Origin of the sequence: Amycolatopsis sp. CB00013 (genome assembly GCF_001905755.1) — a bacterium.
Classification (GTDB): Bacteria; Actinomycetota; Actinomycetes; order Mycobacteriales; family Pseudonocardiaceae; genus Amycolatopsis; species Amycolatopsis japonica.
Map to the genome: position 1 here is coordinate 223,995 of NZ_LIWC01000007.1, position 55,963 is coordinate 279,957.

General features: G+C 68.0%; 59 protein-coding genes (2 of these 59 only partly in view). 33 read left to right on the forward strand and 26 right to left on the reverse strand.

Annotation, left to right across the window (positions count from 1 at the left end):
• Positions 1–315: the 5' portion of a helix-turn-helix domain-containing protein gene (locus AMK34_RS37925; protein WP_038510583.1), read on the reverse strand. The gene continues 66 nt to the left of window position 1, outside the view; only the first 315 of its 381 coding nucleotides appear in the window; it begins with the start codon at positions 313–315; its stop codon lies off the left edge, out of view.
• A 28-nt stretch (positions 316–343) separates the two neighbouring features.
• On the opposite strand from AMK34_RS37925, the gene AMK34_RS37930 reads away from it, so the two are divergent.
• Complete coding sequence (locus tag AMK34_RS37930; protein ID WP_073848560.1) at positions 344–1,039, forward strand: methyltransferase domain-containing protein; 696 nt, start codon at positions 344–346, stop codon at positions 1,037–1,039.
• Positions 1,040–1,099: 60 nt separating this feature from the next.
• Positions 1,100–2,338 carry an HNH endonuclease signature motif containing protein gene (locus tag AMK34_RS37935; RefSeq protein ID WP_241832952.1) on the forward strand — a complete coding sequence of 413 codons (1,239 nt, stop codon included), beginning with the start codon at positions 1,100–1,102 and terminating at the stop codon, positions 2,336–2,338.
• A 199-nt stretch (positions 2,339–2,537) separates the two neighbouring features.
• Here the strand turns inward: AMK34_RS37935 and AMK34_RS37940 are convergent, their stop codons facing one another.
• The 3 genes from AMK34_RS37940 to AMK34_RS37945 form a co-directional block, all read right to left on the reverse strand.
• Entirely contained in the window at positions 2,538–3,401 is an 864-nt protein-coding gene (locus AMK34_RS37940; protein ID WP_241832953.1) for a SagB/ThcOx family dehydrogenase, read from the reverse strand.
• A gap of 264 nt (positions 3,402–3,665) precedes the next feature.
• A complete protein-coding gene (locus AMK34_RS43805; RefSeq protein ID WP_255432121.1) occupies positions 3,666–3,788 on the reverse strand; it encodes a hypothetical protein in 123 nt (40 codons plus the stop codon).
• Positions 3,789–3,869: 81 nt separating this feature from the next.
• Positions 3,870–6,782, reverse strand: a complete 2,913-nt coding sequence (locus tag AMK34_RS37945) for an AfsR/SARP family transcriptional regulator (protein ID WP_073848563.1) — start codon at positions 6,780–6,782, stop codon at positions 3,870–3,872.
• A gap of 430 nt (positions 6,783–7,212) precedes the next feature.
• Between AMK34_RS37945 and AMK34_RS37950 the strand changes: the two genes are divergently transcribed.
• Complete coding sequence (locus AMK34_RS37950) at positions 7,213–7,491, forward strand: YggT family protein (protein ID WP_073848564.1); 279 nt, start codon at positions 7,213–7,215, stop codon at positions 7,489–7,491.
• A gap of 58 nt (positions 7,492–7,549) precedes the next feature.
• Complete coding sequence (gene ku / locus AMK34_RS37955) at positions 7,550–8,479, forward strand: non-homologous end joining protein Ku (RefSeq protein WP_038510597.1); 930 nt, start codon at positions 7,550–7,552, stop codon at positions 8,477–8,479.
• Here ku and AMK34_RS37960 read toward each other — a convergent pair.
• Both AMK34_RS37960 and AMK34_RS37965 read right to left on the reverse strand, forming a co-directional pair.
• The gene (locus tag AMK34_RS37960) at positions 8,466–9,113 is read right to left on the reverse strand and encodes a B3/B4 domain-containing protein (RefSeq protein ID WP_073848565.1); all 648 of its coding nucleotides are present in this window, start codon (positions 9,111–9,113) and stop codon (positions 8,466–8,468) included. The two genes, ku and AMK34_RS37960, sit on opposite strands and share 14 nt — an antisense overlap.
• An 11-nt stretch (positions 9,114–9,124) precedes the next feature.
• Entirely contained in the window at positions 9,125–9,736 is a 612-nt protein-coding gene (locus tag AMK34_RS37965; RefSeq protein WP_038522853.1) for a LysE family translocator, read from the reverse strand.
• A 139-nt stretch (positions 9,737–9,875) separates the two neighbouring features.
• On the opposite strand from AMK34_RS37965, the gene AMK34_RS37970 reads away from it, so the two are divergent.
• The 3 genes from AMK34_RS37970 to AMK34_RS37980 all read left to right on the forward strand — a co-directional run bounded on the left by AMK34_RS37970 (position 9,876) and on the right by AMK34_RS37980 (position 11,551).
• Complete coding sequence (locus AMK34_RS37970; RefSeq protein WP_037344996.1) at positions 9,876–10,376, forward strand: hypothetical protein; 501 nt, start codon at positions 9,876–9,878, stop codon at positions 10,374–10,376.
• Positions 10,376–11,260: an alpha/beta fold hydrolase gene (locus tag AMK34_RS37975; RefSeq protein ID WP_073848566.1), complete on the forward strand. Its 885-nt coding sequence runs from the start codon at positions 10,376–10,378 to the stop codon at positions 11,258–11,260. The genes AMK34_RS37970 and AMK34_RS37975 overlap by 1 nt, the downstream gene beginning before the upstream one ends.
• An 84-nt stretch (positions 11,261–11,344) precedes the next feature.
• Positions 11,345–11,551 carry a CsbD family protein gene (locus AMK34_RS37980; RefSeq protein ID WP_016335858.1) on the forward strand — a complete coding sequence of 69 codons (207 nt, stop codon included), beginning with the start codon at positions 11,345–11,347 and terminating at the stop codon, positions 11,549–11,551.
• A gap of 44 nt (positions 11,552–11,595) precedes the next feature.
• On the opposite strand, the gene AMK34_RS37985 is transcribed toward AMK34_RS37980, so the two are convergent.
• Positions 11,596–12,702, reverse strand: coding sequence for a cytochrome P450 (locus AMK34_RS37985; RefSeq protein ID WP_073848567.1), 1,107 nt, complete (start codon positions 12,700–12,702; stop codon positions 11,596–11,598).
• A gap of 86 nt (positions 12,703–12,788) precedes the next feature.
• Here AMK34_RS37985 and AMK34_RS37990 point away from each other — a divergent pair, with 86 nt between their 5' ends.
• The 3 genes from AMK34_RS37990 to AMK34_RS38000 all read left to right on the forward strand — a co-directional run bounded on the left by AMK34_RS37990 (position 12,789) and on the right by AMK34_RS38000 (position 14,652).
• Positions 12,789–13,256 carry a MarR family winged helix-turn-helix transcriptional regulator gene (locus AMK34_RS37990; protein ID WP_073848568.1) on the forward strand — a complete coding sequence of 156 codons (468 nt, stop codon included), beginning with the start codon at positions 12,789–12,791 and terminating at the stop codon, positions 13,254–13,256.
• Between the two features lie 95 nt (positions 13,257–13,351).
• On the forward strand, positions 13,352–13,948 hold the full coding sequence (gene sigK, locus AMK34_RS37995) for an ECF RNA polymerase sigma factor SigK (protein WP_073848570.1): 597 nt from the start codon (positions 13,352–13,354) through the stop codon (positions 13,946–13,948).
• Positions 13,945–14,652 (forward strand): anti-sigma factor, encoded by a 708-nt coding sequence (locus tag AMK34_RS38000; RefSeq protein WP_073848572.1) that lies wholly within the window; start codon positions 13,945–13,947, stop codon positions 14,650–14,652. Before sigK ends, AMK34_RS38000 begins: the two co-directional genes overlap by 4 nt.
• Here AMK34_RS38000 and AMK34_RS38005 read toward each other — a convergent pair.
• Genes AMK34_RS38005 through AMK34_RS38025 form a run of 6 tightly spaced genes read right to left on the reverse strand, consistent with a single transcriptional unit; the run spans position 14,633 to position 17,805 of the window.
• Complete coding sequence (locus AMK34_RS38005) at positions 14,633–15,583, reverse strand: SDR family NAD(P)-dependent oxidoreductase (RefSeq protein WP_073848574.1); 951 nt, start codon at positions 15,581–15,583, stop codon at positions 14,633–14,635. The two genes, AMK34_RS38000 and AMK34_RS38005, sit on opposite strands and share 20 nt — an antisense overlap.
• A 60-nt stretch (positions 15,584–15,643) precedes the next feature.
• Entirely contained in the window at positions 15,644–16,210 is a 567-nt protein-coding gene (locus tag AMK34_RS38010; RefSeq protein ID WP_038510621.1) for a hypothetical protein, read from the reverse strand.
• Positions 16,207–16,734: a DUF6286 domain-containing protein gene (locus AMK34_RS38015; RefSeq protein WP_073848575.1), complete on the reverse strand. Its 528-nt coding sequence runs from the start codon at positions 16,732–16,734 to the stop codon at positions 16,207–16,209. The genes AMK34_RS38010 and AMK34_RS38015 overlap by 4 nt, the downstream gene beginning before the upstream one ends.
• A complete protein-coding gene (locus tag AMK34_RS38020; RefSeq protein WP_073848576.1) occupies positions 16,731–17,117 on the reverse strand; it encodes an Asp23/Gls24 family envelope stress response protein in 387 nt (128 codons plus the stop codon). The genes AMK34_RS38015 and AMK34_RS38020 overlap by 4 nt, the downstream gene beginning before the upstream one ends.
• 5 nt (positions 17,118–17,122) lie before the next feature.
• A complete protein-coding gene (locus tag AMK34_RS43325; protein ID WP_016335849.1) occupies positions 17,123–17,299 on the reverse strand; it encodes a hypothetical protein in 177 nt (58 codons plus the stop codon).
• Between the two features lie 41 nt (positions 17,300–17,340).
• Positions 17,341–17,805 carry an Asp23/Gls24 family envelope stress response protein gene (locus tag AMK34_RS38025; protein ID WP_038510629.1) on the reverse strand — a complete coding sequence of 155 codons (465 nt, stop codon included), beginning with the start codon at positions 17,803–17,805 and terminating at the stop codon, positions 17,341–17,343.
• Between the two features lie 320 nt (positions 17,806–18,125).
• Here AMK34_RS38025 and AMK34_RS38030 point away from each other — a divergent pair, with 320 nt between their 5' ends.
• The 5 genes from AMK34_RS38030 to AMK34_RS38050 are packed head-to-tail and all read left to right on the forward strand — an operon-like array spanning position 18,126 to position 23,897.
• On the forward strand, positions 18,126–19,496 hold the full coding sequence (locus AMK34_RS38030; protein ID WP_143202740.1) for an alpha/beta hydrolase: 1,371 nt from the start codon (positions 18,126–18,128) through the stop codon (positions 19,494–19,496).
• 16 nt (positions 19,497–19,512) lie between these two features.
• Positions 19,513–21,027, forward strand: a complete 1,515-nt coding sequence (locus tag AMK34_RS38035) for a sensor histidine kinase (RefSeq protein WP_073848579.1) — start codon at positions 19,513–19,515, stop codon at positions 21,025–21,027.
• Complete coding sequence (locus AMK34_RS38040; RefSeq protein ID WP_073848581.1) at positions 21,024–21,677, forward strand: response regulator; 654 nt, start codon at positions 21,024–21,026, stop codon at positions 21,675–21,677. The genes AMK34_RS38035 and AMK34_RS38040 overlap by 4 nt, the downstream gene beginning before the upstream one ends.
• Positions 21,678–21,727: 50 nt before the next feature.
• On the forward strand, positions 21,728–22,945 hold the full coding sequence (locus AMK34_RS38045) for an alkaline phosphatase (RefSeq protein ID WP_038510638.1): 1,218 nt from the start codon (positions 21,728–21,730) through the stop codon (positions 22,943–22,945).
• A 31-nt stretch (positions 22,946–22,976) separates the two neighbouring features.
• Positions 22,977–23,897: a methylenetetrahydrofolate reductase gene (locus tag AMK34_RS38050; protein ID WP_038510641.1), complete on the forward strand. Its 921-nt coding sequence runs from the start codon at positions 22,977–22,979 to the stop codon at positions 23,895–23,897.
• Between the two features lie 42 nt (positions 23,898–23,939).
• Here the strand turns inward: AMK34_RS38050 and AMK34_RS38055 are convergent, their stop codons facing one another.
• The 9 genes from AMK34_RS38055 to AMK34_RS38095 form a co-directional block, all read right to left on the reverse strand.
• Positions 23,940–25,931 (reverse strand): discoidin domain-containing protein, encoded by a 1,992-nt coding sequence (locus AMK34_RS38055; RefSeq protein WP_073848583.1) that lies wholly within the window; start codon positions 25,929–25,931, stop codon positions 23,940–23,942.
• Positions 25,932–26,532: 601 nt separating this feature from the next.
• Positions 26,533–26,916, reverse strand: coding sequence for an STAS domain-containing protein (locus AMK34_RS43065; RefSeq protein WP_158073317.1), 384 nt, complete (start codon positions 26,914–26,916; stop codon positions 26,533–26,535).
• A gap of 77 nt (positions 26,917–26,993) precedes the next feature.
• Positions 26,994–27,461: an ATP-binding protein gene (locus tag AMK34_RS42895; protein ID WP_073848585.1), complete on the reverse strand. Its 468-nt coding sequence runs from the start codon at positions 27,459–27,461 to the stop codon at positions 26,994–26,996.
• 127 nt (positions 27,462–27,588) lie between these two features.
• Positions 27,589–28,773 (reverse strand): PP2C family protein-serine/threonine phosphatase, encoded by a 1,185-nt coding sequence (locus AMK34_RS38070; RefSeq protein ID WP_073848586.1) that lies wholly within the window; start codon positions 28,771–28,773, stop codon positions 27,589–27,591.
• Positions 28,770–29,768, reverse strand: a complete 999-nt coding sequence (locus AMK34_RS38075) for an ATP-binding protein (protein ID WP_073848587.1) — start codon at positions 29,766–29,768, stop codon at positions 28,770–28,772. The genes AMK34_RS38070 and AMK34_RS38075 overlap by 4 nt, the downstream gene beginning before the upstream one ends.
• Positions 29,765–30,196 (reverse strand): anti-sigma regulatory factor, encoded by a 432-nt coding sequence (locus AMK34_RS38080; RefSeq protein WP_038510651.1) that lies wholly within the window; start codon positions 30,194–30,196, stop codon positions 29,765–29,767. Before AMK34_RS38080 ends, AMK34_RS38075 begins: the two co-directional genes overlap by 4 nt.
• Complete coding sequence (locus AMK34_RS38085) at positions 30,186–30,584, reverse strand: STAS domain-containing protein (RefSeq protein ID WP_038510654.1); 399 nt, start codon at positions 30,582–30,584, stop codon at positions 30,186–30,188. The genes AMK34_RS38080 and AMK34_RS38085 overlap by 11 nt, the downstream gene beginning before the upstream one ends.
• Positions 30,581–31,444 (reverse strand): STAS domain-containing protein, encoded by an 864-nt coding sequence (locus AMK34_RS38090; protein ID WP_038510657.1) that lies wholly within the window; start codon positions 31,442–31,444, stop codon positions 30,581–30,583. Before AMK34_RS38090 ends, AMK34_RS38085 begins: the two co-directional genes overlap by 4 nt.
• Before the next feature lie 103 nt (positions 31,445–31,547).
• Positions 31,548–31,997 (reverse strand): MarR family transcriptional regulator, encoded by a 450-nt coding sequence (locus AMK34_RS38095; RefSeq protein WP_228694912.1) that lies wholly within the window; start codon positions 31,995–31,997, stop codon positions 31,548–31,550.
• Positions 31,998–32,139: 142 nt separating this feature from the next.
• Between AMK34_RS38095 and AMK34_RS38100 the strand changes: the two genes are divergently transcribed.
• Positions 32,140–33,354 (forward strand): PP2C family protein-serine/threonine phosphatase, encoded by a 1,215-nt coding sequence (locus AMK34_RS38100; protein ID WP_073848588.1) that lies wholly within the window; start codon positions 32,140–32,142, stop codon positions 33,352–33,354.
• 129 nt (positions 33,355–33,483) lie between these two features.
• Here the strand turns inward: AMK34_RS38100 and AMK34_RS38105 are convergent, their stop codons facing one another.
• Positions 33,484–34,443 (reverse strand): helix-turn-helix transcriptional regulator, encoded by a 960-nt coding sequence (locus AMK34_RS38105; RefSeq protein ID WP_073848589.1) that lies wholly within the window; start codon positions 34,441–34,443, stop codon positions 33,484–33,486.
• Positions 34,444–34,506: 63 nt separating this feature from the next.
• On the opposite strand from AMK34_RS38105, the gene AMK34_RS38110 reads away from it, so the two are divergent.
• The 9 genes from AMK34_RS38110 to AMK34_RS38140 all read left to right on the forward strand — a co-directional run bounded on the left by AMK34_RS38110 (position 34,507) and on the right by AMK34_RS38140 (position 41,199).
• The gene (locus AMK34_RS38110; protein WP_073848590.1) at positions 34,507–35,685 is read left to right on the forward strand and encodes an epoxide hydrolase family protein; all 1,179 of its coding nucleotides are present in this window, start codon (positions 34,507–34,509) and stop codon (positions 35,683–35,685) included.
• Between the two features lies 1 nt (position 35,686).
• Positions 35,687–36,805, forward strand: a complete 1,119-nt coding sequence (locus AMK34_RS38115; RefSeq protein WP_073848591.1) for a winged helix DNA-binding domain-containing protein — start codon at positions 35,687–35,689, stop codon at positions 36,803–36,805.
• An 8-nt stretch (positions 36,806–36,813) separates the two neighbouring features.
• A complete protein-coding gene (locus AMK34_RS43660; protein WP_158073318.1) occupies positions 36,814–36,963 on the forward strand; it encodes a hypothetical protein in 150 nt (49 codons plus the stop codon).
• A gap of 408 nt (positions 36,964–37,371) precedes the next feature.
• Positions 37,372–37,581: a hypothetical protein gene (locus tag AMK34_RS38120; protein ID WP_073848593.1), complete on the forward strand. Its 210-nt coding sequence runs from the start codon at positions 37,372–37,374 to the stop codon at positions 37,579–37,581.
• Between the two features lie 47 nt (positions 37,582–37,628).
• The gene (locus AMK34_RS38125) at positions 37,629–38,201 is read left to right on the forward strand and encodes a hypothetical protein (protein ID WP_143202742.1); all 573 of its coding nucleotides are present in this window, start codon (positions 37,629–37,631) and stop codon (positions 38,199–38,201) included.
• A 424-nt stretch (positions 38,202–38,625) separates the two neighbouring features.
• Complete coding sequence (locus AMK34_RS43995; RefSeq protein WP_443111220.1) at positions 38,626–38,799, forward strand: toxin C-terminal domain-containing protein; 174 nt, start codon at positions 38,626–38,628, stop codon at positions 38,797–38,799.
• A complete protein-coding gene (locus tag AMK34_RS42905; protein WP_143202743.1) occupies positions 38,793–39,098 on the forward strand; it encodes a hypothetical protein in 306 nt (101 codons plus the stop codon). The genes AMK34_RS43995 and AMK34_RS42905 overlap by 7 nt, the downstream gene beginning before the upstream one ends.
• Positions 39,099–39,460: 362 nt before the next feature.
• A complete protein-coding gene (locus tag AMK34_RS38135; RefSeq protein WP_073848971.1) occupies positions 39,461–40,033 on the forward strand; it encodes a TetR/AcrR family transcriptional regulator in 573 nt (190 codons plus the stop codon).
• The gene (locus tag AMK34_RS38140; protein WP_073848597.1) at positions 40,030–41,199 is read left to right on the forward strand and encodes an NADH:flavin oxidoreductase; all 1,170 of its coding nucleotides are present in this window, start codon (positions 40,030–40,032) and stop codon (positions 41,197–41,199) included. Before AMK34_RS38135 ends, AMK34_RS38140 begins: the two co-directional genes overlap by 4 nt.
• 72 nt (positions 41,200–41,271) lie before the next feature.
• Here the strand turns inward: AMK34_RS38140 and AMK34_RS38145 are convergent, their stop codons facing one another.
• Positions 41,272–41,814, reverse strand: a complete 543-nt coding sequence (locus AMK34_RS38145; RefSeq protein ID WP_143202744.1) for a hypothetical protein — start codon at positions 41,812–41,814, stop codon at positions 41,272–41,274.
• 431 nt (positions 41,815–42,245) lie between these two features.
• On the opposite strand from AMK34_RS38145, the gene AMK34_RS38150 reads away from it, so the two are divergent.
• From AMK34_RS38150 to AMK34_RS38185, 8 genes are all read left to right on the forward strand, one after another.
• Positions 42,246–42,920 carry a fasciclin domain-containing protein gene (locus AMK34_RS38150; protein WP_073848601.1) on the forward strand — a complete coding sequence of 225 codons (675 nt, stop codon included), beginning with the start codon at positions 42,246–42,248 and terminating at the stop codon, positions 42,918–42,920.
• A gap of 317 nt (positions 42,921–43,237) precedes the next feature.
• The gene (locus AMK34_RS38155; RefSeq protein ID WP_073848602.1) at positions 43,238–44,236 is read left to right on the forward strand and encodes a ferritin-like domain-containing protein; all 999 of its coding nucleotides are present in this window, start codon (positions 43,238–43,240) and stop codon (positions 44,234–44,236) included.
• Between the two features lie 123 nt (positions 44,237–44,359).
• Positions 44,360–44,782 (forward strand): hypothetical protein, encoded by a 423-nt coding sequence (locus tag AMK34_RS38160; protein ID WP_143202745.1) that lies wholly within the window; start codon positions 44,360–44,362, stop codon positions 44,780–44,782.
• Positions 44,783–44,799: 17 nt separating this feature from the next.
• The gene (locus AMK34_RS38165; RefSeq protein WP_051972411.1) at positions 44,800–47,550 is read left to right on the forward strand and encodes a LuxR C-terminal-related transcriptional regulator; all 2,751 of its coding nucleotides are present in this window, start codon (positions 44,800–44,802) and stop codon (positions 47,548–47,550) included.
• Between the two features lie 235 nt (positions 47,551–47,785).
• The gene (locus AMK34_RS38170) at positions 47,786–49,345 is read left to right on the forward strand and encodes a S8 family peptidase (protein ID WP_073848605.1); all 1,560 of its coding nucleotides are present in this window, start codon (positions 47,786–47,788) and stop codon (positions 49,343–49,345) included.
• Positions 49,346–49,370: 25 nt separating this feature from the next.
• Complete coding sequence (locus AMK34_RS38175) at positions 49,371–50,831, forward strand: trypsin-like serine protease (protein WP_073848606.1); 1,461 nt, start codon at positions 49,371–49,373, stop codon at positions 50,829–50,831.
• Between the two features lie 27 nt (positions 50,832–50,858).
• Positions 50,859–52,397 (forward strand): S8 family peptidase, encoded by a 1,539-nt coding sequence (locus AMK34_RS38180; RefSeq protein ID WP_073848607.1) that lies wholly within the window; start codon positions 50,859–50,861, stop codon positions 52,395–52,397.
• Positions 52,398–52,632: 235 nt separating this feature from the next.
• On the forward strand, positions 52,633–52,863 hold the full coding sequence (locus tag AMK34_RS38185) for a hypothetical protein (protein WP_073848610.1): 231 nt from the start codon (positions 52,633–52,635) through the stop codon (positions 52,861–52,863).
• 547 nt (positions 52,864–53,410) lie between these two features.
• Here the strand turns inward: AMK34_RS38185 and AMK34_RS42910 are convergent.
• Both AMK34_RS42910 and AMK34_RS38190 read right to left on the reverse strand, forming a co-directional pair.
• Positions 53,411–55,687, reverse strand: a complete 2,277-nt coding sequence (locus tag AMK34_RS42910; RefSeq protein WP_143202746.1) for a hypothetical protein — start codon at positions 55,685–55,687, stop codon at positions 53,411–53,413.
• A 249-nt stretch (positions 55,688–55,936) separates the two neighbouring features.
• On the reverse strand, positions 55,937–55,963 hold the end of the coding sequence (locus AMK34_RS38190) for a hypothetical protein (protein WP_073848611.1). 270 nt of this gene lie beyond the right edge of the window; 27 of the gene's 297 nt are visible here — the last part of the coding sequence; its start codon lies off the right edge, out of view — the gene reads right to left on this strand; its stop codon occupies positions 55,937–55,939.

The window sequence follows — 55,963 nt, forward strand, 5'->3', positions numbered from 1 at the left end:
GAGAGCGCAGTCGACGATCGCGAGCGAGGCCTGTGCGGCCGCGATACGCCGCTCGAGTTCTCGCTTGTGCTCCTTGAGGATCGCTTCGCGCTCGCGGGGTTTCTGGAACATCTCACGGATGCCGTCAAGGCTCAGTCCCGCCTCCTTCGCGCGCAGGATGATCGCGATCCGGTAGACGTCGTTGTCGTCGTACCGCCGCCGATCGCCCGCACGCGCGGGCTTGAGGAGGCCTACGGATTCCCAATGCCGCAGGACGTGCGTCGCCAGGCCGAAGCGCTCCGCGACCTCACCGACGCTCAAGGTGCTTGACTTCATGTCGCCATTAAGTCGGACGATCCGGGGTATGTCCATGTTGCAGCGGCTTGACGCCGCCGATGCCCTGCCGGGAGCCGCCGAACTGCGGGCCCGGACCTATGACCTGCTCCGGCTCGAACCCGGCGCCGCGGTGATCGACGTCGGTTGCGGTGCCGGACTGGCCGTCTCGGAGTTGTCGGCGCGGGGTTTCCGCGCTGTCGGCGCCGACCTTTCGGCCGAGATGATCGACGAGGCCCACCGACGGTGGCCTGAAGGGGATTTCCTGCTCGGCGACGCCTACGCGCTGCCGGTGGACGGCGGGTTCGCGGGCTACCGGGCGGACAAGGTGTTCCATGAACTGGCGGAGCCGGAGCTCGCTCTCGCGGAGGCGCGGCGGGTCCTGGTCCCAGGTGGACGGATCGTCTTGTCCGGGCCCGACTGGGAAGGGCTGATGATCGACTCCTCCTATCCGGCATTGACGCGGGAGATCGTGCGTGCTCGGGCTTCGGAGGTCGCCGCGCCCCGGATCGCGCGCGGGTTTCGGCGGCTACTCGACGGATGCGGTTTTCGTGACGTCGAGGTGGAGGGTGTCGTCGGGTTTCTCAGTGGGGAGCCGTTCCTTCGTGGGCTGGTGGAGGTTGCTGTCCGAGTGGGGGCGATTTCCGTTGCGGAGGGGGATCTTTGGCTGGCTGAACAAGTCGATGGTGTTGCTGTGCCGCAGTTTTTGGCTTCGGGGATCGTTTAGCGGGTGTTGCCGACGCTCTTGGCGCCGGAAACTGTCGGTGGTCGGTTGTACGTTCTGCGGGTGGACACTCTCAACGCCGCTGTGGCGCGTTTGAAGGAAATCACCTCGTCGGAAGTTTTGCGGGAGGTTAATGCTTCGCTGGATTCGTTGGGGGACAACGATGCTGTGGATGTCGCCGTCGTGGCGTCGGAGGGGATCGCGCGGCTGGAGGCTGTTCGGTTCCGTGCTTTGGGTCGGTTGAGTCGTCATCGTGACGGTGCTTCGAGTGTGGTGCAGGAGGTCGCGTTCGCTCTGTCCGTTGTGGACGGACACGCCGCCGGGCTGGTGTCCGCCGCTCAGGCGCTGACCACCCGCCTGCCACGCACACTGGGACTCCTGGATGCCGGGAAGGTGGGTGGTTATGGGGCGATGAAGGTCGCTGCGGCCACTGCCTGGCTGTCGGACGAGGATGCTCGTGCGGTGGACGCGGTGCTGGAGGATCGGTTGCCGGGCCGGAATTCGGATCAGATCCGGAAGGCGGCGAATCACGCGGCGATGATGGCCGATCGTGAGGGGGCGGCTCGTCGTGTGGAGCGGAATCGTGGCGGGCGTCGCCTATCGATCCGGCAGGGTGAGACCGGGGTGGCGTCCATCGAAGTCGAAGACGGGCCGGTGGAGAAGGTGGCCGCCGCCTATACGCGGATCGACCGTGAAGCCCGCGCCCTGCGGGCCGGTGGGGAGACCCGCACCCTGGACCAGCTACGTGCTGACGTCGCTCTTGATCTTTTGCTGGGTGGTCAGGGCGGGAAGAGTGAACGGTCGGAGGTGTTCCTCTACATGGACCTGAACACCTACCTCGGGTTGAACGATGATCCCGCCGAGATGGCCGGGCATGGGCATATCCCGGCGTCGTTGGCGCGGGAGATCGCCGGCGGGTCGAATACGGTGTTGCGGCGGATCATCACGGACCCGCTCTCGGGGCAGGTTCTCGACCTTGGGCGGGATCGGTATCGGCCCACCGCCGGTCTCGACGAATTCGTCCGGGTGCGGGACCGTGAGTGCCGAAGACCCGGGTGTCATCGTGTGGCGCAGGCCTGCGACCTCGATCATTCGCTGCCGTGGCAACACGGTGGTCATACCGCGGATACCGAGCTGATCGATCTATGCCGCCGTGATCACCGGCTGAAAGACGAACCCGGCTGGAACTATCGGCTGGGTTCTGATGGGACCCTGACGATCACGACGCCTACGGGCCGGAGTTACGACAGCTCGCCTCCGCCGCTGCATGAACCTCGCGACGAGGAAGCGCCACCGTTCTGAGCCGTCGCCGGAAAACGGAAACGGCGCGGCCCTCGGAAGAACGCGACGTTCTGGCTTCGTCGCCGAAATACGGCCACGGGTCGATCGAGGACCGCCATCACAGCGCACTGGGCCGAAGCTGCCTCTACCTAGGAAGCCACTACGGCTCGCCGTCGCCGAAATCCGGCCACGCCTCACCGCCGAAACCAACCACCTGCCATCACAAGCGATTACCCACCACCGACATACCGAGCACCAGCTCGTTCGCCGGATCACATCCGAGGAGGTCCTCGACCAGTTCGTCGCGAAGCGCGGCGGTGAACGTGACGTTCAGGCCCAGCGCGGTCGCCAGCAGGTACACGGTTTGGCTGAGGTGGCCGACGTCCATCAGCAGCACGCGATACGTGCGGCTCACCGGGTACTTCCACTGGTTCCGCTCGATGACGCTCGTGTAGATCAGCAGCGCGCCGGCGTTCCCGGTCCACTGCTGGTCGCCGGCGAGCGCGATCAGCTGGTCGTCGTCGATCTTGCCGTCCAGCGGCGTGAGGCCGTGCCGGAAGCCGTCGTAGTGATAGACGCCCCTGGCCAGGTCCTCGACGTTCCTCGCGTAGACGTACACCTCTGTCGGGTGCCGCGCCCCGCCCGACGGGCTCGTCTTGAAGACGTTCCCGGTGGCGGGGATGTCGGGATGCGTTTCCGGCCTCGTCGGCCTCGCCGCGGTGAGAAGCGCGCTCAAATCGCGCAGCCGCAAGGGTTCTTCACCGAACTCACGAACGCTTCTGCGCCGGCTCAGCGCCTCGCCCAGCCCGATGGTGTTCAGTGGTTCCGGTGACGGTTCGGGCAACGCGATCGTGTGGTGTTCACCCGTTGGCCTCACCGGAGAAGGCGGAGGGCTGACCTTCGCCTTCTCCAGCAAGGTTTTCGCCGTCGTTTCGCTGGTGGTGAACTCGGTCTCGCGCAACGAACGCGTGCCGAAGTGAAACGCCCGCGCGGACGTTCCCCAAGGGCCCCAATCCCGAAGGATCTCTTCTTCTCGTTGTTGCCGGTGAGAACCTTTGACCACCAGCACTTCGTACCGGATCATCGCTCGCGCGATACGGACGAGCCTTTCCCCGATCTCGGGATTCTCATCCGCATCGCGGACCGATTCCGGTTCTCGCCAAGAACTGAACCATCGCAGGACGCGTTCGGTTCCATCGGCGAGTTTCAGCTGGCGATGTCCGAGGTGATCGTCCCAGACGACGTCACCATCGGACCAATAGAGCGTTCCGCATGAGGAAACCCTGACCAGCATCGAATGTCTTGTGCCCCAGTCCCCAGTAAATACTTTCCGAATACGTCAGGTGATTCAGCGTCGCGAGCGGAAAGGAGGCCCGCCGTGCGGCGGCGGCTCGAACCCGCCCCAGGTGCTCTGTGCCTTGTACTCCGCTTCGAGCTCGTACAAGAACTCGTCGTCGTCCTCATCGTGCATGCCGTTGATCCTCTCCGTGAACGGTTACTCCGGTCAAGCGAATATACCTACGCCAACAGAGTACCGGAGCAGAACGGCTAATTACGCCGAGTAATCGTTCAGGCGCTGTTTGAGTTCGCGAACCTCGGGCGACTCCGAAATGCCGAGATCGGTGTAGAGGCGCAATGCGAACCGGCGATGACGGTCCGCATTCAGTCGCTCACCGAGAATGTCGAACGCGAACGCCATCTCCTTGTGGGCGATGGGCAGCATGCTGCGATTCCCGGTCGATTCCAGCACTTCCACCGCGGTCGTCAACTGACTGACCGCGAGCGCGCCGTCACCGAGTCCGCGTGAATTGATACCGAGGGCGAGAAAGCATTCCGCCTCGAGATCGGGCGATTCGTTCTCCTGCGCCAGTCGCAGTGCCTGGTCGAGTTCCTCGGCGGCTTCGGGATAGCGCCTGTTCTCGGTGTGGATCAGCCCGATCCGGTGCCTGGCGCGGGCTTCGATGAGCACGCTGCCGTGCGCGTGGGCGGTCTCCCGGACCCAGCCGAGGTGTTCGATCGCCTCGTCCGACTCGCCCTTGAGCCAGTGGGTGACCCCCGAGTTGCCCCTGGCCCGGCACTGCATCCGGATGTCGCCGGTGGTCGCGGCCAGTTCGAACACCTCGTTGAACAGCCGGTTCGCCTCGGTGAACTCGTTGAGCCGCCACAGGGTCAGCGCGTACATGTGCAGGGCCTGGTACTCGAGGACGACGTTCCCGGTGACCCGCGCGGCGGACAGGGCGAGGGTCTCCAGCTCCCTGGCCTGCCGGTAGTAGCCGCGGTTGTCGAAGTAACGCCACACCGCCGAGCAGAAGGGCACGAGGTCCGAGTACTGCTGATGGTTGTTCATCGCGACGGCCACCGGCAGCACGTTCTGCCATTGCGCGTCCATCCAGTGCGCGGCCTGGTCGTAGTCGGCGAAGGACTGTCCGAACTCGCTCTTCGGCACTTCGAGGCCGCCCGGTTCCTCCTCGGAATCCGGGTCGATGAAGTCCATCGCGGCCGCGACGGTGTTGCGGTAGTAGTCGAACAGCCGCCGCATCATCGCCTCGCGCTGGTGCTCGGGCTCCTCGGCGAGCAGGAGTTCGCGACCGTAGCTGCGGAGGAGGTCGTGCATCTCGTAGCGGTCCATCGACGGCTGACGCAGGAGGTTCACGTCGACGAGGCGTTCGGCGAGCCGTCGGGCCTCGGCGAGGTCGACCTCGGCCAAGGCCGCCGTCGAGTGCAGATCGAACGCCGCACCGGGATGGTGGCTCAACCGGCGGAACACCCGCCGTTCGGTCTCGGTCAAGTTCAGATAGGACACTCGGAACGCGCCCGCGACGTCGCGTTCGCCGGCGGTGAGCTCGCCGAACCGGTTCCGCTCGTCGCGCAGCTGCCTGGCGACGAAGTCGAGCGTCCACGACGCCCGCGCGCGCAGCCTGCTCGCCGTGACGGCCAGCGCGAGCGGGAGATCGCCGCACAGGCTCGCGACCTGATCGGCCGCGTCCGGGGACTCCCGCTTCAACCGGGAGGGCCCGACGATCCGGCCGAGCAGATCCACCGCGTCGGCCCGGCTGAACGGTTCCAGCGAGAGCAGTTCGGCGCCGTCGAGGTCCACGAGCCGGGTCCGGCTGGTGATCAGCACGCAGCAGCTCGCCGCGCCGGGCAGCAGCGGACTCACCTGCGTCGCCCCGATGGCGTTGTCCAGCACCAGGAGCACACGTTTGCCGGCGAGGCAGCTGCGGAACAGCGCCGCGCGCTGCTCGGTCCCGGCGGGGATGTCCGAACCCTGGATGCCGAGCGACCGCAGCAGCGCCTCGAGCGCGGTCCCCGGATCGACGGGGTCTCCGGCGGGCGAGAACCCTTCGAGGTTCACGAACAGCTGCCCGTCCGGGAACAACGGGGCGAGCCGGTGCGCGGCGTGGACGGCCAGCGCGGTCTTCCCGACACCGGGCATGCCGTCGATCGCGATCAGCCGCGGCCCCGCCATGGAATCGTCCTGGCCGATTTCGAGGACGGTCCGCAGTTCGGTGGCGCGGCCGCCGAACGCGGGGAGGTCCGCGGGAAGCTGCGCGGGCCGGGGGAAGAGCGCCTTCTGCGCGTCTGCGTCCTCGCGTCGCCCGCCGGTGTCCATCCCCGCCCGGAGCCCGCCGACGCCGTACCGGACGAGGGCGCCGTCCTCCATCAGCTCGGCGTCGGCGCGCAGGATCTGCTGGTGGAGCGCGCTCAGCTCGGCGCTGGGGTCGACGCCGAGCTCCTCGGCGAGCGCGGTCCTGGTCCGGTCGAACGTCCGGAGCGCGTCGGCGCCACGGCCTGCCCGGTAGAGCGCCAGCATGGTGAGACATTGCAGGGTCTCGCGGGTGGGATGCCAGGCGGCGAGGTCGAAGGCCTCGCGAGCCGCCGCCTCGGTCTCGCCGAGCCGGAGCCTGGCGCCGATGAGGAGTTCACTGGCGGCGAGGCGTTCTTCGTCGAGGCGTCGCGCTGTCTGCTCGATGGCATCGCCTTCGAGACCGTCGAACGCCGGGCCGCGCCAGAGCGCGAGCGCGTCGGCCAGTTTGGCGGCCGCCTGGGAGATCAGCCCGGCCGCGAGGAGTTCGGCGCCCTGGTTGTAGTCGGCTTCGAAGCGGACCGAGTCGAGCGAGGCGCTGCTGATGACGACGCGGTACGCAGAGCCGGTGGTGACCACGGCGGACCGGGCCACCCCGAGGTCGTGCCGGAGCCGCGCGATCGCGTTGCTGACCTGGCGGACAGCGGTCTTCGGCGGATTTTCGGGCCACATCGTGCCGACCAGGTACGAAACCGGGACCAGCCGGCCCGCGTTGATCAGCAGAGCGGCGAGAAGACGCTGTTCGCGGCGTCCACCCAGCCGGACGGGGACACCGTCGACTTCGGCTTCGAGCGGACCGAGAACGGAGAAGCCGAGCTGGGAACTCTGGACAGTGGTTCGAGGCGATCCCGCCGAATCGGGTAAACGATCAGCGGTCATATGCGACTATGTCGTCCGAGGCCGTGAGCGTGCTCACGCACTACCTCCAGTCCGTTCGCCGGCTGATCGGCACCCTAGCCCACCGCTTCGGCCTCCAGCCAGGTCGGCGCGGGGCGCGCCGTACTGCATTCGGCCTAACGGGCGTGCGCAGGCCTGCCCTGAAACCTTCCCGATTCTACGCCCCGCGGCCCCTGAACTGCGCGGATGTCCGGGGGTGGAGAGCCGATGTAATTCCGATGCAGGCCCTTGGAAAGCTGAAGGTACAGCTGCGGCTCGGCGCGACGGGGCAGCGCGCCGAACCGCGTGTAGGGGCTCCGCGGCGGTTGGCCTTCGTACTGGGGGTGGCCAACCGCCCTGGTAGCCCCTTCTCCGCGTCACAGGTTGTTCCCAGCCGAGCACGGCACACTGGTCTGAAGAGGAGTGTGCCGTCATGAGTGCTCTTGGTGATATCGCAGGTGTCCTGCTCACCCTGTTCCTGATCGTGCTCATCGTCCGGATGGTGCTGGACTGGGCCGTCAATCTCGCCACCCGGCTGCCCGCCTGGGCGTTCCGGGTCCGCGACTTCGCTCATCGGCTGACCGAGCCCGTGCTGGCACCGGTCCGTCGTGTGGTCCGCCCGGTGCGGGCCGGTGGGGTGGCGTTCGATCTCGCCTTCACCCTCGTGTTCCTCGGGGTCGTGCTCCTGCAGTCTCTCGCCTTCAGTCTCTGACCAGGTGTGATCCTCCGCGATCACGGGTACCAGGTCGGTGGAGGAGAGGAGTGTGCCCATGCGCCCGGTCTGGAGCGGTTCGCTTTCGCTCGGTCTGGTGACCGTCCCGGTCCGCCTGTACAGCGCGGTCGAGGACCATACGGTGCACTTCCGCCAGTTCCAGCGCGGCACCGAAGACCGCATCCGGTACCGGCGGGTGAACGAGCGCACCGGCAAGGAAGTCGGCTACGAAGACATCGTCAAGGGTTACGAGCTCGACAGCGGCGAGTATGTCGTCGTCGAGCCGGAGGAGCTGGACGAGATCGCGCCAGGCCGGTCGAAGTCGCTCGACATCGAGAGCTTCGTCGAGCTGGACGCCATCGACCCGATGTTCTTCGACAAGACCTATTGGCTCGCGCCCGCGAAGGACGAGTTCGAGCGTCCGTACGCGCTGCTGCTCGAGGCGATGGACTCGTCGGGCAAGGCGGGGATCGCCAAATTCGTCATGCGTGGCCGCGAATACCTGGCGCTGGTGCGTTCCGGTGACGGCGTGATGGTGCTCAATACCCTCCATTTCGCGGCCGATCTGCGCGATCCCGCCGAGCAGCTGCCGGACCTCCCCGGCAAGGCGAAGGCGCGCGGCAAGGAACTCGACATGGCCGTCAACCTGATCGACGCGATGAGCGACGACTGGCGGCCCGAGGAGTACCGCGACACCTACACCGACCGTGTCCGGGAGCTGATCAAGGCCAAGAAGAAGGGCGACACCATCACACCGGCCACCGAACCCGGGGAGCCGACGAAGGTCGTCGACCTGTTCGAGGCGCTTTCGAAGAGCGTGGAGAGCGGAAAGGCCAAGAAGAAGTCCGGGGCGAAGAAGCCAGCAGCGAAGAAGGACCTCTCCTCGCTGTCGAAGGCCGACCTGGACAAACTGGCCAGGGAGCGGGACATCAAGGGCCGGTCGAAGATGACCCGCGCGAGCCTGGAGAAGGCGCTCAAAGCCTCGTGACGATGCCTGCCGCCGAGAGTTCGCCCGCGATCGCCTCGATCAGCAGCCGGACGTCCTCCGCCGCCGTCGCGTGCAGCCCTTCGGAGACGATCAGCACGTCGGACGTCGTCGCGGAGACCGCGGAGTGCCCGCTCTGCCGGTTCGTCCATCGCCGCGCGTGAGCCTGACCGTCCTCGTCGGCGAAGATCACCTCACCGGCGTTCGGCTGTTCGACCGTGCCGGCGAAGGTCATGTACTTCTCGTCGCCGCGCGCGTGACGGACTTCCAGCGAGCCGCTGATCTTCGCGATGTCGAGCACCGCGACCGGGATGGCGTAGGCGACCGACACCGCGTTGCAGAGGTCGATCACCGGATGGATGCGGGGGAGCGTGCCTTCCTTCCGCAGCCTGCGCAGCAAGGACTCCGACGCGCAGCGGTACTGCGTCGGCTTCAGGCCCATCTTGGCGAACGCCCGCCGCCACGCCTGGATCTCGGGGAACTCCGATTCCGGGCCGTCGGCGAGCCGCCGCGTCGCCCGCGCGACGAATTTCTCGAGATCGACCGGCAGGTCCGGGGTGATCCCGGTGGCTTGGAGTGTGCCGACGGCGAGGCCGGGGTGGGCGGACCGGATGTCCGGGTGGTGCTGGAGTCGCATGCTGGACCTGTCTACTGGGTGGTGAACGCGAGTTTGGCGCCGAGCGCGGCGAAGGAACCGGCGAAGATCCGCCGGAGCCAGGCGAGCACGCGCGGCCGGGACAGAACGTGGTGCCGCACGCCGGCGGCGAGGACGCCGTACACGCTGAACACCACGAACGTCGCCAGCATGAACACCCCGCTCAGCAGCAGCATCCGGGGGAGCGAACCGGGCTCGCCCGCCGGGACGAACTGGGGTAGGAACGCGAAGAAGAACAGGGTCAGCTTCGGGTTCAGGACGTTGATCAGCACACCGGAGGTGATCGTCCGCAGCGCCGACGTGGGCTCGGGATCGCCCTCCACGACGATGGCTTCCCGGTCCTTCAGCGTCGACCACGCCATGTAGAGCAGGTACGCCACGCCGAGGTACTTCAGGATCTCGAACGCCACCGCGCTGGCGTGCAGCAGCGCCGCGAGACCGGTGATCGCGGCGATCATATGCGGGATGATGCCGAGGGTGCAGGCGGTCGCGGCGAGGACGCTCGCGCGTCTTCCCCTGGCCAGCCCGGCGGAAAGGGTGTAGACCACGCCGGTGCCGGGCGTGGCGACCACGACCAGCGTGGTGATCAGGAAGGCGATGCTCACGCCGACCACTGTGCGCGCTGTTTGGCCTCGTGGACAGAGCCAAACCCGTGCCACTCCACTGGACCAAAGGGTTGATCGACGGGTTCACCGGATGGAGTGGCATGATGCACGCTCGCACGTCGACGAGGAAGGCCTTGGTTTGAGCGCGCGCACTTCCCAGGTGGACGACCTCCGGCTGGTGGCACAACCGAACGCCGTGTTGTGTTCCGAGCTCTTCGTCCGTCTCATCTTGTCGGATTGGTCCTTGCGGCCGTTGCTCGATCAGGCGAAGACCGCCGCCGCCAGACTGGTGGGCACGCTGGTCGACGCGGCCGATCCGAAGGAGCCGCCGTTCCTTACGCTGAGACTGCGTCTGCGGTCGGACGTGCTGGTCATCGAGGTCGACCACGAACTGGACGGGCTTCCGGTGCCGACGCCCGCGCCGGGCGAGCGGACCGGCGTGGCGCCGAGCGCGACCGGCGGCGTGACCGTCTGGTGTGAACTGCCGCTGCCCGGCGGCCTGTCGGCCGGACAGGTCCGGCTGCCGAGGCGAGGCGACCGGCGCACGCTGGTGGACGAACCCGTCTCGGGTGAGCCCGTCGGCGCCGATCCCGAAGTCCTGGAACGGCTTTTGACGAGGTTGAGCGGCTGGTCCGGCTGATGGCGACGAAGCGCGTCACCACGCCGGTCCTGGAGATCGAATACGAACAGGCCGGCGAGGCGGGCGGGCCGCCGGTGGTCCTGCTGCACGGGTTCCCGTACGACGTCCGCGCTTACGACGAGGTCGCCGCGGTCCTCGCGGCGGGCGGTGCCTCGGTGTACGTCCCGTATCTCCGCGGGTTCGGGGGGACACGGTTCCTCGACGACGCCACGCCCCGCTCCGGGCAGCAGGCCGCGCTCGCGCAGGATCTGCTCGACTTCATGGACGCGCTAGGGCTGGAGAACGCCGTCGTCGCCGGATACGACTGGGGCGGCCGCGCGGCGTGCATCGTGGCCGCGCTCCGGCCCGAACGGGTGCGCGGACTGGTGTCGGTGGACGGCTACAACGTCCAGAATCTCGCTTACGCCGGGGAACCGGCGCCGCCGGAATGGGAACGCACGTACTGGTACCAGTATTACTTCCATTCCGAGCGCGGCCGCCGAGGGCTGACGGAGAACCGCGACGAGCTGTGCGCGTTGTTGTGGCGCACCTGGTCGCCGACGTGGACCGGTGCCGACGCGGCGTTCCCGGCGAGCGCGCGGAGTCTCCACAATCCGGATTTCGTCGACGTCGTCATCCATTCGTACCGGCACCGGTTCGGGCTGGCGGAGGGCGATCCGCGGTATCAGGCGCTCGAAGACCTGATCGCGCGGGAGCCCGCCATCACGGTGCCGTCGGTCGTGCTGGAAAGCGGGGACGACGGCGTCGGCGGGCCCAGCGCGGAGGGCGACCGCGAGTACTTCACCGGGCCGTACGCGCATCGGGTTCTGCCGGGTTTCGGCCACAACGTCCCGCAGGAAGCCCCTGAAGCGTTCGCCGCCGCGGTGACCTCTCTGCTCGGGTGAGGGCGATCACCCGTCCGTGTGCGTGACGAATCCTGATCTTCGCTTGTCCTTCGGAGGTAAGGCGCACGATCCGGAGGAGGAACGATGTCTTTGGGCGACAAGATCAGCAACAAGGCCGAAGAGTTCGGCGGTAAGGCCAAGGAGGCCGCCGGCGACGCCACCGGCAACGACGAACTGCGCGCGGAAGGTCAGGCGGACCAGGCGAAGGCCGGTCTCAAGGGCGCCGTCGAAAACGTGAAGGACGCCGTCGGCGACGCGGCGGACAAGATCCGCGACACCTTCAAGAAGTAGCGGTCCTTTCGGGCCGGGGCGGCGGTTTCGCGCCCCGGCCCGGTTCAGCCGCGCAGCCGTACCGGCAGGCTCGTGAGCCGCGTGCCCTGGATGCCACCGAGGAACGTCTGCCGGAGTTCGCCGTACGGTACTGCGAGCCGGGCTTCAGGGAAGTCCGTGCGCAGCACTGTCGCCACCGCCCGCAATTCGAGCTGCGCGAGCTGGGCACCGACGCAGAAATGCGGCCCCGCGCCGAAAGTCAGATCCGGGCCCGGTTTCCTCGCCGGATCCGTGTTGATGCCCTGGATGTCGACGAGCACCGGCGCCCCGGCGGGGAGCCGGATCCCGGCGAGGTCGAGCTCCACGGTGGTGAACCGCCACAGCGTGAACGGCGCGGGCGGATGGTCCTTGAGCGTTTCGCGGACGAGATCGTTCACGGATGCCTTGTCCCCGTTCAGAAGCCGCGAGATCAGGAAGCCGATCGAGGCGTCGGTGGTCAGCTGCCCGGCGAAGATCAACGCGAACAGGTGATACCGCAGGTCCTTTTCGGACGTTCCGGCCGGGAGGCTGTCGCGTAGTTCCGTCGCGAGCCCGTTGCGGTTCGGCGTCAGCCCCGCGGCGGCGAGGTCCGCGATCGCGGCGATGGCCTTGCCCTGGGCACCCGGTTCGGGGTCCGACATGCGGCGGCAGGCGTCCACGGCGGCGTCGAGCAGCTGGAGCGGGATGCCGAGCAGATCGAGCAACACGGTGAGCGGGAAACGGGTGGAGAACCCGTCCATGAGGTCGACGGTCTCGCCGCCGAGGTCGGTCAGCAGAGCCCGCGCGATCCCGTGGATCCGGTCCGCCTGCGCCTGGATCCGTTTGGCGCTCAGCAGCGGGGCGTGCGCTCGCCGCAAACGGGTGTGTTCGGGCCCGTCCAGCGTGGTGAGGGACGGCTGTTCGGCGGCGGTCTGTTCGAGCGCCGTCCAGCCCGCGGGGGCCAGCGCCGGATCCTTGGCGATGCGGGGATCGGAGAGGACTTCGCGGGCCAGCTTCTCCTCGGTGACGATCCACGCGCTTCCGCCCTCGGGGGCGGCCACTTCGACCAGGGGGCCGGCGGCTCGCAGCGCGGGACGGACAGGGTCGGGTTCGGTGATGCCGCGGGTCGACGCGGCGAACGGATCGGGGAGCACAGGAACTCCTTCATGAGAAAGTAGCTTCACCATGAAGGTATATTTGTGGCCGGTAGGTTGTCAAAGCACGGAACCGAGGAGGGGCGATGGCGGACGATGTCGCGGCGCGGAGCGCGTCGCTCCTGGACGGCCTCCGGAGTTTCGGGGCGAACTACACCGAGTTCACCCGGCGGTTCGCGGACTGGCTCGGCCTCCACGCCACCGACGCCGCCGCGCTGGTGGAGATCCTCTACGCCGAAGACACCGGCTCGCCGCTGTCCCCGGCCCGGCTCGGCGAACGCATCGCCCTGACCTCCGGCGCGACCACGAATCTGCTGAACCGGCTGGAGAACCTCGGCTATGTGGTGCGGACCAGGGAGAACACCGACCGCCGGGTGGTGACCCTGCGCAGCGGCACCGACATCCAGGCGCCCGCGCGGGAGTTCTTCGGCCCGTTCAGTGCCGGGTTGGCGGCTCTCGTGGCGGAGTACCCGCCGGAAGAGATCGAACGCTTCGAGGGCTTCCTCCGCCAGCTGAAGTCCACAATGGACGACGTGCTCGAAGAACAGGCCTGACCGGCGGACCAGTCCGATCCGCTCTCGGCACCGAATCCCTCCCGGACGCCCTGGCAACCGCGTAGCCGGGCGTCGGGTGAGGTGGAGGCAGCTTGATGGTCGAGGGTGTGCGGACGAGTCCGCGCGGAAGCGGCGGCACCGGAACGGAGCCCGCCGAGACGAGTTTGATGCAACGGGTCGCGGCCGGCGACGAACAGGCGTTCGCCGACCTGTACGAGGTCGTGGCGGGACCGGTGTGGGGTGTGGTGAACAGGGTCGTGCGCAACGGCACGTTCGCCGAGGAGGTCACCCAAGAGGTCCTGGTGGAGGTGTGGCGGACGGCGGCGCGGTTCAAACCGGGCAAGGGGAGCACGCTGGCCTGGGTGCTCACCATCGCGCACCGGCGGGCGGTGGACAGGGTGCGGTCGCATCAGGCCGCGCTCGACCGGGACGACCGCGCGGGCAGGCTCGATTTCAGGCGCCCCTTCGACGAGGTCGCCGAGTCGACGATCACCAACCTGGAGCAGCAGCGGGTGCGACAGTGCCTGTCCGCGCTGACCGACCTGCAACGCGAATCGGTGGTGCTGGCCTACTACAACGGCTACACGTACCCGGAGGTCGCGGAGGTGCTCGACACCGCGCCCGGCACGGTGAAGACCCGCATCCGCGACGGCCTGATCCGGCTGCGCGACTGCCTGGGGGTGGGGCAATGACCGCCGAGCTGCACACGTTGACCGGGGCGTACGCCCTGGACGCCGTCCCGGCGGAAGAGGCTGCGGCGTTCGAACGGCACCTGCGGGGTTGTCCCGCGTGCGGCCAGGAAGTCCGGGAGCTCCGGGAGACCGCCGCGCGGCTCGGAAGGGCGCTGGCCACCGTGCCACCGCCGACGCTGCGGGAAGCGACGCTCACGCGGGTCGCCCACACCCGTCAGTGGCCGCCCTCGCTCGCGCGTCGCGGCGGGGTCGTGAAGACCCGGGTCGCCCTTTGGGGCGCTGCGGCGGCCGCCGTCGGAGCGCTGGTGTTCGGCTTGGTCACCACGACCACCGACCCGGGAGCCGACCCCGCGCAACAGCAGCTGGCGTCCGTCAACGCCGTGCTCACCGCGCCGGACGCCTCGACGGTCAAGGGTGCCGAACCCGGGACGACCACGGTCGTGACCTCGCGGAGCCAGGGCAAGATCGTGGTACTGGCCGGTGAACTCCCGCCGTTGGCGGCGGGCAAGGCGTATCAGGTGTGGCTCATCGGGGCGAGCGGGGTGCATTCCGCCGGTCTGCTGGCGCCGGACGGTCCACATCGGACTCGGCCGGTGCTCGCGGAGCTGCCGGGCGGGATCGACCGGGTCGGTATCACCGCGGAACCGGCCGGAGGTTCGCCCGCGCCGACGGTTCCGGCGGTCGTCATGGTGAATCTGTCCTAGCACCGGTCAGCCGCTCGCAGGCCTGCCAGAGTTCCTGGCGCTGCGCGGCGGTTTCCCGGGTCTTGCCGAGGTAGTGGGTCGGGCGCTGGACGCGGTCGTGCCAGAACATGCCGTTGTACCGGCCGGGTTCCTCGGCGGCGGCGAGCCAGACGAACGTGTCCGCGCCCTGCTCCGGGTTGCGCAGGAGCGGGCCCGTCAGCTTCCGGAACGTCGGCAGGAAGGTCGCGACCCCGGGCGTGTCGGCCCAGCCGGGATGGGCGCTGTGCACGGTGACGCCGGAACCGTCCAGCCGGTCCGCCCAGAGTTCGGCGAGCACCACCTGCATCCGTTTGGTGCGGGCGTAGCCGGCGGCCGGTTTGTACTCGTCACGGCGGTACTGCAGGTCGTCGGCACGCAGTGGCTGGCCGTACATGCCGCCGGAGCTGACCCAGATCACCCTCGCGCCGTCGGCGAGCTTCGGCCGGAGCGACGCGGTCAGCAGATGGGGGCCGAGTACATGCGTGGCCAGCATGAGTTCGTTGCCCTCGGCCGTTTCCGTGCGTTCGGCGGGCATGACCCCGGCGTTGTGCACGAGGACGTCGACCTCGCCGTCGAGATTCTTGGCGTAGTCGCGCACGGAGGAGATCAGGCTGACGTCGCAGTGGTCGGCGATGATCCGCGAACCGGGGACGGCGCGCTCGATCTCGGCGCGGGCGGCGTCACCGTCGCCGCGGATCGCGATGCGCACGGTCGCGCCCAGTTTCGCCAGGCCGATGGCCGTCGCCTTGCCCAGGCCCGCTTTCGCGCCGGTCACCACGGCGACCTTGCCCGCGAGCGCGTCCGGCGCGGGGTCCTCCGGCCACCAGGTCCGGCGCAGGAGGTAGCCGATGTTGCCGTACCCGAGCAGGGTCCGGTCGAGCACGGTGTCGGCGGCGCGGGTCACGGTGGACATGCGGATGCTCCTCCTCGGTCGTGGTACGCGACTTCCCGGCGAGGCCGCCGCGGAAACCTTTTACCGGATGCGGGGCCCGGCCTTCGCGGAAAAGCGGAACTCGATGGTCATCGGAAGCTCGTCGAGATCCAGTGCCTGACGCAGCCTCGGCAAGCCCTCCTCGGTGATCCGTTCACGGATCGCGGCCAGATCACCGTCCTGTTCGGCGCTCAGCACCACGGCCAGCACCGGCGCGTCCTGGGTGCCGCCGAGCGTGGCGTGCGCCGCGTGGACGCCGGAATAGGTCGCGACCTCCGCCGTGAAGGGGTCCACCGCGGTGCTCGCGGCCAGCGCGGTCCGGCCGGTGTCCTGCTCGAAGCGCCAGGTGTGGGATTTGGGTTTGCGGACGGGCTGCGCGATGAGCCAGCGCAGAGCCAGCAGCCCGAGGAGCACGGCGCCCCCGGCGACGGCGTACCAGACCCACGCGGGCGGCATGGCGGTGCCGGGGACGAGCGTGGTGCCGGGATCCAGCACTGGGATGCGGCCGAAATGGGTGCCGACGGCGAATCCGCCACCGGCGATCAGCACGAGCCCGGTCAGCACCAGCAGGGTGCGGTTCAGCCGGGCGGGACGGTTGAGGTCGGTCATGACGCGCTCCTCGTGGCCTTGACCCGGACCCGCACGGCGGGAACGGCGGCGGGGCCGATCTGGGCGAGACGGTGCTCGATGGCGGCGCGGACGGCGTCGGCGAGCCCGGCGGTGTTCGTCCGCCCGGTGGTCACCACCGAGACGATCGCGCGCCGCTTCACCTTGAGCTTCGCCGCCGAGACACCGTCCACAGTGGATGCGGCGGTGCGCAGGGTCGATCGGTAGCTGCGGCGGGAGGCGCCTGAATCCGTGCCGCCTTCGAGCGGCAGCACGGTCGGCTTCCCCGGGACGACCGCGCTCACGAGGAGCAGCAGACCGAGGAGCGCGACCACGCCGCCGGCGATCGCCGGAAGGGGATCACTCCATCGGAGATCGTGCAGCGCGGACGCGATGGCGTCGTAGCCGATCCACGGTTTCTCCCCGATGATCGTCTGGACCGCGACGACGGCGGCCAGGACACAGCCGGCGAGCACCACGAGGGCGACCAGCACGGCCGGGACGCTGCGGCGTGGGCGCCGTTTCATCGGACCCTCCTCGTCTCGGTCTCCTCGGAATGCAGGGCGGTGACGGTGATGTCGACCCGCGTGACGGTCAGGCCCGAGAGCCCGCCGACGCGGCTGATCAGATGCTCGCGCACGGCCTCGGTGGTGGCGCGCACCGAAAGCGGGTACTTCACCGAAAGCCGGACGTCCAAAGTGGTCGTCGAACCGGTGACGTGCGCGCTCACCTTGGCGCCCTGGTCGAGGTCTTCGCCGCCGACCGCGATCCCGAGCACCCGGGAGGCCGCGCCGCCGACGCCGTCGACCTCGGTGATCGCCCGCGCGGCGATCCGTTCGACGGCGCCGTCGGCCACGGTCAGCCCGCCGCGCCCGTCCGTTCCGGGCGCGGCGGCGGTCATCGTCGTCATGGCGATCAGCCCCTGTCGCGGCCCGCCAGGGCCGAAAGGTCGAGCTTGCCGTCGAGGAACCTGCCGACCAGCAGGCCGAGCGCGGCGAGCACGAGCACGACGAGGAAGGCGCCGAAGCCGCCGAACGCGCCGGCCACGCCGAGCACGAGACCGGTCAACAGGCCGAGTTGGGTGGCGTTCATGAACGTTCTCCTTGCTGTCTGGCGCGGACCGGCGCCGATGGTCACTGGACGCGGCCGGACTCGGTGCTCTCGTCGGCGTCGTCGTCGCCCGGGATGTGCACGTCGGACACGTTGATGTTGACCTCGACGACCTCGAGCCCGGTCATCTGCTCGACCGCGCCGATCACGTTGCGGCGCACCGACTTCGCCAGATCAGCGATCGCGACGCCGTATTCGACGACGATCTGCAGGTCGACCGCGGCCTGGCGCTCGCCGACCTCGACGGAGACGCCCTGCCCGGCGGACGCGGTGGCACCCGGGATGCGCTCACGCAGCGCGTTGAACGCCCGCACGGCGCCGCCGCCCAGCGCGTGGACACCGGTGATCTCCCGGGTCGCGAGGCCCGCGACCTTCTGGACGACGGTGTCGGCGATCGTGGTCACGCCCTGGGTGGAGACGAGCGCGCTGTTCTCGGCCGGGGCGGTGGAGTTCGAGTTCGGCTTGGCGGTGGTGGCGGTGTTCGTCATCGCGATCTCCTCAATTCGGATTCCGTTGCCTGCGGTGGAAGTTCTTCGCTTCCACACTCAATAGACCCAGCCGCGCGAAGATCGTCACGACCCGATCGTGTGGTCTGGATCTCATCGCTCGTGGGTATGTCTTTCGGCCTAGTCCCCGCGGCCGACACCGCCGCCCCTTTTCATCCCGTCGAGGGTCGTGCGCACGGCGGGCCGCGGGGTTGGATCGTCCGGTGTCCCGAAGGCAGGAGTTACGAGTGAGCTGGAAATGCGTGATGCTGTCGATCGCGCTCGTCGCCGGATGTACCACATCGCAAGGAACTCCGGCTCCGGTGACCAAAGTGGACGAACCGGAGCGCGAGGCGGCGCTGACGTCGTTCTACCGGCAGACCCTGGACTGGCGCCCCTGCGAAGCCCTGCAGTGCGCGAAGCTGACCGTGCCCGTGGACTACCGGCGGCCGGACGGGCCGAAGTTCACGCTGCCGGTGATCAAGGCCGCGGCGACCCGGCCGGGGGAGCGGATCGGCACGCTCGTCGCCGGTGCGGGCGGCCCCGGGCAGTCCGGCGTCGCCATGGTGAAGGACATCGCGGGCACCTGGCCCGCCCCGGTCCGGGCCAGGTTCGATCTGGTCGGCTTCGATCCGCGGGGGATCGGCGGCAGCGAACCGCGGCTCCGCTGCGACACCGAGGGAGAGCCCGCTTCGAAGGCTCCCGAAGGCCTGCCGCTGATCGGCGCCGAGGTTCCGAGCACCCGGCAGTACGCCGAGGCGTGCCTCAAGAACACCGGGGAGAACGTGCTGCGGCACCTGGGCACCGACGACGTCGTCAGCGACCTCGACGTCCTTCGGGTGGTCACCGGCCAGGAGAAACTGACCTACCTCGGCTACTCCTACGGCACACGGATCGGCCAGCTGTACGCCGACCGGTTCCCGAAGAAGGTCCGCGCCATGGTGCTCGACGGCGTCGACAACACCTATCTCGATTGGCGGGCCGACACCGTCGAGCAGGCGAAGGGCGTGGAAGACACCCTGCTGACCTACGCGAAGCAATGTGCCACGAGGACCGGCAAACCGTGCCCCGGCCAGGACGAGACCGAAATCCTCGCCACCGTGGACCGAGTGCTGGCCAAAGCGGACAAAGCGGGTGACGGGAGCGCTCTTCGTTCGGAGATCTCCGCGAAACTCACCTTTCCGGCGGACTGGGCGGAGCTGTCGGAAATCATCCTCGGCGCCGACGCTCCCTCGGACGGCTCGTCGGACGAGCCCGCCGACGAGCCGGAGACCTCGACCGACACGACCGACGCGCTCACCGTCGTCAACTGCCTGGACCGGACCCATCCCACCGATTTGGCGGCGTACGAGGACGCTGCGCGAGAGCTTCGCCGCGTTTCCCGGCTCTCGTCCGGTACGGAAGCGCTCGGCTGCGCCTTCCTGCCCACCGGTGCCGCTCCGTCCAGGACGATCCGGGCGGACGGCGCGCCGCCCATCCTGCTCGTCGGGACCACGAAGGACGCCGCGACACCCTATGGCTGGGCGCGGCGGCTGCCGGAAAGCCTCAAATCCGCGGTGCTTCTGTCCAATGAGGACGTCGGGCACGCCGTCTTCGGCGGCGGATCGTCCTGTGTGGACGATGCGGTCAGCCGGTACCTGGTCGATTCGACGATTCCCGCCGCCCCGGCCCGCTGTACCGGCGGTCCCGTGTGATGCTGGGAGCGTGAAAATGCTCGACCGGCGGCTCGGCGCGGTGCTCGCCGAGGTACTCCTGGCCGGATTCGTCGCGGGCGTGACCGTCTTCCTCGCCGATCTGCTGCCCGCATGGGGCTGGCCGGAGGTGTTCTCGCCGTCGGTGCCGGTGCTGACCGCCGTGATCGCCTGCGCCGTCGTGCTGGTGCTGCTGCGCCGCCGGTTCACGGTGTCCGCGCTGCTCGCCGCGACCGTGCTGTTCGGGCTGTTCCCCGCGACCGGCGTCGCGCTCGCGGTCGTCGCGCATACGGCGGGGGCCCGGGGGCGGCGGTGGCCGCTGTTCGGTCTCACCGCGCTGCTGCCTGCCGCGGTCGTGCTGCTCACCCAGCCCGCGTTCCGCTGGCAGTACGTCCTCGTGGTGATCGCCGTTTCGACGGTCTCGTGTCTCGTCCTGCCCGCGCTGGCCGGGGCGATGCAGGCGCAGCAGGCGAGACTGGTGGTGGCGCTGCGCGACCGCGCCCGCCTGGAGGAACGGTCGCGGCTCGCCGAGGAGATGCACGACCAGCTCGGGCACCGGCTCAGCCTCATCACGATGTTCTCCGGCGCGCTGGAGGTCGCCGCCGAGGGCAAGGATCCCGAGTTGCGGCAGGCGGCCGGGCATGTCCGGTCGACGGCCAAACTCGCGCTCGAAGAACTGCGGGAGTCGCTCGGCATCCTGCGGCCGGGCGGGGAACCGGCCGAACCCGCCGAAGCCACCGACGCCGCCGGTACGAAGGCCGATATCGAGGGCCTGGTGTCGTCGTCGCGCGATGCCGGCCTCGAAGTGGCGTTCGACTGGCGAGGCTCCGACCTCGGCGGCGTCCGCCCACCGGTCCGCCGGGCCGTGCACCGCTTGGTGCGCGAGGCGCTGACCAACGTGCACAAACACGCCGCCGGGGCGTCGGTGACCGTCGTCGTCGACCATGGCGACGACCTGGTGAAGGTCGTGGTGCGCAACAGCGCCGAGCAGGTGGCGGCGGAGCGGCTGCCCGGCACCGGGCGCGGGCTGGGCGGCCTGCGTGAACGGGTCCGTCTCCTCGGCGGGACGTTCACCGCCGGGCCGGATCCGGAAGGCGGCTTCGCCGTCACGGCCGGCCTGCCGAAACGGGCGAACGCACCACTCGCGGAAGAGACGGGCGAAGAGCGGCCGGGCCGCATCCAGTCCGGTCTGCTGCTGACGACCGGTCTGGCCGCCGTCGCCGCGCTGCTGCTGACCACGCTCGCCTTCGTGCCGCCGCTCACCCCCGCCGACCACGAGGATCCGCTGGCCAGCGTGAAGATCGGGATGACGCCGGAGGAGGTCGAGGCGTGGTTCGGCCCGAACGAACCCGCCGCGCACGCCGCCGCGGAGGGCCACGAGCCGCCGATACCCGGTGACAGCTACTGCGTGTACGTCGCGGCCGCCGATCCGCCCGACGCGGAAACCGCCGCGATCTTCCGGTTCTGCTTCGGCGACCGGGGGTTGGTGGAGAAGACCTGGTTCGAGGTCCCCGTACCGGAGGAGGCGCCATGATCCGGGTCCTGCTCGCCGACGACGAACCGCTGCTCCGTGCGGGCGCGCGGCTCCTGCTGAAGCAGGCGGGCGACATCGACGTCGTGGCCGAGGCCTCGGACGGCGCGGAGGCGATCGACATCGTCCGGCGGATGCCCGTGGACGTCGCGCTGATGGACATCCGGATGCCCGGGACGGACGGGCTCGCCGCGGTCGAGGAGATCGCGCGTGAGGTGCGGGTCATCATGCTCACCACGTTCGGGGACGAGGCCTACGTGGCCCGCGCCCTGCGCGCGGGAGCGGCCGGGTTCCTGCTCAAGGACACCGATCCGGCGCAGCTCATCCAGGCCGTGCGGTCCGCGGCCGCCGGCGAGGCGGTGCTGTCACCGCGGATCGCGAAGCAGGTCATCGACCGGTTCCGCGACGCCGACGCGGCGGACGCCGACAACGCCGCACGGGCCAGGCGGCGGATCGAGGCGCTGACCGCGAGGGAACTCGACGTCCTGGTTCGGGTGGGGCGCGGCCTGGGCAACGCGGAGATCGCGGGGGAGCTGCGGCTATCGAACGGCACGGTGAAGATCCACGTCAGCCGCATCCTCGCCAAGCTGGGCTGCGCGAACCGCGTCCAGGCCGCGATCCTCGCGCACGATGCGGGCATTCTGCGTGGTTGAACGAGCCTCCGATCTCTGTTAGGAAAGGTTCCTAACTAACTGGAGGCGATGTGCGCGGACGTGGTCTTGCGGCGGCGACGGTTCTGGTGGTCCTGTGCGGTGGCTCGGCCGCCGTCGCGGACACGACGACGGCGGGGTCCGGCGCGCGGTCGGCGCGCAACATCATCTACATCCAGGGCGACGGCCTCGGCCTCGGTCAGCGGGATCTGCTCCGGCTGGCGCTCAAGGGCAAGAACGGCAGGCTCGCGATGGACGGGCTCACGGCCACCGGGCTCGTGCGGACGGCTTCGGACGATCCCGACGAGATCGTCACCGACTCCGCCGCGGCGGCCACCGCCCTCGCGACCGGGCACAAGACACGCAACGGCGCGGTCGGGGTGGACGGTCATGGGCGCCCGCTGGAGACGATTCTCGAACGGGCGAAGCGGGCGGGGAAGTCGACCGGCCTGGTCACCACCGCGCAGGTGACGGGCGCGTCGCCGGCGGCGTTCGCGGCGCACGTGCCCAGCCGGGACTCGCAGAGCGACATCGCGAAGCAGTACATCGAGAACAGCCGTCCGGATGTCCTGCTCGGCGGCGGTGAGGACTGGTGGTATCCCCAGGGGAATCCCGGGCTCTGGCCGGACAAGCCGGGGGAGGAGAGCCGCAGTCCCTACGGCAACCTGGTCGAACGCGCGCAGCGGACCGGCTACACCTACGTGCGCGACGGCGACGAACTGCGGACCACGCGGGCGAACCGGATCCTCGGCCTGTTCGCGAACGAGGACATGGTCGACTACGGCCCCGACGGCGTCGGGAAGTACGCGCCGCGGGTGCCGCTCCAGCAGATGGCGCGCAAGGCGCTGGACACCCTCTCGAAGAATCCGCGCGGCTTCTTCCTCTTCCTGGAGGAAGAGGGGACCGACGGCATGTCGCACGAGAACAACGCGCACGGCGTGATCGACGCGGGCCGGTCGCTCGACGCCACCGTCGCCGAGGTCCTGCGGTTCGTCCGCACGCACCCCGACACGCTGGTGATCATCGGTGGCGACCACGAAACGGGCGGGTTGAGCATCGAGAACTACGACGCGTCCGACACCGACCCTGACCAGGACGGTCCTTTCGACGTACCGGGTTCGAAGCTTCGGTTCACTGTGGACTGGACGACGCACGACCACACCGGCGCCGACACCCCGGTCACCGCCGAAGGCCCCGGCTCCGCCCGTCTGGGTGGCACCGTCGAGAACACCGACGTCTACTGGGTGATGCGGCTGGCGAGCGGCCTCTGAACACGATGTGCGCTTCGGTTACGGTTTTCCCATGGACCTTGTGCGCCGCATCGACCGCGCCGCGGGTGAATTCTTGCTGTTCGCCCTGACGCCACCGCGTTTGGCGACCGCTCGCGAACGCGTTCAAGAGATCGCCGACGCCACCATGGCTCGCTTGCGCCCGCTGGATCTCGACGGCCTGATCCTCTACGACATCGACGACGAAGCGGCCAGGAACCCTGCGCAGCGCCCGTTCCCGTTCTCGCCGACCCTCGACCCCGCGAACTATCTCGCGGACAACTTCACGAGCTGGCAGACCCCGGTCATCGTCTACCGAGCGGTCGGAAAATACGCGCCGTCGGAGCTGCGGACATGGTTGGCGGCCCAGGACCCGGCGCGCGTGATGACGGTTCTCGTCGGCGCCTCGTCCAGCAAGATCGACACCATGACCTCACTCGCCGATGCCCAGGCACTGCGGCGCGACGTCAACCCCGGTTTGCCGCTCGGCGGCGTCGCGATTCCGGAGCGGCACAGCCGCCGGGACGACGAACATCTGCGACTGCTGGCGAAGCAGGACGCCGGTTGCCGATTCTTCGTGACCCAGGTGGTTTACGACGTCAACGCGGCGAAGAACCTCGTCTCCGACTACCACTACGAATGCGTCGCGCGCGGACGAACACCCGTGCCGGTCGTCTTCACCTTCTCGGTCTGCGGATCGTTGAAGACACTCGACTTCCTGCAGTGGCTGGGCGTCGACGTGCCACGGTGGATGGAGAACGACCTCAAGCACGCGGCCGACACCCTCGAAGCGTCCTATCAGCTGGCCCTCGCCGCGGCTACCGAACTGATGGCCTACTGCCGCGGCCTTGGTGTTCCGTTCGGTATCAACGTCGAAAGCGTGTCGATCAGGCGGGAAGAGATCGAGGCGTCCGTGCGGCTGGCCGAACAACTCCGGACGGAGATCAAGGGCTGAGTCCCGAGGTCCTGCGAGTGCCCCTGGCCGGCATCGGGAACGCTACGAGGCGAAGACGCCGAACTCCCAGAAGGAGAAGCAGTAGCGGGTGGCTCGCTTGACGCCGACGAAGCGCACCCAGCGCGTGGTGACCGGCTCGAACCGTGCGGTGTCGATGCCGCCGTCTCCGGCGGTGGTCGACCAGGCCGTCTGCCAGGTGCCGCTTGCTTCACTCCATGCCTCGATACGATACTCGGACGCGTATGCCGCCTCCCAGTCGATGGTCACCCGGCCGACATTCCGCTCGGAGCCGAGATCGACGTAGTACCACTGCCCGTCGTTCCAGGAGCTGGACCACCGGGTGGAACGGTCGCCGTCGACGGCGCGCGATGGTGACAGGTTCACGAACGGGTTCCACTCCGTCGAACTGGCCGTGGCCGGCTTCGCGTGGGCGAGGTCGGTGCCGAGACGATGCGCGGTGGTGGCCTCCCAAGTCTTCAGGTACGACTCCGCTCCTTTCGCGAGGTCGTCGATGACAGCCTGCCCGCCGACCATGCGGACGTCCTCGATCCAGTCCGGGATCAGACCGTAGTGCGCGGCGCCGTCGACGTTGACGTCCCAGACCCGTTCGCCGGTCTTCTGCCGGTCCATCGTCGTGGCGCCGTCGAAGGTGCGATACGGGTAGACCACCGGGTTGCTCGCGCCGGTGCGCGGCGCGGGCCAGCCGCCGACACCGTTCATGTCGGCACCGAAGCCGTAGCCGACCTTGTACTGGTCGCGCAGGGCCTTGTTACGCCGCCACTCGTTGACGAAGCTCTCCGAGCCGTTGTCGTAGCCGGTGATGAATCCGCCCAGTTTGTACACCCGCTCGGACCAGCCCGCGTCCATCCAGCTGTGTGTGGACAGCACGCCCGGGTAGTTCTCCGCTTCGAGGATGTCCAGGGTGCGCGCGGCCGCCTTGACGCTCATATGGTCGAGCTCGACCATCATGTTCCGTTCCATCATGCGGCGCAGGGCGTGTTCGCCGAGGCGGGTGAGCCCTCGGGTGTTGCAGCGCTTGGCCGGGTCGCTGCCCGCGATCGGGTTGTCCTGCTGCGGACCCGGGCACACCTCGGTCGTCCACGTGGTGGCGCAGCAGGAGAACTGACCGGCCTGGAGGATCTGGCCGGTGGTTCCCGAGTCGAAGCGCACGCCGCACAGGCCGTTGTCGAACTTGTGGCACAGGAACATGCTGCGCACGCCGAGCGAGTACAGCTCGTTGATCCCGGCGTCGATCTGCGCGGCGGAGCACTGCGCGACGTCCATGATCATCTTGCAGCCGAAGGGTTCCGAGGTCTCCACCCCGAGGATGATCGCCAGCTTGCCGTCCATCACCACTTGGCGGGCCTGCTCCGGGCTGGTGACGATCCGGAAGAAGCCCTTGCCGGGGCCGCCGTAGATGCCGTCGATGTAGTCCTGCATCTCCCAGGACTTGCGTGCTTGGAGCCGGATGGCGTCCATCTCGTCGCAGCCGCGGTCCTTGGGCATGATCGGCAAGGCGCACAGGACGCCGTTGGAGACCAGGTCGTTGACCATGATGCGCAGCCCGCCGCGCCACGCCCGCTCGATCCAGGCGTAGTAGTTCTGCTGATGCGTCAGCGACTTGTGGGTCGGCCATTCCTTGAAGGACGGCCAGCCGACCGGGTCGTGGTGCCCGTCCGGATCGGCCGTGAGGTTCTCGAAGGTGGCGCCCCTGCCGTCGGGGTAGTGCTCGGGGCAGTCCTTCAGCGCGTCGGCGACGCCCGCGGGCGAGAACGGTTTGCCGCAGATCAGCCTGCCGCCGAAGCCCTCGTTGGCGAGTATGTGGTTGTGGCCGTCGACGAAGCCGCGGACCTCCCCGCCTTGAGCGCCGGTGAACGGGGCGCCGGTCGCGCCGATCTCGCTGTCCGGACTGGGCCGGTTCGGCGGCTCCCACCAGTTCGACGCGGCCGACGACGTCGGCGTGACGCCGACGACGAGCGCGATGGCGGCCAGCGCGGCCATCGCGAGTGACAGGACCCTGCGAAGCCGTCTCATCGAGAACCTCCTGTGCGCGCCCCACGGTGGGAGTCCATCGGGATGATGGTGACGGCAGACACAATGTGAGTCAAGTTCATGTTTTTCTCGCGCCGCGACGCGGCCGGGTGTCGCGGCCGCGATCGTCGGGGCGAGCAGGCCGAGTACCGGAATTGGGTGGTGTCGCCTGGGGGTGAAGGTCGGGGACAAGCCTGCGGGGTATGCGCCCGGAGTGCGGAACTGGTGAGGTGTCTTGGCGTGTTGCCGTTTTCCGGCAACCGTCCAAAGCGGTCACGTCGCGAAGTCGGCCACGCGAGCCCCGTCGCCATTTCCCGGCAACGAGCCCCCAAGTCCACCCAGGAACCCCCAGAGTTCTTCCGCCTTCCCGTCCCGTTCGCCCGAGATGATGCTGATCGCGTTGACTCCGAGCCCGGGTCACCTGATCTGAAAGTCCGAAGTGGACTGTCAGCGTCGGGAGGCTAGACATCCTGCCGCGCTTGAAATCGACTCCGGCGAGTGGTGTTCGGTCCGCACCCGGCGGAACATCGAACAAGTCGTGATGACGGCGACAGCGACGGAGCCAAGTGATTCGACGTCGCTGATCGTTCGTGGGACTGGACTGTCAGCGTCGGTTCGAGGCTTGGAGGGCTTCGTCGACGGTGTGGTAGAGCCTCAGCACGATGTCTAGTCCGGTGATTTCGATGGGCCGGATCACGGGGCTGTTGGAGTCCACGGCGATGCGAAGTGATTTTCCTTGTTCTTTCGCGTACGCGTCGGTGGTGATCAGCGTGGCAAGGCCGGCGGAGTCGAGGAAGTCCACTGTGGTCAGATCCAGAACACAGGTACCGGCGGTGTCGTCGATCGCGGACATGACCGCCGTGCGCAATGCCGGCGCGGCCTCGGTGTCGACCTCACCGGTCACCGCGACCACGACGCCCCCGCTCACGACGCGGCGGACGATGTCCAAGTCGGGTGGTGGCGGTTCGGCCTGGGACGGGTGACTCACGAGGATCGACGGTACCGGACCGGCGATGCCACGAGATGCGACGCCGGTCCGGATTTCGCCCGTTCCGCGGCGCACGGCTAGTCCTCGCCGTGCCAGGTGCGTGCCGTCGACAAGTGCGGCGCGTGACCGCTGTTTCCCCCGCGGTGCAACGCGAGTTCGACCCACACGGTTTTGTGGTCGGCGAAGTTCTGCACGCCCCAGGTGGAGGAGAGCCGGTCGATCAGCAGCAAGCCACGCCCGCCGGAACCGTCCGGGGTCCGCCTCTGCGGCTGACGCGGCGATGCGTCGTCGACCTCGATCCGCACGTACCGGCCCTGATGCGTGAGTCCGAGACGGCAGACGCGGGGCGCGTCACCGTGCCGGTGGGCGTTGCTGATCAGTTCGTCCGCCACCAGAACCGCATCGTCCACGGCGAGTCCCCGGTAGCGGCACAGCATCCGCCGGACGCCATGGCGGACGTCCCTGGTAGCGGTCGTGTCCAGATCGAAGATCACGTCGCCCGGATTCGGCTCGTTGCGCTCAGTTGTCCCCGGCTGCGTCGACATCCGTCCCACCGCCTCGTTCTAGACTTCTGATCGGAAACATCGCGCACTGAATCCAGTACCCCGAGGCGAGCAAAGGCAAACTCCAAGGGGCGGCGCGTCACCTTCATCCGCGGGCTCGGCTCAGGAGCTACGGTGCCGGCTTGCGTCTGATCGCGATGACGACGGTGTCGTCGGCGTGCAGGACGATGTCGTGCATCTCGGCGGCGAGAGCACCGGGGATGGTCGCCGTGGATTCTCCGGCGTGGCGGCGTGCCGCGGCCAGCAGCCGGCCTTCGCCTTCCTGATGGTTCTTGCGGCTTTCGGTCAAGCCGTCGGTGTACAGGAGGAGCAGGTCGCCCGCGGCGAGGGTGCGGCCGACCAGGCTTCCGTTGCCAGGGTCGGGAAATCCGATACCTCTCCCGACGATGGAAGGCACCAGGAGTTCGGTGTCGCCCGCGGCGGTGACGAGGACCGGGCGCGGATGGCTGCCGTTGGCGACGGTGACGTCGCCGGTCGCCGGGTCGAGCCGGGCGAGCAGCACGGTCGCCATCAGGCCGGGCTCGATGGTCGCCAAAGTGCCGGCGGCGCGGGCGATCAGGTCGTGGAGGGGATGGCCTTCCAGCGCCAGTGTGCGGATGGCGTGGGTGACGGTCAGTGCGTGCCGGGTCGAGGTGACGCCGTGGCCGACGGCGTCGACGAGGGTGATGTGCACGGTCCCGTCGGGCAGCACGAACCAGTCGTAGAGATCGCCGCCGGTCGGGGAATCCGGTTCGCTGGGCGCGTAGTGCACGGCCAGGTCGAAAGCGTCCACGTGTGGTGGCGGCGGGCGCAGCGCGTCTTCGAGTTCGCGGAAGATCACCGCGTGGGCCTGCCGGAGTCGTTCGTCCCGTTCCTCGAGTTCGACGTACATGGCGAGCACGCCGCTGTTGGTTTCGGCGAGTTCGTGTTTGAGTTCGCGCTGCTCCTGGGTGAGGGTGTCGGCGCGGGCGATGAGCGCGAGCATTTCCTCGCGGGTGGCCAGTTCGTCGTCGACGGGAACCGTCGCCGCGTCGTGGACGGCGGGGAGGTGCCAGGTGAGGACCGCGCTGTCGCCGGCGTCGGGCAGCAGAGGCAGGGCGTTGCGGTGGTCCTGGCCGACCAGACCGGGCAACCGGAGGGTGACGGCCAGCCTGCCGTTGCCCGCGTGGGTCGACAGCTCGGGCGGGTGCTCCGCTCGCTCGGCGAGCAGGGTCACCGCGAGGACCAGTTTGGCGCGGTCGTCGGTGGTGACCCCCGCGGCGGCGCAGGCTTCGCGAAGGCGATGGCGTAGCCGGGCGATGGGGGAGTACGTCATGGCGTGCCCGTTCCGGAGCCGACCGCGATCAGGGTGGCGTCGTCGTGGGGGTCGCGGTGCCGGTGGGCGAGGTCGGCGGCGAGGAGTGCCGGGACCGGGAGCGGGCCGAGGGGTGCGGCGCCGCGCCAGCCGCTGCCGATTCCGTCGGTGTGCAGGACGAGGACGTGGTGTTCGGGCAGGTCCACGGTCCGGACGTGGGTGTCCGGCAGGGTGAAACCGACGATGCCGGGCATGCTGAGCAGCGGCCGGCTCTGTCCCGGCATCAGCACCATGCCGCCGATGTTCCCGACGCCGCAGAATTCGAGCAGGCCGCCGGAGATCCGGGCGAGCGCGACGGCCGCGCCGCGGGTCTGCCGCAGCGACCGGTGCATGGCGGTGAGGTGATCGCGGAGCGGGCGGCCCGGGTTGCGGCGGAAGACGTCGATCGCGGCCACCGCCGCGTCGCCCGCGGCGGGGCCGTGGCCGAGGCCGTCCACGACGGCGATGGTCCGGGCGCCGGGCAGATCGGCTAGCGCCAGGCCGTCGCCGCACCGGTCTTCGCCTTCGCACGCCAGGCGGACATGAGCGACAGCCGTGGCGTTCGTGCCGGTGATCAGCGTTCGTGCCGCCGCGGTGGTGCCAGAGCCTGCCGCCGACCGGATCCGGAACTCGGCGGCCAGCCTGCCGACGGCGCCGAGGCCCGTGCCGAGCGTCGCGGTCGTGCTGTGGCCGTCGATGCGCCAGTGGTCCAGATCGGCCATGCCCGGTCCGGAGTCCGCGGCGTAGATGTCCACGCCGTCTCCGGCGAGGGAGCGGTGGATGAAGACCGTGCCGTCGGTGGCGTGCTTGTCGATGTTGCCCGCCAGTTCGGAGGCGATGACGGCCGCGCGCTCGGTCAGTACCTCGGGCAGTCCCGTTTCCGCGGCGACCTCCCGGGCGACGCGCGCTGCCGTGTAGACCGCGCTGATGTGGTCGATGCGGATCTGGCGGGTGAGGTCCGCGACGGTGATGGTCATGGCTTCCAGCGCACGATCGTGACCGTGGTACCACGTCCGGGAGCGGCGTCGATGGTGAACTCGTCGACGAGGCGCCTGGTTCCGCCGAGGCCGTGCCCGAGACCGGCGCCGGTGCTGAACCCGTCGGCCATGGCCTGCTCGACGTCGGCGATTCCGGGGCCTTCGTCGCGCACGGTCAGCTTCAGGCCGACCCGGCCATTTCGTACGACGGTGATCGTCATCGAGCCCCCGCCACCATGGATGTAGGCGTTGCGGACCAGCTCACTGGCCGCGGTGACGATTTTCGTCTGGTCGACGATGGAGAAGCCCACCGCGACCGCGCAGGCCCGCACGGCGTGGCGGGCGGTGAGAAGGTCTTCCTCGGCGCGGACCGCGTGTTCGCGCGCGGGGATGTCGTGCCCGGAACCGGTGAGCTCGTCAGGAAGCATGAGGCGCCTCTTCGGCGGCCTCGGCGGGGCGGCGCCACCCCAGCAGTTCCATGGCCTGTTCGGCGTTGAGCGCGGTCTGGACGCCGGTGAGCCGCAGGCCGAGTTCGGACAGGGTGATCGCGACCGCGGGGCGCATGCCGGCGACGATCATCCGGGCCCCGAGCAGCCGTCCGGTGGCGGCCAGCTGCATCAGCACTCGGGCGACGAAGGAATCGATGATCTCCAGCCGGGAGATGTCGAGGATGACCCCGCGGATGCTTTCGTCGGAGATCCGGGTGGTGAGTTCGTCGGTGAACCGCAACGCGGTGGTGTCGTCCAGGTCGGACAGCAGCCCGCTGATCAGGATGTCGCCGAGCCGCAGGATCGGCAGGCCCGCGTCGGCCGTCATCCCGTCACCGCGGCGGTGCGGTCGCCGAGCAGCTCCAGCGCGGCGGCGAGGGCGTCGGCCAGCGAGCCGCGGGTCACGATGTGGGAGAGATCGATGCCGAGCTGGGTGACGGTCTGCGCGATAGACGGACGGACACCGCTGATCAGGCATTCGGCGCCCATGAGCCGTACCGCACTGACCGTCTGAAGCAGATGCTGCGCCACCGCGGTGTCCACTGTGGACACGCCGGTGATGTCGATGATCGCCACGCGGGCTTCGTGGGTTTGGATCGCCTCCAGCAGGCTGTTCATCACGACCTGGGTGCGGGCGCTGTCGAGGGTGCCGATCAGGGGGACGGCCAGCACTTGCCGCCACAGGCGCACCACCGGGGTGGACAGCTCCAGCATCTGCTGGTGCTGGCGGCGGATGATCTCCTCGCGCCCTTCGACGTACACCGAGAAGGTGAGCAGGCTCGCGGCGTCCAAGAGCTGGTTGACCAGCAGTGACACCTCATAGCGCAGCGCGGGGTCCCCGCTCCGGCGTTCGACCGCGGCCATGGTCGTGTGCTTCAGCGCGAGGATCGCCGTGGCCGTGAGGGCCGGCGCGGTACCCGCACGAGCGCGCCGTTCGGAAAGCCCGCGCAGGGCGGAGCGGACCGCCTGGTCGCGCTCGATGATCTGGCTCAGCGGCGTCCCGATGGCGAGTGCTTCACGGAGTGCTCCCAGTAGTTCGGTCGCCTCGCGCCGCAGCGCGGTCTCGTCGAGCCGGGCCGACGAGTCGGCCAGCTGCCATCGGACCCACTCGTCGACCAGCTCGTCTTGGTCTTCACCGAAGATCCGTGACAGCAGGTCTCGGACGGCGGAGTCGTCCGTCCTCAGCACTGAGGCCTCCCAGGGGCTCCGGGTCGCCGTCCGATATCCAGCAACCGTTGTCATATGACAATAGTTAGCCTACTGGAGAGAACCGGTTGCGCCATACCCGGACCTAGTCGCCTGCCGCGGCCTCACGGAATTCCCGGAGGCCCGTGGCGAGCGCCGCTCTGGTTTCGGGGGTGAGTTTCGCCAGTACGGCCTGCAGGCTTTCCCGTCGCCGGGCCCGCAGGTCCTGCAGATACGCGCGGCCACGGTCGCTGAGCCGCAGCGTGATTTCGCGGCGGCTGGCCGAACTGGGGAGCCGTTCGAGGAACCCGACGGCCTCCAGCCGGTCGCACAGGCGACTCACCAGCGGCGGGGTGGAGCCGAGGACGTCGGCGAGGGCGCGCAGGTTCAGGCCGTCGTGGTGATCGAGCGCCACGACCGCGCGTACCTGGGACGTCGACAGCGGACGCGGTGACGCCTCGCGAGCCCGCTCGAACATGATCTCGAGCAGCTCGGCCGTCTCGGTCACGGCCGCCGCCACCGTCTCGGTGCCGGGCGGCTCGGAGGACCGATTCACAGCCCCACTCTCGCATCCTTATGCTGAACTGTCAGCTCAGCTCACCGCGGCACGTCCTGCGACCGGTCCGACGGAGCGGTGCGGACTCATTCCCGCGTGCTCGATCCGAGGGCCGGGTTTCGGGCGAGCGGAAGGCAACCCGGTGGACAGATCCTTGGCAGTCGAGCGTGTCCTGCGGGGCGTCCAGCCTCATGCGCTGCTCGACGGGCTGCGCGCGGCGTTGAGCGAACACTTCGGCGCAGGCGACGTCGAACTGCTGATGGCCGACTACAGCCTCACCGAACTGCGCCGAGTGACCGTCCTGCCGTACACGACCGAGCCGATGCCGGTCGCCGGCACCGCGGCGGGCGAGGCCTTCACCAGCCAGTCGGCGACATTCGAACCCGCCGAAGACGGTATCCGCGCAAACCTCCCGGTCACCGTCCGCGGCGACCGGCTCGGCGTCCTGGCCGTCACACTGCCCGAAGAGCCGGAACCGCCGGTATGGGCCGAACTCGGCCGGTTCGCCGAGGCGCTCGGGCACGAGGTCTTCGTCGCCGACCGTGACACCGATCTGTACGTGCAGGCCCGCCGCTCGTCCCGGCTGACGCTCGCCGCGGAGATGCAGTGGCAGCTGCTCCCCGGCCGCGCGTGCAGCCGGCCCGAATTCGCACTCGGTGGTCAACTGGAACCCGCCTACGCCATCTACGGCGACTGCTTCGACTGGTCGGCCTCCGCCCGCACCTTGGCGGTCACACTGGTCAACGGCATGGGTGAAGGCAGCAGCGCCGCCTTGCTGACCAACCTCGCCGTCAACGCGCTGCGCAACGCCCGCCGCGCAGGGATTCCCCTCGACGCTCAGGCGGAACTCGCCGACCAGGCCATCTACGCACAGCATCGCGGCCAAGAGCACGTCGCCACGCTCCTGTTGGAATTCGACCTCGCGAACGGTGAGATCACCGCGGTCGACGCGGGCTCGCCTCGCCTCTGGCGGCTACGCGATGGCAAAGCGGAACGTGTCCACTTCGACGAACAGCTTCCCCTCGGCACCTTCGAAGACACCCTCTACACCGCCGAAACCCTGCAGGCCCTGCCGGGCGACCGGTTCGTCTTCGTCAGCGACGGCGTGTACAACGCGGCCGGACCCCACGGAGAACTCTACGGCGACCGCGAACTGAGCCAGGCCATCCTCGCGACCGCGGATCTGCCCGCGGCGCATGTTCCGAGCGCCGTTCTCGCCGAACTGCACGACCGGCGTCACGGCGGGCTGGCCGCCGACGACGCCATGGTCGTCTGCCTCGACTGGTTCGGCTCGAACCCCAGCGCCGACGGGGAATCCGACATCGCCTCCGCGGCCACCGGTGGAACATCGGTTTGATTCTTGTGGCTGTGAGCCCGCGTTTGCCGGGCGCTTGTGCAGGGCTCACAATTCGCGCCGTTATCTCGCCGGCCATGTCGTGTGGATGTCATCGACGACATTCTGGTGAGCCTTTGCGACAGCGCACGGTCAAGCCTCGATCGCGCGCAGACACCGTTGCGCCTGCTGTCGGAGCGCGCCTTCGAGTTCCGGCGGTCCGCTGGCCAGGGTGAAGTCGGTCTGCACCGAGGTGATCATCCACACCAGGTCGGACGTCGTCGGAGCGCCGAGGTGCAGGAGACAGCGGTGCTCGTCGACGGCCTCGACGGCGCCCATCCCCGGCCACACCCGGTCGGCCACCGCGTCGGCCGATTCGTGCAGTTCGACCGTCGCCTGGCACGGCCAGGCGCGCGCGGAGAGCTGCTGCGCCAGGTAGGCCGCGACGTCGTCGAACGGCGGCTCGCGGGGTGTGAACCGGGCGCCGGCGGGCGGCCGCGGGGTGAGGCGGTCGACGCGGAAGGTGCGCCAGTCGTCGCGGTCGACGTCGAAGGCGACGAGGTACCAGTGCCTGCCGAAGTGGACCAGGCGGTAGGGCTCGGCATGCCGCCGGGAGGCGCCGCCGCGCGGGCTGAGGTAGTCGAAGCGCAGGCGTTCGTGGCGGCGGCACGCGTTCGCGATGGTCATCAGCGTGTCCGCAGAGATCTGCGGGCCGGGCGCCACCCCGGCGCGCACGGTCGCGGTCTGGAGTGTGTTCACCCGATGCCGAAGCCGTGACGGCAGCACCTGCTCCAGTTTGGTGAGCGCGCGCAACGCCGTCTCCTCGATACCGGTGACCGAGCTGCTCGTGGCGGTGCGCAGTCCGACGGCCACCGCGACGGCTTCGTCGTCGTCGAGCAGCAGCGGTGGCAGGGACGCGCCCGCGCCGAGCCGGTAGCCGGGTGTGCCTTGGAGCGCGTGCACCGGGTAGCCGAGTTCCCGCAGGCGTTCGACGTCCCGTCGCACGGTCCGCGTGGTGACGCCGAGGCGTTCGGCCAGGTCGGTACCCGGCCAGTCGCGCTGGGTCTGCAGCAGCGACAGGAGCTTCAGCAGTCGTGCGGAGGTTTCCAGCATGGTTTTCATTCTGCCGTCCGGTTAGGACCGAAGTTGTCCTAACCGGGTTCTAGCGTGGTCCTCATGACACAGGACATCCACCCTTTCTCGATCGACATCCCGCAGGCGGACCTCGACGATCTCGCCACGCGTCTGGCCGCCACCCGTTGGCCGAGCGAACTGCCGGACGTCGGCTGGAGCCGGGGTGTGCCCGTCGGTTATCTCGCCGGACTCGCCGAGTACTGGCGCACCGGTTTCGACTGGCGGGCGCAGGAGGCCGCGATCAACGCGCATCCGCAGTTCGCCACCACCATCGACGGTCAGCGTCTGCACTTCCTCCACGTGCGCTCGCCGGAGCGGGACGCCACGCCGCTGGTCCTGCTGCACGGGTGGCCGGGCGGGGTGACCGACTTCCTCGACGTGATCGGGCCGCTTTCGGACCCGCGGGCGCATGGGGGAGACCCGGCTGATGCCTTCCACCTGGTGATCCCGTCCTTGCCGGGGTTCGGGTTCTCCACGCCGCTGGCCGGGCCGGGGATGAGCGCCGCGAAGATGGCTGGCCTGTTCGCCCGGCTGATGGCCGCGCTCGGCTATGAGCGGTACGGCGTGCACGGCTACGACACGGGTTCGTGGGTCGCGCCGGAGATCGGCAAGCAGGATCCGGGGCACGTGCTCGGCGTGCACCTCAACGCGATGATCACGTTCCCGATCGGCGTCGAGGGCGAACTGGACGATCTCCCCGAGGCCGACCAGCGCCGCTGGGAGTCGATGCAGGACTTCAATGACGGCTACCTGCAGTGCAACTCCAAGCGTCCGCAGACGGTGGCCTACGGCCTGCACGATTCGCCCGCCGGTCAGCTCGCGTGGATCGTGGAGAAGTTCAAGGAGCTGACGATGCCCGAAGACGCGCTGCCCGAGGAATGCGTGGATCGCGATCGCGTGCTCGCCACGGTCTCGCTGTACTGGTTCACCGGCACCGCCGGTTCGGCCGCTCAGATCTACTACGAGGAGATCTCGGCGAACGACTGGAGCGACGGCGAATCCGGTGACTGGGGATCCGGTGACTGGAGCGGCGCTGCGGCGCCGACGGTGCCCACCGGTGTGCTCGTGTCCGCGCACGACGTGACCGTCCGTCGCTGGGCCGAGCGCGATCACCACGTCGTGCACTGGACCGAACTCGGCCACGGCGGGCACTTCCTCGCCATGGAGGCTCCCGTCGCGCTGGTCGACGACGTCCGGGTGTTCTTCCGGAAGGTGCGCTGACATGGGCGCCCGCGGGACCGTGGTGCTGAGCCCGCAGGCGCTCAACCGCGCCCTTCTCAGCAGGCAACTTCTCCTCGGCCGTGTCGATCTCGGGGTGTCCGAGGCGACCGAGCATCTCTTCGGGCTGAACGCGCAGGACCCGGACCTCGCGTATTTCGCGCTCTGGAACCGGCTCGAACGATTCGCGATCCAGGATCTCACCGTCGCCATCGAGCGCGGTGTCCTTGTGCGGTCCACGATGATGCGGGCCACCCAGCACCTGATGTCGGCGGCCGATTTCCGGCTTGTCCGGCCGGTGCTGGCGCCGCTGCTGCGGCGGGTGCAGCGCAACGCCTTCGGCGGCCGCACTACCGGCGTCGACCTCGTCGAGCTGGTCGCCGACGCGGCCGAGCTGCTCGACGGCGGCGTCCTCACCCGGCCCGAGCTGGGGCGGGCGCTCGCGCGAACCCGGCCGGGCGCCGACGCGCAGGCACTCGGCCGGACCGTGCAGTACCTGCTCGCGCTGGTGCACCCCGCCCCGAGCGGAACGTGGGGCAAACGCGGCGCGACCCCGTTCGCCGTCTTCCCCGGTGTACCCGAAACCGCCACCTCCGACGACGTGCGCGAGCTGATCCGGCGCTACCTCGCCGCGTTCGGGCCGGCCACCGTCGCCGACGCCCGGACTTGGTCCGGGGTGAGCGGACTGCGTGAGGTCTTCGAGCATCTGCGGCCGGAACTGCGGACATACACCGACGAAGCGGGGCGCGAGCTGTTCGACCTGCCGGACCACGAGATCCCATCGCCGGACGTGCCCGCGCCCGTTCGGCTCCTCGCGGAGTTCGACGCGACCCTGCTCGCCCACGCCGACCGCACGCGGGTGATGACCGAGCCGATCCGGCGTCAGGTCTGCCAGGGCGCGGCGGTCGCGGCCACCGTGCTCGTCGACGGCACGGTGGCCGCGACCTGGACGAAGGACCGCACAGGTGCGCTCACCGTCGTCCCGCTGCGCTCGATCTCCGCTACCGACCGAGAAGCCATCGAAGCCGAAGCCCTGCGGCTACTGGAGTTCGCCGCTCCCGACGCCGTTCACGACGTCCGGTTCAGCGAATGGCCCACAGACGAGGAAATGCCAAGAGTTTGAGGCTGATCATGGTGACGCCACAGTGCGACAACGGTTTCTCCCTGACCGGGCGGGACCCCGATTCCCTGCCCTACGAGGTGTACACGCCCGACGAGTTCTTCGTCCTCGTCGACGGCCGGGCCGGGCCGGCGGGCGCGCCGATCTGGCCGGCCCGCTGATCGATGCCGGATGTCCCGTTTTCGCCGAGCGAGTCCGCAACCACCAAGGGCAGCTGTCCTTGATGGCTGCCGGCCCGACCCCGGGAGTAACGCCGCTCCCGATGTTCAGCCACGGCGACAGCGAGTCGTGAAGCCCTCCTTCGCCCGCCGTGTCGTCGCCGTGAACGGCGAGCCGCGCGGTGCGCAACATAAAATGCCGCCCTGACGCAGACATGAATTTGACGGGCTCACGAAATCATCGCCTGACCCGCGCCTGCACGCGATAATCGTAGTGGTCCGGCATGCAATGAATAAGCGCATAAATAGCTCGCGCGGCTATGCCACGTTTGGCGGATGGTCGGTCCGGCGTGAGTCCGGCAGGGTGCAAGAGTCGATGTTGTACGTCGACGAGCCACCTTTTCCTGGACGGTGACGCTCGACGATTCCGGCGGCACGACCAAGCACGACTTCCCTGGTTTCTACGACGCCGATGGCTTGGTGGAGCTGAAGCGCTTCGTGCCCGGTCTGACGGTCGGTCCCGCGGCTGCCTCTGTCACACCATTCGCGAATTTTGCTATTTTGGTGGACGGCGCGGTCTGCTTCTCCGGCGGGCCGACCGATCCCGACTACATCTACTGAGCGCCCCGCGCTGATGAGGCGCTCGGGCAAGCGAAAGCGAGCGCCTCATGGAAGAACGGCCGATGGGGGACGCGGGACTTCCTCGCGTTCCCCATCCCCGCGAACATTTCGCCGCGTTTCCTGGCCCCGTGGTCGCGGCGTCCACCGGCATGGGCGTGGGCCCGATCGCGGAGGTCGGCACCGACCAGGTCAACGACCAGCCGTGGGCGATCGGCCTCGGCTACACGAATCGAGATCGGAAACTCAAGCTGATGATCCGAACCGTTCGCCCGGCGGAACAGCTCGATCCTCGAGGACGTCCGATAGAGAACGCTGAAATCCAGCTGCACAACTTCCTGGCCAGAACCGCGCCCCGCGACCACGGAGCGCCTGCCCCCACACGTGCTGACCTGGACGCGAAAACCGAGCGGGTGCGGACAGCCCTCGCCGACGCGACGGCCACGCCGGTGACCATCACGATCGACGACCTCCCCGTCGCCGGCACCCGGACCGACGTACTCGGGGCCACGGTGATCGAAACCCTCTGGAACAGCTACTCCGTCTTCATCACCAGCACCCCCGATCACCTCGGCACCGTCGAGCTGCACACTGCGACACCGGCCGACGTAGCCCACCTCTGACCGCTCACGCCCGATAACTCGGCGAGCTCCAGTAACCTGGCCGGGGAAGTCGGTCAGCGAATGGGGTGGTGCCCGGCTGATCACGCAGACCGACCACCAGGCGATACAAGCCCGTCGCCCGAACTCGCTCATCGTCATGGGGAGTAACGAGACATTGGTCCGCGTGCACGCCGACATCGACGTGCAGCAACAAGCCCCTCGACCAGTTCAGGGTGAGCGCCTGTGAAGCCCCGTGCTGCCGCGGAGATGCTGGACCTGGCCGGCGCGGCGCAGCTGCTCGGAATGTCCGAGCGGAAGGTACGGCGGCTGGCCAAACGAGACCGGTTCGCCCCGGCCGCCGTCGAGGCCGACGCGGAGGGCCCCTTCTGGCCAGGTGGAGACCTCGCAAAGTACCTTGGGTATAAGAAAACGTCACTTCGTGTTCGTGGTCAGCCTGTGTTCACCAACGGTAAGACCCTTCATTTCTCAGGACATCGGTAGTGGTGACGGGTTGCACAACGGCGGTACCTGGAAGATTACGAACTCGGTCGACGATCCAGGGAGGAAGTCGACCCGCTCTGGCACAACGGATGCGCTTCTGAACAAGATTGGATGTTGAAGGTGGAAGATCGCCATGTCGTCGAGCAGCAGTTCTCCTGGAGTATCGACTTACCTGATCTAACTGCTGATGAGGCATCGCAGGTGGTTTCGGCCATCAAAGGTAGAGGGTTGGCTTCTGATCCATTACTTGTCGACCCGGCTGTCTTCTTGACCCTTCATCTAGATCGTGAATCAGTGGAAACTCTTTTGGCTGGATTGGCTGCGGGTCCGGCCAATGCGGTCAGTAATAGTCTGAAGGAATCGTTTGAAGAGTGGTTGGCTTGGCGCGGTGTGGACCCGGCTTGTGATAATGAATAGTTCGGCTGGGTGATAGGGCCGTGGTTGCGCGAGGAGCCGGATATGCACCTCGGAGCTTGCCGAGGTATGCGTCGGACTGCGTTTCGGTACACGTTGACGTGGCTTCGCAAGTGGGATGAAGCGCGGGCGGATCTCTGGCGTGCGCGGGAAGCCAAAGAGCGGTTTGTCCGCGGCTCGCGGTTCTCGACGAAAAGAAGGTGCGATTCGACCTCGCCGTCGGCGGTGCGCCGATCGTGGCCACGCTCGCGCGGCGGTCAGGTCCGAGTGCCAGGACCGCACGATGGTGGTGAAGGGAAGTCCATAGAGGAGAGTGTCGTCAATCAGCGATTGAAACAGTGATGGAACTGTGGTGTGCTGCGAAGGTGCCTCGTATCGACGACACCACCCGCGAGCGGTTGCTGACCGTTGCCGAGCGGCTGCTCCTGGAATCCGGCTACGACGCCGTGTCGGCCCGTGCGATCAACAGCGCGGCGGGGATGAACCCGGCCGCGGTGCATTACCACTTCGGATCGAAGGACGCGCTGATCGCCGCTCTGCTGGAGACGCGGCTCGCACCGGTGTGGCAGCGGCGGCTGGACGAGCTCGCCGAACGCGGGCGGGCAGGCTGGGTGCCCACGGTGCCCGAGCTGGTCGATCTCGTCGTGAACCCCTTCGTCGAGCTGGCGGCGGATCCGGTCGGGCGGCTGCGGTTGCGGTTGCTGGCCATGGTCGTGCTGGAGCGGAAGGAGCCGGTGTGGACCTCGCGATGGTTCGGGCTGAGGCCCTGGATCGAGCTGCTTCGGGAAGCACGGCCGGAGCTGTCGAAGACGGAGGCGGCGCAGCGTTGGCTGCTCGCTTTCGGGCTGGTGTTGCAGTTCTTCGGCGACGGGATGCCGGCTGAAGTGCCGGTCGGGACCGTGCGCGCCTTCGTCACGGCGGGATTGGCGGAGTCATGACCGATGTGTTCGCGCCCGCGCGGCTGGGGCCGGTACGGCTGCGCAATCGGATCATCAAGGCCGCGACCTTCGAAGGGGTCACGCCGGACGCCGTGGTCACCGACCGGCTGATCGAGTTCCATCGCACGGTGGCCCGCGGTGGCGTGGGAATGACGACCGTCGCCTACTGCGCGGTCTCCCCGGAGGGCCGGACGGACCGGCACCAGATCTGGATGCGGGAGGAGGCGTTGCCCGGGTTGCGACGGCTCACCGAGGCGGTGCACGCCGAGGGCGCGGCGGTCAGTGCGCAGATCGGGCATGCGGGCCCGGTCGCGAACGCGGCGTCGAACCGCTCGCCCGCGCTGGCGCCGGGGCGGTTCCCGAACCCACTGGGCATGCGGATGACCCGGGCGGCCACCGCGGAAGATCTTGATCGGATCGTGGACGCGCACGCCACGGCCGCGCGGTTGGCGATCGAGGCGGGCTTCGACGCCGTCGAGATCCACTTCGGACACAACTACCTGGTCAGCTCGTTCCTCAGTCCGCGGTTGAATCGCAGGCGAGACTCCTACGGCGGGCCGTTGGAGAATCGTGCCCGGCTCGCGCTGGAGATCGCGCGGGCCGTCCGCGACGCGGTCGGCGACCGGATCGGGGTGACGGCGAAGCTCAATATGGACGACGGGGTGCCGGGCGGGTTCTGGCTCGACGAGAGCGTGCAGGTCGCGCGGTGGCTCGAGGAGGACGGATCACTCGACGCGCTGGAACTGACGGCGGGTAGTTCGCTGCTGAACCCGATGTACCTGTTCACCGGGGACGCGCCGATCCGGGAGTTCGCCGCACGGTTCCCGAGGCCGATGCGGTGGGGCGTCCGGGCCGCCGGCGGCGCTTTCCTGCGTCGCTATCCGTTTCAGGAGGCCTATCTGCTCGATCGGGCGCGTCAGTTCCGCGCGGCGGTGGACCTGCCGCTGATCCTGCTCGGTGGGATCACGCGGTTGGAGACGATGGAGCGGGCGATGGCGGACGGTTTCGCGTTCGTCGCGATGGCGCGGGCGCTGCTGCGAGAACCGGATCTGCCGCTGCGGCTCCGGGATGGCGCCAGATCCTTGTGCGTCCACTGCAACAAATGCATGCCGACGATCTACCGCGGCACGCGTTGTGTGCTGGAGGCAGGCCCGGAATCGGGATGAAGCGGGTGATCGTCGCCGACGTGAACGACGCCCGGACCGGCGACTGACCGCGAGTAGCCCAGGCGAAGAGTGTCAGCGCGTCAGCCAGACGGTGCTGTAGGGCTGGAGAAGAGTCGCTTCTCCGGACGCCACCGCCGGAACAGAGAACTCGCGCACCGCGCCCCACGCGGATCGCACGGTGACGAACCGCGCGCTGAGATTGACGACGCATACTCCGCTCCCTCGCTGCCAGGCGACGACCAGAGGGTCTCCCGCGAAGGGTAAGAGCCGGGCTGTGCTGTGCCGGCCGAACACGGACTGAACGAGGAGCCGGCCACGCCGGATGAGCAGCTCGGTGGAATCATCGCCGACAAGCAGCCCATCGGAATTCGGAGCGGCGAGGACGGCCAGCCGCGCGGCCGAGTAGAGCTGCCGCGATAGTGACGACAAAGCCGAAGATTCAAGGAATTCCCACAGTGCCCTGACTGGTATCTCGTCGGGTTCCTCGTAAGGCTCGTCATACGGATACGGCTCGATCAGGGTGCGGAGACGATCCGCCAGATCGATGGCGTGCGCCGTGATCGTCGCCGGCTCGACGACCAGGGTGAAGATGGGATCAAAGGACGCCGGGATCATCACCTCCGATGGCCTCCGGAGCGGCTGTGCACGACATATGCGCGGGAGACATTACAATTTTCCTTGTTCATGTGCCCCAGTCTTGGCGATGGGGAAGACACTGACCAGTCTGCCGATCGATGGAATTTCCGGAGAAGCGGTTATCTATAACCCGATCGGCGCGGAATGGATGGGGAGATCACGTTTCACTCGGAAGCGAACAATCAGTAGCTCATTCAGAGCTTTCATTGAGATGACCTGGGTTGTCCGGCCGCCCTGTTCGTACTGGCCGGTGACTTCTGCGGGTGGCGGACGCCGGTGGTCAGCGCAGGCCGATCACCCGAACGTGTTGCGGTGGGCACCTATCCCTTCGGCGGCCGGTGCCGAATACCCCGCAAGAAGCCGGCCCGTGCCGAGGACCGGTTTGTCCACAGAGCAGCTGGAGTAACTTCGTGAGCAAGCTTCGTGTCGCAGGTGTCGGTTTGACGGCGGTCGCCGCCCTGGCCTTGTCCGCCTGCGGCGGGGACGACACCGCCTCCTCCGGCGGCAGCACCAGCTCGATGGCCCCGTCCGGTTCGGCTCCGATGTCGAGTTCCGGTTCGACAGGTTCGCCGGACGGGGTGACCACGAACGCCGATGTGTTCGGTCCGGCTTGTTCGCAGTTGCCGCAGGGCAGTGCGCCGGGTTCGCTGGACTCGATGGGCCCGCAGCCGGTCGCCAGCGCCGCCTCGACCAATCCGCTGCTGACCAAGCTGGTCGCCGCGGTGAAGGCCACCAACCTGGTGGACACGCTCAACAGCCAGCAGGCCATCACCGTGTTCGCCCCGGCGGACCCGGCCTTCGAGGCCTTGGGCGAGGCCAAGTTCACCGAGCTGGCGGGCAAGCCGGACCAGCTGGCCCCGATCCTGCAGTACCACGTCGTCGGCAAGCGTTACGACGCCAAGGGGCTCGCCACCGCCGGTTCTGTGGAAACACTCAACACCGCGAGTGGGCTGGTGAAGATCGAGGGCTCTAGCGAGAACATGACCGTCAACGGCGCGAAGATCCTGTGCGGCAACATCCCCACCAAGAATGCCACCGTCTTCGTCATCGACAAGGTGCTGACCCCGGGCACCGACAAGAACTAGGGATTCGTCCGGGCCACGTTGTGCTTCCTTGCGGGTGGCCCGGTCGCCGTGGCCGCCGTGGCTGAAACGACCCCTCCGGTCACGGCGGCCACACTTCTGCCCACAGCGCCTGTTCTGGCGCTCGTGGCTCACCTTCGCGGCGGAAATCGGGCCTCCGTCGCCGGGGCGCCGGAACCGGTGTCATTCCATCGTATGACGGGCCAAGCCGGCCGGGTCCCGGGCACGAAAGCACTGCGTCCGCGAAAACAACCTCGCCCGACCGGCGGGGTACGCCCGATGTCGTGCGTGGCAGGACACGGGCGGGAAGGAGATCGCTCGTGTTTGGCAAGCGTTATGCCACATCGATGATCAACCGCAGTGCGGAGAACGAACAAGATCGCCGTCGTTTCCTGCGTGCGGCGGGGGTGGCGGGACTCGGCGTGGTCGGTACCGGCGCGATAGGAGGATTGTCCGGTGCGACGGCATCCGCCGCCGCGGCCAAGCCGGCCGCGGCCGCCGCGCAGGGCGAGGTCAGTGACGCCGCGGTCCTGAACTTCGCGCTGAACCTCGAATACCTCGAAGCAGAGTTCTACCTGCACGCCGTCACGGGTAAAGGGCTCGCCGATTCTTCGACCACCGGGACCGGCACCCGCGGCGGCGTCACGGGTGGACGGGCGGTGAAATTCAAGACCAAAGCGGCCAAGCAGTACGCCCAGGAGATCGCCTCCGACGAGAAGGCCCATGTGGAGTTCCTTCGGGCCGCGCTCGGTTCCGCGGCGGTCAGCCGCCCGGCCATCGATCTGCGGTCCAGCTTCACCGCCGCCGCCCAGGCCGCCGGCCTGGTCAGGAAAGGCCAGAGCTTCGACGCGTTCGCATGCGAGGAGAACTTTCTTCTCGCGGCCTATTTGTTCGAAGACGTCGGCGTCACGGCTTACAAGGGTGCCGCGCCGTTGATCACCAACAAGACCTACCTCGAAGCCGCCGCCGGGATCCTCGCCGTCGAGGCCTACCACGCGGCCAACGTCCGCACGGCGCTCTACCAGCACTCCGGCGGCATTCTCGGACTCGGGCTGCTCGGCCGCGACCTCCGCGAAGCCAGCGTCAAACTTTCCAACGCACGCGACAGCCTCGACGGCACGACCGACCTCGACCAGGGTGTCGTCGACAAGAACGGCCGCGCGAACATCGTGCCCACCGACGGCAACGGCATCGCGTTCAGCCGGTCGCCCGGCCAGGTGCTCAACATCGTCTACCTGACACCGAAGGCGACCACCTCCGGCGGCTTCTTCCCGAAGGGCGTCAACGGAGACGTCAACACCAGCGCCGCCAACGGCTGATCCGCCGACTTCCCCGGAGGGCCGGTGCGACCGCGCGCCGGCCCTCCGCCTGAACGGCGCGGCGCATTCTCTACGTACCCTCACTTATCGCGTGCGGGCTGGTCACGGCCACCGTCCACGGAGATGCTGGAGATGCTCAGGTACGGCGTCGAAGGGAAGAATGTGACGGCCGTCGTCTCGTCCGCATCCGTGGTTCGCGACAGCATCGTGGCCGCCGTTCTGGTCCGGATGAGCGCGGCCGCCGACATCGCGCCTTACCTGCGAGGGCCGGCGCTCGCGGTGGTGGTCCGGCTGACCCGGGAGGTGGTGTCGCGATGCGTCGACGCGCTGGATCCCGGTGCGGATCTCAGCGGGGGAGCGGATGCCCTGCACCCCGTGCCCGGAGAGCCGGCGGCGGTCAGGGCGGTGCTGGCCCGTGTGCTGGGCACGTTCGCCTGGGAGCGGCTCGCCGAGGTCATCGGCCCGCACGACACGCCTCCGCACGCGGTGTGCCGCGCGGTCGAGTCGTTGTTCGACTCGCTCGTCGAGCTGGGCCGGTCACACTGACGTAAGGGGCACCCGCGGTGGAGAAAGCGCTGGAGCAGGAGATCGCCAAGCCGTCGGCGTTCATCGTGGTCGAAGGTGAGCCTGGCTCCGGGCGGACGAGCCTCCTCGATCGGGTCGCACGATCCGAAGGCCGGAACCGGACGGTGCTCGAGGCCCGCTGCGCGCGAGAGCGCGATCCCGTGCCGCTGGCGCCGGTGCTCGACGCGCTGGGAACCGCAGCGGGCGAATGGACGGGGATGGCCGACCGTCTGTCGCCCCTCGCCGGGGTTCTTCACCCACTGCTTCCGGAGCTGAGACCCGTACTGCCGGATCCCCTCGGGTCCGATCGTCACCTGGTGCACCGCGCGCTTCGTGAGCTGCTGACCTTGCCCGAACGCACGCTTCTGATCGTCGACGACGCGGACGAAGCAGACGACGAAACCCAGGAATTCCTCCGCTACTTGGCGTCCAGGCCGTCCGAACGGCTGGTCGTCCTGACGAGTTCCGCGATCCGGTTGCGGCAACGCGAATCCCACGAGTCGTGGTGGCCTCCCCGGGCCGGAGTGACGGCTCGGTTCACCCTGAAGCCCCTTCAGGTCGAAGACGTCGCGGCGATGGCCGGTTCGCGGGAACTCGCCGAAAGGGTCCATCGCCGCACCGGTGGGGTGAGCGCCGCGGTCGGGGCGGTTTTGGACGCGGTCGCAGGCCTTGACGCGCAGGCTGCGGCGAAACTTTCGGAGAAGGTCGTCCCCAGCGCTTGGGCGGCGGAACTCACCGCGAGGTACGCCGTGCTGGACGAAGGTGCGGCGGCGATCGTGTCCGCCGCGGTGATCCTCGGGCGACCGGCGTGCAGCAAGACACTCGCGGCCGTGGCCGGTTCGGACCGGGCCGGAATCGTCGACGACCTGCTTCAGGCGATGGCCGGGGGATTTCTGCGAGACCAGGGCAACGATCGTTATGCGGTGCGCAGCCCCTTGATCGCCGACGCGATCCATGCCGCCGTCCCGGGCCCTCGGCGCTACCGGCTGCACTCGAACGCCGCGCGGTTCCTCGCCGGCTCGGACGAGCCGCAACCGGAAAGGATCGCGTACCACCACCGGGAGGCGGGTGAGCTCGACGAGTGGGCCCGGCGGGTCGCGGAATCCGTGGACCTGGCGACCGCCGAAGGCCGGCCGGAGGACGCCGTGCGTCTGCTCGAGGCCGCGCTCGGGGACGTAGCTCTTTCCCGTGCCAATAGGGAGGATTTCGCCGTCCGCCTCAGCAGGGAGACGGCGTACGGGCTGATCGGCGAATCCACTCTGCGGCTACTGCGCACGGCGGCGCGTGACTGGCCGATGAGCAAAGCCGCCCGCGGCGAGATCCGGATCAACCTCGGTCGTGTCCTCATCAATCAGGCCGGGCAGATCGACGCCGGCCGTTCGGAGATCGAACTGGCCATCACGGATCTCGCCGACCGGCGCCCGCTTCTCGCTCGCGGGCTGATCACCTTGGCCCTTCCTCACGTCGGTGCGGTCCCGGTCGAGGAGAACATGCGCTGGCTGGACGAGGCGGTGCGGGCCAGCAAGGGCACCCGCGACGTCGAACTGATCGCCGCGGTGACCGCGAACCGGGTTTCCGGGCGGATGCAGATCGCCGATCCCGGAGCTTGGCAGGACGTGGGTACGCTGCCGGCCTCGCCGCGGTCGGCCGAAGTGCGCAGGCAGGTCAGCCGGACCTACATCAACCTTGCCGACGCGGCCGCGTGGAACGGGTACTACCCCGTCGCGAGGACCTATCTGGCCACGGCCCGGAGGCTGATCCAAGACGAGGAACAGCCCTACTTGGAGGCGCTCGCCGCCGGGACGGACCTTCGGCTCGATGTCGCGATGGGGATCTGGCCCGAGGTGGAGACCGGCGTCCGCGAGTTGCTGGAGCGTGTCGGTGAGGGCAGTTCGCTCGCGGCGGAACCCTTGCTCGCGCTGGGCTGGCACCGGCTGGGCAACGGACATCGCAAGGAGGCTTCACGGAACTTCGACGCCGCCTTCGCGCTCGCGGCCGGGAACGTGCCGCAGCAGGCTTCGGCGTTCGCCGGGCGGGTGACCGTCCTCCTCGCGGCCAAAGAACTTCCCACCGCCGCGCGCCTCGCGGAGAGCGGGCTCGAGACCATTCGCCGGAAGAACAACTGGATCTGGGCCGCCGAACTCCTGCCGTCCGCCGTACGGGTTCTCGTCGCCTTGGAGCAACACGAAGCGGCGACGCGGCTGGTGGACGAGTATCGGGAAGGGATCGCCGAGCGCGACGCGCCGCTCGCCCACGCCGCCGCCCTCTTCTGCCAAGGTCTGCTCGCCCGAAAACGACCGGGCGACGCGGCCGAATTCTTCGGCCGGGCGTCACTGGCCTATCAGGCGTTGCCTCGGCCTCATGCCGCCGCTGTCACGAGCGAATTCGCGGGTGAGTGTCACGCCGAACTCGGTGACCACCGGAAGCTGCTGGGAGCGTTGACCTCCGCCGAAACCATTTACCGTTCCCTGAAGTCCGCCGCGGATGCCCAGCGGTGCCGACGGCTTCTGGCGCGCCACGACCCGACCACTCCGTCGAGGGGGCGTCGTGGATACGGGCAGGCCTTGTCGCCGCGCGAACTCGAGGTGGCGCGTCTTGCCGCGCAAAGCCTCAGTAACCGTGAGATCGCCGAACGGCTCTTCCTCTCCGCGAGGACGGTCGAAGTCCACATCGGCCGGGCGCTGACCAAGCTGGATCTGCCGTCGCGTGCGGTGCTCACCGAGGACCTGCTGCGCGAGCAGCGGGCCTGACCGTCACGAAAAAATGCCGATATCGCATCGTCGGGTATTCGGAATTTCATGAGGTCCCTTATTCAATGACACCACGGCACTGATCATAAAAAATGTGCGCTTTTAATTGAGTATCCGGCCGGGTGTAGTACCTATTGTTCTTCGCCGGTTGAGAACTCACTGTTGTCACAACGTGGTTGTGGTCACGTTCGCACTGTCTCCCCGGTGTCGATTCCCCTGCTTTCAGGAGTATTCAATGCGCGAAAATCTCCGACCCCGATGGGTGTCGGCCATCGCGGGCCTGTCGCTCGCCGTCTGCGCTTCGATGTCGGCGCTGCCCGCGGTCGCCTCGCCGGTAGGGCCCGCCGTCCAGGCCTGGGTGCCGGACGCCATTCCGGGCTCCTACCTCGTCACTTTCAAGGCATCGACGGTGAACACCGCCGATGCTCGCTCACTGGCGGCGGAGTACGGCGGGCAGGTCACGCGCACCTATGACGCCGCGCTGCGCGGTTTCGCGGGCCGGATGACCGCGGCGCAGGCCCAGCGGCTCGCGGCGGATCCTGCCGTCGCCTCGGTCGAGCCGGACTCCCTCGCGCATGCCACCGGTACCCAGAATGACCCCACCTGGGGCCTGGACCGGGTCGACCAGAAGGACCTGCCGCTCGACAAGAAGTACGACTACGCCAACAAAGGCGACGGTGCCACGGTCTACGTGCTCGACACCGGGACCGACTATCGCCAGTCGGAGTTCGGCGGCCGCGCGAGCAGTGGTTACGACTTCGTGGACAGCGACAGCGACGCCTCGGACTGCCAAGGCCACGGCACCCACGTCTCGGGAACCGTCGGCAGCACGACCTACGGGGTCGCGAAAGGTGTGAAGATCGTCGCCGTCCGCGTGCTCGGCTGCAACGGCAGCGCGCCGTGGTCGACGATCGTGTCCGGTATCGACTGGGTCACCAAGAACGCCCGGAAGCCCGCGGTGCTCACGATGAGCATCGGCGGCGGGGCGACCTCCACAGTGGACCAGGCGGTTCAAGGAGCGGTCCGGGCAGGCATCACCGTCACGGTCGCCGCGGGCAACGAGGGCCAGGACGCCTGCAACGTCTCGCCCGCCCGCACGCCCGAGGCGATCACCGTCGCCGCGAGCGACATCCAGGACAAGCGATCGATCTTCAACTCGTCGCAGTCCTCGAACTACGGGTCCTGCACCGACCTGTTCGGTCCGGGCAGCAACATCACGTCGACCCGCAACGGCGGCGGCACACAGCAGATGAGCGGCACCTCCATGGCCACCCCGCATGTCGCGGGTGCGGCCGCGCTCTACCTGACCGCCAACCCCTCCGCCACCCCGGCGCAGGTCACCAAGGCGCTGCTCGACAACGCGACACCCGGCAAGATCTCCGACACCAAGGGCTCGCCGAACAAGCTGCTGTACACCGGTTTCCTCGGCGGAACCCCGAATCCGCCGTCCTGCGCGGGTGGTACGAGCGCGGACGACGTCGCGATCCCTGATGCCGGCGATGCCGTGACCAGCACGGTGACCATCGGCTCCTGCGACGCCAAGGGCACTTCCGGCACTTCGGTGGCAGTGGCGATCAAACACCCGTACTCGGCCGATCTGAAGATCGACCTCGTGACGCCCAGCGGCAAGGTCGTCAACCTCGAGCAGGCAGGCGGCGTGAGCACGATCGACCTCTCCAAGACCTACACCGTCGACACCTCGGGTGAAAGCCGCACCGGTGACTGGAAGTTGCGTGTCCAGGACGTCTACCGCTTCGACACCGGCGTGATCGACAACTTCGCCCTGACCTTCTGATTCCTCCCCTGTGAAAGGAAACACCGTGAAGAAGAAGAGAATCGCAGGCCTGCTGGCGCTGGGTGTGGCGGCCCTGTCGATCCCCGTCCTGGGCGGAACCGCCGGTGCCGCTCCCCAGCCGACCGCGTCGGCGATCGCGCCCACCGGTGACGTCCGGATCCCCGACGGCGCCCACGCCCAGGGCATCGGCGGCGTGCCCGCCTCGGTGAAGGACTACCCGTTCGCCATCGCGGCCTTGCGCGAAGGTGGCTCCCGGCCCAAGGGACAGAGCTGCAGCGGTTCGGTCGTGGCCCCCCGCAAGGTGATGGTCGCGGCGCACTGCAAGGAACTGGCCGGCGAAAAGACAGTCCTTTATGGACTGGACGACCTGGTGAGCACCGGCGGCACCCAGCTCAAGGTCGTCGACTACAAACTCCACCCGAAGTTCACCCAGCCCTGGAACGGATACGACGTCGCGATCATCACCACCGACGCGGACATCCCGGTCCCCGCCGGCGGTTACGCGAAGGTCGCCACCTCGGCCGACACCGGCCTCGAAACGCCGGGCAAGGACGGCTTCAGCCTCGGATACGGCAAGAAGACCCAGAACGACAGTCCGCCCGACGTCACGCTGCAGAAGCTGACCCTGCCGATCGTCGACCCGAACCAGTGCACCGGGGTCGAGAACGGCGTCGACCCGAAGACGATGATCTGCGCCGGGTATTCCGACGGCCGCAAGACAGTGCTCCCCGGTGACAGCGGTGGTCCGTTCATCGTCAACGGCGTGGTCGTCGGCATCACGTCGTGGAGCCGCAGCGACTTCCGGTGGTACAGCGTCTACAGCCGCCTGAACAACGAGATGGGCGACTGGGTCAAACAGCAGATCGGTGACGTGCCCAGCGGCGACAAGTTCACCCTCGCGGCGTCCCCGGGCGCGGTGAAGACCGACCCCGGCAAGTACGTCTCGACGTCGATCACGAGCAAGGAAGGCAAGAACGGCAGCGAGAACGTCGCGCTGAGCGCGTCCGGACTGCCCGACGGTGCCAAGGCGACCTTCCAGCCTTCGTCCATCATGTCCGGCGACACCGCGAAGCTCACGATCGAGACCGCGGCGGGAACGCCGGAGCGGGACTACACGATCACCGTGTCCGGCAAGGGAACGACCGACACCGCGACCACCACGCTGACGCTGACCGTCGGCAAGGGCGGCAGCGAGCCGGGCGACCTCAAGGTCACGGTCAACCCCGGATCGGGGACCGTACGGGCGGGCCAATTCGTGAACGCGACGGTCTCCGCGACCGGCGGCAGTGGCTCCATCACGCTTTCGGCGTCCGGCTCGGGGCTGCCGATCGCGCCGTTCTTCAACCCGCAAAGCATCTCCAGTGGCGGCAGCTCGACGATGCAGATCTTCGCGCCGTTCCAGCCCGGTACCTACCCGATCACGGTGACGGCGAAGGACGGCGCAGGCAAGACGTCGACCGCCACCTACACGCTCACCGTCCAGTGATGGTTCTTCTTACGGAGGTGATGTTCCATGCGTAACCACCGGAAATTGCTGCTGACCTTGGGCGCGTTGACCCCCTTGCTGGCACTGGGTATCGGAAACGCCGTCGCGGCCGAGGCCGAAGGCGTTGTGGTCCAGGCGAAACAGCATCACGCCGACCAGTACATCGTCGTGCTGAAGGACGGCGTCGCGACCGCGCAAGCGTCGGCGACCTCGTTGACCGGTCGCTTCGGCGGCGAGGTGCGGTCGACGTGGTCCGCGGCGTTGAACGGCTTCTCGGTGAAGAAGATGACCGAGCGGCAGGCGAAACGGCTCGCGGCGGATCCGTCGGTCAAGGCCGTCTACCAGGACGGCACCGCCCGCGGCACCGACACGCAGACCAACCCCACGTGGGGCCTGGACCGCGTCGACCAGAAGTCCCTGCCGCTGGACAAGAAGTACACCTACAACAACAGCGGCGAGGGCGTCACCGCGTACGACCTCGACACGGGCATCAATCCCGACAACCCCGAGTACGAAGGCCGGGCCAGCATCGGCAAGGACTTCATGGGAGGTGACGGCAAGGACTGCAACGGGCACGGCAGTCACACCGCAGGCACCATCGCGAGCAAGACCTACGGCGTTGCCAAGAAGGTCAAGATCGTCGGCCTCCGAGTGCTCGGATGCAACAACACCGGTCCGGATTCGGGCATCATCGACGCCGTCGACTGGGTGACCGCGAACGCGCGGAAACCGGCCGTGGCGAACATGAGCCTCACGATGGACGCGCCCGGCGTGGGTGACGACGCGCTCAAGAAGTCGATCGCGTCCGGCGTCGTCTACGGCGTCGCGTCCGGCAACGCGTCGACCGATGCCTGCAACACCAGCCCCTCCCGGGTTCCCGAAGCCATCACGGTGAACGCCACGGACTCCGGCGACAACCGGTCGTCGTTCTCGAACTACGGTTCGTGCACCGACATTTTCGCCCCGGGCAGCAACATCACGTCGCTGAGCCCGAACAGCGGGAGTTCGGCGGTGATGAGCGGGACGTCCATGGCGACGCCGCACGTCGTCGGTGCGGCCGCGCTCTACCTGGCGGCCAACCCGTCCGCGACGCCGAAGCAGGTTCGGGACGCGCTGGTGAACAACGCGTCCGACGGGGTGGTCAAGAACCCCGGCAGCGGGTCGCTGAACAAGCTGCTGAACGTGTCGTTCATCGGTGGCGGAGGCCCGGAGCCGAAATGCGGCACCAAGTCGAACACCACCCCGGTGGCGATCCCGGACGCCGGTGCCGCGGTGACGAGCTCGGTGACCCAGGAAGGATGTGATGGCAAGGCGTCCTCGTCGCTGCCGGTCAAGGTGGACATCAGCCACACCTACTCGGCCGACCTGGCGGTGAGTCTCATCGGGCCCAGCGGTGCCACCTACCGGCTGAAGAAGGCGGGAGGGGTGGGCAGCCCCGCCGGTGTGCACGAGACCTACACGGTCGACGCCGCCAACGAGAACGCCAACGGCACCTGGAAGCTGAGCGTCCAGGACGTCTTCAAGTTCGACACCGGTTCGATCGACGGATTCACCATCACTTTCTGACCAGGTGGGGTGAGAGGGGTGGGGCCGGTCGCGATGACCGGCCCCACCTCGCCGACTGTACGTCCCAACGACTTCAGAACCGCGTTCCAGTGGGCGGGCCTAGAGCCTCGCGTTCTATTGATGGGTAAGTCGAACATGGCGTGATCGAACCCCTGCCGCGCGGGATTCCGGAATGGCTCGTGGGGATGACAGCAAAACCGATCAGGAAACGATCAGACACCTGCAGGAGCAGGTAGTGGAGGCGAAGCGACAGCATCGGCTCGATCTCATCATCAAGAACGCGGAAATCGTGAAACTGGACAACCGGGTCGCCGCGCTTACCGGAACCGATGGCGAGTGCTCCACGGCCTGGGAGACGAAATCGAACCTGCCTCTCACCCGGTTCGACCAGCGGATGTGCCGGGCACAGCGGGGCTGGGACGGACCCACCGGCCTAGGCGTCCCGCGCGGTCTGCTCGCGTTCTGACCCGCCTTCGTGATGCAGGGGCCCCGACCGATCAGTCGCCACCGGGTTGGTTCGACGAGATGACCGCTAACGCGGACCCCGACGATCCACTCCTCGACGCGCTGAACCGAATCGCGGACGACGCGGATGCCGGCCCATCGAAGGTGGATCAAGCCAACCTGCGCCACGCCCCAGCTTGCTCGACCTGACACAGCTCACGGTCAAGGTGCACTACAACACCGACCAGGCGACCATCACAGCCAGACTGCCCGCCGACCCGGACTCGATCACGTCCATCGGCGATACCGCTGCGCAGCACAAGTGCGCAGGTGGCGCCGAATGTGCATCCTGCGAGTGCCCCCGGTGAGATTCGAACTCACACTGGACGGGTTTTGAATCCGGCCAGGAAATAGCACGCCACCCGCCTCGACGCTGAAACGCCCGGCGTTTCGGGGGCGAGGCGGGGGTGGAAGTCCACCTGGAGACCCTTCCGGAGTCACCGTCGAGAGGATCGTCAGCGCGTCTGCCTTATGTCGAGCGGCTGACGCAGGACGTCGAAACGATCAGATCAGGTTTTCCTGACGGCTCCAGTGAAACCGGCGACGAAGAGAGTCGCGAAAGCCCAGGCGAGCAGTCGCAAACCCCAGCCGACGAGGGTGAAGGCTTGGCCAGTGGCGGTGCGTGTGGTGTCACAGCGCGCTCGGGCGCCAGTGGAAACAAGTGGAGTGCCGAGGTCGAGACCGACACCTATGCGTTCAACCACTGTGCAGTTCACCGGGGCAGGATCCGGCGGTGTATGGACACGGGCCAGCGCACCATGGGAGCCGAGAACGACGCTCACGATGGCGGCGAGAGTGAAGGTTGCGAGCAGCCCGAGTAGCGCCCGCCAGGGCTGATAGCCGTAGCCAAGGACGACGCCGGTGAGACGTGCCCATGCTCGTTCGGCTCTGCCCGTGAGCGCACGGCGTTGGATCTGGTCCCGTCGCTGCTGGATTAGTACTCGACGTGCTTCTTGGTCGTGCCCCAGGGCGCGGTGCGCAGCCGCCAAGTACTGATACGGCTGAGCGGTATACTCCGGTGTCGCCTCGCGCAGTAACCGCAACCACGAATCCGCAGAGACAAGGCGGGGAAGCCCGGCATACATAAGGCCGTCGACCTCTAGTCGATTCTGCGTGCTTGAAGAATGTGTAATCCTCGTAATGTCAAGCCATATTTCTCCCCCGACGCGAGCATCTTCCAGATCGAGTACAACATATTCACCAGCCCCTTTTGCTGAGAACTCAACAGCTAGGAACAAGTCATGCTCGACCTGAATTCTTGTGGCATCGAGCGCTGAACTGGATGAGCTACTCAGCGTCGCCCTACTGCAATGCAACTGGCCGCCAATACGAGCGCCGGACAGTCGAACTGCTCCACCTTCTCCGGCACCAGTTGCCGAAAACCCGCCATCCAGGAATGCGCTCTGGTCAACCTGAAGACTTGTGGCGTCGAGCGCGGGACCGGACGAGTTACTTAGTGTCGCCTTATTGCAATTTAGCTGGCCCCCGATCCGGGCGCCGTACAACCGAACCGTTCCCCCTTTTCCGGTGCCAGTTGCCGCGAAGCCACCACGGAGTGACAGGCTCTGGCCAACCTTGAGATTTGCGGCGTTGAGGGCGGGACCGGACGAGTTACTTAGTGTCGCCTCACTGCAATATAGCTCGCCGCCAACCCGAGCAGAAAACAACCGGACCGTCCCCTTTTCCCCGGTGCCAGTCGCCGAGAACCCCTCAGACAAGAACATGCCCCGTTCGACATGAAGGCCCTCAGCATCGAGTGCTGGACCGGCAGGGTTGTTCAATGTTGCCCCGCGGAAATGCAGTTGACCTCCAATTCGAGCGACGTGCAGCCGAACCGCTCCCCAATCTCCGGTACCGGTTGCCGAGAACCCTTCATCCATATACACGTCCTGGTCGACTTGAAGTAGTATGGCATCGAGCGCGGACCCGTGAGATGAGCCCAGAGTCGCCCCACTGCAATGCAGTTGACCACCGATCCGAGCGGCATACAGTCGAACCGCTCCCCCCTCTCCAGTGCCAGTTGCCGAGAACCCCTCAGACAAGACCACGTCCTGGTCGACCTGGAGATTTGTGGCGCTGAGCGCTGGACCGGAGGGATTGTTCAACGTCGCTCCGACGCAAATCAGTTGACCCCCAACCTGAGCGCCGACCAGCCGAACCGCTCCCCAATCTCCGGTACCGGTTGCCGAGAACCCTTCACCCATAAGCACGTCCTGGTCAACCTTGAGATTTGTGGCGTCGAGGGCGGGACCGGACGAGTTACTTAGTGTCGCCTTATTGCAATTTAGCTGACTGCTGACCCGAGCGGCGTACAACCGGACCGCTCCACGTTTGTTGCTGGCGGTCACTGTTGTAGATTTCAGAGTGAGGTCGGCAACGGCCATCCCCGTAAAGTCTCCTGGAACCTCGGTGAGATGTTCGATCAAACAGCGGCTGACATCAAGGCTGACGAGGTGACTGTCGCGGGCAGTAATCCCTTCACTCAGAATGCAGCCGTCTAAGACGGTCACAACAGTGGAGGTCAAATTGTCCAAGTTCAAACGTCCTGCAATGCGAGCACCCCTGAGACGTAGACCCTGGGGATCCGGGTCTGGGGCGAGCCGTCCGCGCAGGATGTCACGCAGTACTTCCGCTCGGATCGTTCGCGAATCACCCCAAGTCCGCATTGCGTTCTCGTCCAACGACTCGTCGCCGGCCAAGTCCAAGAGGTCGCCACGTTCGACGTGCAGGACCAGGTCCTGCTCCACCTGCGTGAGCGAGCGGTGCCCAACAACATTTGCGCTCATGATTCGAAGGGTCGACCGCCAGCGGCACCGTGTTACTACGCAGGCACAGCGCTCGTTCATAGGGAAGCAACCGCAAAGCGTGGACCTGCATGTTTGTCGGCGTAAGACGCTCATACTGGCGCCACCTGCCTCCGGAGAGCAAAACCGCGTGCCAACTGCACGTACGCCCTAACCTGCGCATACGCCGAACGCGGAACGCCCGTCAACGGGGATTTGGGGACGCATTAGGGACGCGCGGCACCCTAGCGGTTAGCTGGAACGCGGCTTCAGCGCGTC

Coding starts and splice junctions, on each gene's coding strand:
- AMK34_RS37930 (WP_073848560.1), top strand. CDS start 344: ATGTCCATGTTGCAGCGGCTTGACGCCGCCGATGCCCTGCCGGGAGCC.
- AMK34_RS37940 (WP_241832953.1), bottom strand. CDS start 3,401: ATGATCCGGTACGAAGTGCTGGTGGTCAAAGGTTCTCACCGGCAACAA.
- AMK34_RS43805 (WP_255432121.1), bottom strand. CDS start 3,788: ATGCACGATGAGGACGACGACGAGTTCTTGTACGAGCTCGAAGCGGAG.
- AMK34_RS37945 (WP_073848563.1), bottom strand. CDS start 6,782: ATGACCGCTGATCGTTTACCCGATTCGGCGGGATCGCCTCGAACCACT.
- AMK34_RS37950 (WP_073848564.1), top strand. CDS start 7,213: ATGAGTGCTCTTGGTGATATCGCAGGTGTCCTGCTCACCCTGTTCCTG.
- ku (WP_038510597.1), top strand. CDS start 7,550: ATGCGCCCGGTCTGGAGCGGTTCGCTTTCGCTCGGTCTGGTGACCGTC.
- AMK34_RS37960 (WP_073848565.1), bottom strand. CDS start 9,113: ATGCGACTCCAGCACCACCCGGACATCCGGTCCGCCCACCCCGGCCTC.
- AMK34_RS37975 (WP_073848566.1), top strand. CDS start 10,376: ATGGCGACGAAGCGCGTCACCACGCCGGTCCTGGAGATCGAATACGAA.
- AMK34_RS37980 (WP_016335858.1), top strand. CDS start 11,345: ATGTCTTTGGGCGACAAGATCAGCAACAAGGCCGAAGAGTTCGGCGGT.
- AMK34_RS37990 (WP_073848568.1), top strand. CDS start 12,789: ATGGCGGACGATGTCGCGGCGCGGAGCGCGTCGCTCCTGGACGGCCTC.
- sigK (WP_073848570.1), top strand. CDS start 13,352: ATGGTCGAGGGTGTGCGGACGAGTCCGCGCGGAAGCGGCGGCACCGGA.
- AMK34_RS38000 (WP_073848572.1), top strand. CDS start 13,945: ATGACCGCCGAGCTGCACACGTTGACCGGGGCGTACGCCCTGGACGCC.
- AMK34_RS38005 (WP_073848574.1), bottom strand. CDS start 15,583: ATGTCCACCGTGACCCGCGCCGCCGACACCGTGCTCGACCGGACCCTG.
- AMK34_RS38010 (WP_038510621.1), bottom strand. CDS start 16,210: ATGACCGACCTCAACCGTCCCGCCCGGCTGAACCGCACCCTGCTGGTG.
- AMK34_RS38015 (WP_073848575.1), bottom strand. CDS start 16,734: ATGAAACGGCGCCCACGCCGCAGCGTCCCGGCCGTGCTGGTCGCCCTC.
- AMK34_RS38020 (WP_073848576.1), bottom strand. CDS start 17,117: ATGACGACGATGACCGCCGCCGCGCCCGGAACGGACGGGCGCGGCGGG.
- AMK34_RS43325 (WP_016335849.1), bottom strand. CDS start 17,299: ATGAACGCCACCCAACTCGGCCTGTTGACCGGTCTCGTGCTCGGCGTG.
- AMK34_RS38025 (WP_038510629.1), bottom strand. CDS start 17,805: ATGACGAACACCGCCACCACCGCCAAGCCGAACTCGAACTCCACCGCC.
- AMK34_RS38035 (WP_073848579.1), top strand. CDS start 19,513: ATGCTCGACCGGCGGCTCGGCGCGGTGCTCGCCGAGGTACTCCTGGCC.
- AMK34_RS38040 (WP_073848581.1), top strand. CDS start 21,024: ATGATCCGGGTCCTGCTCGCCGACGACGAACCGCTGCTCCGTGCGGGC.
- AMK34_RS38050 (WP_038510641.1), top strand. CDS start 22,977: ATGGACCTTGTGCGCCGCATCGACCGCGCCGCGGGTGAATTCTTGCTG.
- AMK34_RS38055 (WP_073848583.1), bottom strand. CDS start 25,931: ATGAGACGGCTTCGCAGGGTCCTGTCACTCGCGATGGCCGCGCTGGCC.
- AMK34_RS42895 (WP_073848585.1), bottom strand. CDS start 27,461: ATGTCGACGCAGCCGGGGACAACTGAGCGCAACGAGCCGAATCCGGGC.
- AMK34_RS38070 (WP_073848586.1), bottom strand. CDS start 28,773: ATGACGTACTCCCCCATCGCCCGGCTACGCCATCGCCTTCGCGAAGCC.
- AMK34_RS38075 (WP_073848587.1), bottom strand. CDS start 29,768: ATGACCATCACCGTCGCGGACCTCACCCGCCAGATCCGCATCGACCAC.
- AMK34_RS38080 (WP_038510651.1), bottom strand. CDS start 30,196: ATGCTTCCTGACGAGCTCACCGGTTCCGGGCACGACATCCCCGCGCGC.
- AMK34_RS38085 (WP_038510654.1), bottom strand. CDS start 30,584: ATGACGGCCGACGCGGGCCTGCCGATCCTGCGGCTCGGCGACATCCTG.
- AMK34_RS38105 (WP_073848589.1), bottom strand. CDS start 34,443: ATGCTGGAAACCTCCGCACGACTGCTGAAGCTCCTGTCGCTGCTGCAG.
- AMK34_RS38110 (WP_073848590.1), top strand. CDS start 34,507: ATGACACAGGACATCCACCCTTTCTCGATCGACATCCCGCAGGCGGAC.
- AMK34_RS38115 (WP_073848591.1), top strand. CDS start 35,687: ATGGGCGCCCGCGGGACCGTGGTGCTGAGCCCGCAGGCGCTCAACCGC.
- AMK34_RS43660 (WP_158073318.1), top strand. CDS start 36,814: ATGGTGACGCCACAGTGCGACAACGGTTTCTCCCTGACCGGGCGGGAC.
- AMK34_RS38125 (WP_143202742.1), top strand. CDS start 37,629: ATGGAAGAACGGCCGATGGGGGACGCGGGACTTCCTCGCGTTCCCCAT.
- AMK34_RS42905 (WP_143202743.1), top strand. CDS start 38,793: ATGTTGAAGGTGGAAGATCGCCATGTCGTCGAGCAGCAGTTCTCCTGG.
- AMK34_RS38140 (WP_073848597.1), top strand. CDS start 40,030: ATGACCGATGTGTTCGCGCCCGCGCGGCTGGGGCCGGTACGGCTGCGC.
- AMK34_RS38145 (WP_143202744.1), bottom strand. CDS start 41,814: ATGATCCCGGCGTCCTTTGATCCCATCTTCACCCTGGTCGTCGAGCCG.
- AMK34_RS38160 (WP_143202745.1), top strand. CDS start 44,360: ATGCTGGAGATGCTCAGGTACGGCGTCGAAGGGAAGAATGTGACGGCC.
- AMK34_RS38170 (WP_073848605.1), top strand. CDS start 47,786: ATGCGCGAAAATCTCCGACCCCGATGGGTGTCGGCCATCGCGGGCCTG.
- AMK34_RS38180 (WP_073848607.1), top strand. CDS start 50,859: ATGCGTAACCACCGGAAATTGCTGCTGACCTTGGGCGCGTTGACCCCC.
- AMK34_RS42910 (WP_143202746.1), bottom strand. CDS start 55,687: ATGAGCGCAAATGTTGTTGGGCACCGCTCGCTCACGCAGGTGGAGCAG.